The organism is Paraburkholderia sp. UYCP14C, from assembly GCF_004197395.1.
Lineage (GTDB): Bacteria > Pseudomonadota > Gammaproteobacteria > Burkholderiales > Burkholderiaceae > Paraburkholderia.
In genome coordinates, this window is the sequence record NZ_SELS01000052.1 from 1 (window position 1) to 57,413 (window position 57,413).

Sequence of the window (57,413 nt, forward strand, 5' to 3'; positions counted from 1 at the left end):
TCGCAATGCTGCGCGACGGCACCTTCTATCAACCGAAATCCGCCCCTAACGCTTGACGAACCACATAGGGGCACCCCCCGCGGTCTCCTGCAGCAGAATCGCTGCCGCTGCCATATCGCGCTCGACGCAGAACCGGCTCAGAGCATCCGGTAGCTCCGGCGCAACGAAATTGAGTACGCCCGCGTCGGTTTCCTCGCTATACGTTATGACGGTGAACGCGTAGGTAAGCGGCAGGAAGCGCATCGCCAGCGCAAGCGCGTCGCGCGCGGTGGCGCTGGCGATCAACCCGTAGCCCCAAACGCCGTGTGCGGAGAAATGGTAACGCAGGCCGACCTCGAGCCCGAGACCGGGCGGCTGCCCGAGCGAGCGTAGCAGGTTGCCCGTCAACCGCAGTTCCTGTGCGGCAGTCACCTCGACATTCGGGTCGTCGAGTTGCGTGTCCGTCAGCCCCGTGCCGGCCAGCATCGCCGCACGGGACACGCCGCGTTCGTCGCCGAAGTCGACCAGCAGCCGGGCGCTGGCCGGACTTCGGGTGAAGTCCCAGAAGCTCATGCGGAGAAACCCTCAACGTGCCGATTTGGCCCAAATACTAAAACAATTGTCCCGAAGCAGCATTGGTGTTTTCCCATCGGGCCGGCACGATCGGCATCGTCCAGTCGTCGTCCGAACGACACCATCGCATCCTGAAGGAGACACCATGCACCCGAGTCGGCCGACCGACCTCACGGTCCGCTTCGAGCGCCTGCGCGAAGCGTTTGCCCGTGACCCCGCGCCGCTGCTCGCGACGCGGATATCGCGTCTCGATCGCCTGCGCACGCTGCTCTACGCGAACGAGCCCGCGATCGTGCATGCAATCGACGCCGATTTCGGCACACGGTCCGCGCACGAGACGCGGCTCGCTGAACTCTTCGTCGTCCGCAGCGGCATTCGCCATGCGCTAACACATCTAAAGCAATGGATGAGCGAACGCCGCGTGCCAACCGCGCCACACTTCCGTCCCGGCTACAACCGGCTCGCGCCGCAGCCGCTCGGCGTGGTTGGCGTGATGGCGCCGTGGAATTACCCGCTGCAGCTCGCGCTCGGCCCTGCAGTTGCGGCGCTCGCCGCCGGCAACCGCGTGCTGGTCAAGCCATCGGAACTGACGCCGCGGCTGTCGGCACTGCTCGACAAGCTCGTCGCCGACGCGTTCGACCCCGACGAACTTGGCATCGTGAGGGGCGATGTCGATACCGCGAAGGCATTCGCGGGCCTGCCGTTCGATCACCTGTTCTTCACGGGCTCGACCGCGGTCGGCCGCGACGTCGCGTTGACTGCGGCTGCGAACCTCACGCCCGTCACGCTCGAACTGGGCGGCAAATCGCCCGCAATCCTCGATCCGTCGTGCGACATCGCGCAGGCCGCCGCGCGCATCGCATTCGGCAAGCTGCTGAACGCGGGCCAGACCTGCGTCGCGCCCGACTACATGCTTGTGCCGGCTGGCACCGCGGAATCGGTCGCCGGACGGCTGTCGGACGCCATCGCGCGCCTCTACCCGACGCTTGCAGCCAATCCCGACTACACGGCGATCATCGACGCGCGGCACCGCAACCGGCTCGCGGCACTGATCGACGAGGCGCGCGACGGCGGCGCCCGCGTGCTCGAAGTCAACCCGGCCGGCGAGTGCTTCGACGCGGCATCGCGCAAATGTCCGCCGACCATCGTGATCGGCGCGCGCGACACGATGCGGCTGATGCGCGAGGAGATCTTCGGCCCAGTGCTGCCGATCGTCGAGTACGCGAGCGTTGACGACGCGATCGACTACGTCAGCTGCCGGCTGCGCCCGCTCGCGCTTTACTGGTTCGGTCGCGACGCTGTCCGCCGCGACCGCGTGCTGCGCGAAACAGTGTCAGGGGGCGTCACCATAAATGACTGCCTCTGGCACCTCGCGCAGGAACATCAGCCGTTCGGCGGCGTCGGCCCAAGTGGGACCGGCGCGTATCACGGCAAGTGGGGCTTCGACACGTTCAGTCACCACAAACCTGTGTTCCACCAGGCGCGCCGCAGCGGCACCGCGCTGTTCCATCCGCCGTACGGCAAGACCTTCGACCTGTTGCTGCGCGTGCTCACGCGCATCGCGTGATCCGCCGATTTTCCGGAGATGATTCCATGAGCAAGACTTTCGACTACATCATCGTGGGCGGCGGTTCGGGCGGGTGCGTCGTCGCGGGGCGCCTGACCGAAGACACGGCCATCACCGTCTGTGTGCTCGAGGCCGGCGGCCGCGGCGATGGCGCGGTCGTCAACGTGCCGACAGGCGCCGTCGCGATGCTGCCGACACGCATCAACAACTGGGCGTTCGACACGGTACCGCAGCCGGGGCTCGGGGGGCGCATCGGCTACCAGCCGCGCGGCAAGTCACTCGGAGGCTCGTCCGCGATCAACGCGATGGTCTACATCCGGGGCCATCGCATCGACTACGACGGCTGGGCTGAACTCGGCAACGAAGGCTGGGCATACGACGACGTGCTGCCGTACTTCCGCCTGAGCGAGCATAACGAGCGCTTCGACGACGCATGGCACGGCCGCGACGGACCGCTGTGGGTCAGCGACCTGCGCACCGGCAACCCTTTCCATGCGCGCTATCTCGAGGCGGCCCGGCAAAGCGGCCTGCCGCTGACCGACGATTTCAACGGCGCGCAGCAGGAAGGCATCGGCCTCTACCAGGTCACGCAGAAGCACGGCGAGCGCTGGAGCGCCGCGCGCGCGTACCTGCTGCCGCACATGGGTCGCCGCGACAACCTGACGGTCGAGACGCACGCGCAGGTGCTGCGCATCCTGTTCGAAGGCACACGTGCGACGGGCGTCGAGGTGCGGCAGCATGGCGAAGTCCGCACGTTGCGCGCCCGGCGCGAAGTCGTGCTCGCGGCCGGTGCGCTGCAGACGCCGCAGTTACTGATGCTGTCGGGCATCGGCCCGGCCCGTGAGCTTCAGCAATTCGGCATTCCCGTGCGCGCCGACCTGCCGGGCATCGGCCGCAACCTGCAGGATCATCCGGATTTCACCTTCGGCTACCGCACGAGCAGCGTGGACACAATGGGCGTGTCGGTGCGCGGCGGCTTGCGGATGTTGCGCGAACTGACGCGCTTTCGCCGCAAACGCCGCGGCATGCTGACGTCGAACTTCGCGGAAGGCGGCGGTTTTCTGAAGACGTGCGCCGGGCTCGACGCTCCCGACATCCAGTTGCATTTCGTCGTCGCGCTCGTCGACGATCACGCACGCCGGTTCCACCTGGGCCACGGGCTGTCGTGCCACGTGTGCCTGCTGCGGCCGCGCAGCCGAGGATCGGTCATGCTGCGCAGCGCCGATCCGCTCGACGCGCCGCGTATCGATCCGGCCTTCTTCGACGACCCGCGCGATCTCGACGATATGGTAGCCGCCTTCAGGCTCACACGCCGGCTCATGCAAGCCCCCGCGCTTGCGCAGTGGACGACACGCGATGTATTTACCAGGCACGTGAGCGCCGACGAGGAGATCCGCGAAGTGCTACGGCAACGCACCGACACCGTGTATCACCCGGTCGGCACGTGCCGGATGGGGCGCGACGCGCTGGCCGTGGTCGATCCTCAATTGCGCGTACGCGGGCTGGAAGGGTTACGCATCGTCGACGCGTCCGTGATGCCGACGCTGATCGGCGGCAACACCAACGCGCCTACGATCATGATCGCGGAGAAAGCGGTCGATCTAATACGCGGGGTCAGTCGCGTGGGTGCGCTGATTACCAATGCACGAACCACAGCCAATACCGAACTCCGCGCTGCCGACGCGCCCCACACCTGCTCGGAGGAGACCCGCCATGGAACCGCCTGAATCCGCCGTCATGAACGTCACCACTGAACCGCTGACCGCCATCGTCATAGGCGCGGGCTTCGCGGCATCGGCATGGGCATTGCCCTGCGGACAGTGCAGTTGTTGCTTTGTCACACCAAGCTCGACTATCTCCCGCACGGGACTATGTCCAGTCTTCACTGGGGAGCCACGTCCATTGTGGGCTCGACGCATCTCCGCTGGACATTGAAATTCTCTCTCCCCGGTCCTGTTGCCTGGATGGAGAAGACCGTGGACCTTTCTTCGAGGCGCCAGCACGCATCGTCGAACGCGCAACGAGTGAGCACGGCCCGGCGCTCGTCGGCTGGCCGATCCCGATGCAACATGAAGCCAGAGGTATCGTCACGGCCGTTCCTGATGAGCTTTTTGGTCACAAACTATGTCCCGCGACGCGGGCCGCAATGTGCCGTCAGACGGTCGGCCTCGTCCGGCACGGGACATTGTTCTGTTCGGGAGATAGTCGAGCCTATTGACTGCTGGCAATAGGGCCGAAAGCACAGTCCGGTACCTCGGCATCGAGGTAGATGACGCACTTGAAATGGCCGAACAGACCGAGGTGTAGGATGGTAGGTGCCGGTTAGCGAGGGGACGCTGACCGGCCAAGAACCGCCTTTTCAGTATGTCCATAGAGCGGCCATCCAGCTGACTGCTCCTCGGAGCTGCCTGCCAGCGACGCACAACAATTACGTCTCGTCCCATGACGAGAGATACGCAATCACGGCGCGCGACGCCTCGCGGCAAATTTCCGGGGACACCCGGCCTTCCGATGCATAGCCGTGCTTCATGCAGGCGAATGCGATTTCAAGTCCAATGGTTGTGGCATCGGGTGTTACCGGCAGCGTTGGCAGCGCCCCCATGCTCATGGCCTTCGCTCGAAATAGCGTGCCCAGCGTCGTGTTCTTCGCTTCATGTGCCGCGCGATCGCTGTCGGGGAACGCCCCGCGCAGCAGCAGGATGCTCGCGGCGGGATGGGCGTTGTAGTAGTCCGCTGCCAGCCCGATCGCGGCCTCGACCCACTCGCGCCAGTCACGTGCCGGCTTCTGTGCCGACGGCGCGAGCGCCTTCGTCAGTCCGTCCATGTGGCTGAGGGCGAGATGGGAGAACAAAGCGTACTTGTCCGGGAAGAACGGGTAGATCGCCGCCCGAGGTACACCGGTGACTTCAGCAAGAGCGGGTATGGACGTCTTTTCAGGCCCCACCTCCTCCAGCATGTGTTCAGCCGCCTCAAGCACCTTTGCTATGCGGGCCATGGAGCGCTCCTGGACAGGACGACGCGCGCCTTGCGGACGGATGCTTGCTTTTGAATCCGACATAAGTTAGATTTGTATCCGACATTTGTTTGATTCTATACCGGCGCCCTACGACGCGGGCCATGCTTCCTCATTGGAGACATCGAATGACGACGTACGCGCAACAAAAGAACTGGAGACAGATTCAGGACTTTCTTCCGGTCGAGTTTCGGTTGAAGCCGCCGCAGGAGCCGGCGGAGGAGTGGTGGCCATGGGGAGGGCATCGAATTCATCTCGATTGCTATCGGAATGCAGGCGCGCCGCTGAAGGTGATTCTGTTCCATGGTGTAGGGACGAACGGCCGGCAGATGTCGACGATTCTGGGCGCTCCGCTAGCCCGCGCAGGATTCGAAACCATTGCGATCGACATGCCCGAGTACGGCCTGACCGAGGTGGCGCGCGGGCGGCCTGTCCAATACGACGATTGGGTTCGGGCCGGCAGCGATCTGATCGACGCGGAACTGGCGAAGGACAGCCGGCCCATCGTTCTATACGGACTGAGCGCGGGCGGCATGGAGACGTATCACGTAGCGGCGAAGAACCGGAAAGTCCAGGGAATCGTAGGCATGACCTTTCTCGATCAACGCATCCAGCAGGTTCGCGACGAAACGGCGTACAACCTGTTCATGAGCCGTGTCGGTGGGCCGCTCGCGACGTTGACAGCGCGCACGCCGCTCGCCGGCCTGCGCATGCCGATGGCCGTGGCAAGCAAGATGCACACGCTGGTCAATGACCCGGACGCACTGAAGGCCTGCATGGCCGACAAAACTTCGGCGGGAAAGTGGGTGACCATGAGTTTTCTGGCGAGCTACACAGACTATCAACCCGCTCTCGAGCCGGAGGATTTCGACGTGTGCCCGATCCTGCTGACGCAGCCGCAGCAGGATCGTTGGACGCCCTTGCATCTTAGCCAGTTGTTCCTGCAGCGAGTCAAGCGTGTTCCCGTGAAGATCACGATGCTGGAGAATGCCGGGCACTACCCTTTGGAACAGCCGGGATTGAATCAGATGGTCGCCGCCGTCCACGATTTTTGCATCGAGGTGACGCGCCAGTACTCGTAACCATGCGCTCTGCCACCTCGCTCTGAGGGGCGTCCTTCGCGGACCGAGCCTGACTTCGCTGAAGCTATTCGGTAATCGTTGGATCGGCGCAGAGGCAATAGCGGCGCTCAAGGCCAACCCTCGTCTAACGAAACTGGGCGTCGATTGACTGCGCATCGATGGCAACGACTATGAGGAAGTGATTGCCGCCGGGTCGTTTCCTTCGGTGGGTTGCAATCATGCGCCGCAACCCACCCACGCGCTCTCATAACTCGCGCGCATTAGGCCGGCCCGTCAGCCCTGCGCAAGCGCTGCGATCTGATCGGCCGGCAATGCTCCGCGATAGATGCGAAACTCGTCAATCAGGCCGTTGAAGTACGGATCGGACGCGAACTGCGAACGCCCGACCCAGTTCTGCGCAGTCGGGCCGAGGCGCCAAGGCGCGAATGGCACATTGCTTAGACTGCCAACTGCCGTGCCGTTCACATAGAGCGTCACGACCGCCCCCGAGAGTGTGACAGCCACGTGCGCCCATTCCTGAGACGGCAACGGCGAAGTGCCCTGCAAGCTGTACTCGCCATAGTAGCCGTTGGTCGTGATCCCGAAGCGCACGTTGCTGGTCGACTTCGTCGCAAGAAACATGTAACGCCCAGTCCCAGCGCCAAAATCAAATACGCGCTGCGAGGCGGCGCCACCCTGCCAGTACACCCATGCTGCGATCGAGAAATCGGATACGTCGGCGAGGATGTTGTTCGGCAAACTTACGTAGCCGCTGGAACCATCGAGCGAAACCGCGTTGCCCGACTTGCCGGCTGCAAACGTAGCACCGCCGACAAGCGTGGCTCCATGACCGCTTCCACTCGAGTCGGCGGCGCTTGTGCCGCCCGTTTCGTCGAACGCCAGACGGGTATGCAACTGTACCGCCGTCACCACGACGACTTCGGAACTGTTGGCGCTCTCGCCCAACGGCGTCTGTGCCGACACCACGTAGTACCACGTACCGGACGCCGGACTATCAGTATAAGTCAGCGGATCAGTCACGCCGTTGGCGATCGTCGTGTATGGGCCACCGGCGGTGGCTGCACGCTTCACGTCGTAGCTCGTGCCGTTGGATACGCCCCACCACGAGAGACCGACCTGCCCTGCGCTTGGCCACGCGGTGAGACCGCTAGGCCCCGGGGCAGGCGTGCCCGGATCGCGTGTGTACGTCAGGGTGCCGTAACCGAGTTGGTCGAAGGGGCCACTTTCGTTGCCGGACGGGCCTCCCTCCGGCTGCAGTAACTGGGTCATCTGACCGGTCCATGGCGCCGCCAGCCCCTTTCGATTGACGTAGTGGTTGTACACGAGCGCCCAACACGGACGGATGCTGGGTTGTGCAGCGTTCGAGAAGGTCGCTTGCGGGCCGAGCGAGTTGACGTACTTCAAATACGGCATCGTATAGAACGTCGTGCCGTCCGGTTGATGGAGATTGGACTTCGCGACGTATTCCGCACCCGCAAGGAACCGATTGTTGTCGTATCCGTAGAGATCGACGCCCTGATTCCAAGCCATTTCGCAAATCATGCCGGCAAGCGCGATGCCGAGTGTGCTGTGTCCCTGGTCGCGCCCGCTCTCCTGCCACTGGCCTAGGTAGCCGGGATGCAGGTAATACACCGCTTGTCTGATTGCGCCGTTACCCGTCCCGAAAAGGAAATAGTTGACAGCCTGATCGAACATGGATCGATCATCGCAAAGCACGCCAATCGCCATGATCGATGCGATGTTGCAGAGATCCCAATTGGCCCAGTAATGGGTGATATCCGTACCATTGTGGTTATTTAAGAAACCCACGTTGATCGGATAGAAGACGTTGAGCATCATCGACTGGAATGCTGCGAGATCGGCTGCCGACAAACCGGGGGAGCTGCGCATGATCTCGCCTACGACGGCGAACTCGTATCCGTAAATGCCTGCGGCGAGGTCCGCATTGGTGTCTCCGGTAATCTGCTGCAGCATCGAAGACCAGGCATTCATGATCTGTACAGCCATGTCGGCATGCGCCGTATCGCCGGTGATCTTCCAGTACACCGCGTTCGCGTACGCTTCTGCAATGTTCTGCATAAGGTGGGGATAGCTCCCTCCTGTCGAGGTTCGCGTAATGATCGACTGCGCGAGGATCGTCTGCGTTGCATGCGAGTGGCCATTGGACACCAGCGCCTGCCAGCCCGCATACCAAGGTGAAGCCTGTGCGGAAACCTTTTGAATCATCCGGTCGAAATCGGCTTGGACGCTAGACAAACCAGGATGAATAAACGCGCTGCTGGTCGTCAATGGACTCTCGCCCGTTGCAGTTTGTGCCAACTGCACGGTGGCGTCCGCAGCTACCGCCGCGGTCGCACTCGTCGATCGGCTCACAACCGAACTTTCCTTTCCGCCATCTGCTCCGCACGCGGAAAGTGCGAGCGCCCCGAGGCTGTACAGGAACGTACGGCGCGAGAGTGTCGCGCTTGCATTGGGATGTGCTGCGCTTGATTGGTCTTTCAAGATTTTTGCCATTGAAGATCCTTATAGGCGTTGTTCGAAGGAATGTTTTGATACGAGCGCTAAAACCTTCGAAGGACGATGCGCGAGAATGCGTTCGCCCGCCTTAAGTAACGGCTAAAACATCTTGTTTCTTAGGGGAAAACTTGCCAGCTTATTAGTTTTTTCTCGTAAGAGACGGATTCAAAAAGACCCCATTGGGGGCTGTTAACCATTTCGACAAGCTGTTAACCTTGGTTGTCTGAACAACCGGAACCAAGGATGAGCGCGCCGATCGTTGACGATGAATTGTGGACACTGATCGAACCATTGCTGCCGGCGCCAAAACCTCGGCGCAAGAAATATCCAGGTCGGTTCCCGGTTTCGAACCGGGCCGCCCTGAACGGCATCCTGTTCGTACTCAAGACCGGAATCCGCTGGCGCGACCTGTCGACCAAATTGGGATTTGGCTCGGGGTCGACCTGTTGGCGGCGCTTACGCGACTGGCAGAACGCCGGCGTGTGGAAGCAATTGCACGAACTACTGCTGGCCAGGTTACGCGAAGCCGGCGAGCTCGATTTCTCTCGAGCTGCCGTCGATTCATCGTCGGTACGAGCCGTTGGGGCGGGCGAAAAACTGGTCCGAACCCCACGGATCGCGCGCGACCCGGTTCCAAGCACCACATTCTCGTAGATGCCAATGGCGTTCCCGTCAGCGCAATCCTGACCGCAGCGAACCGTAATGACGTCACCCAACTGCTGCCGCTCATTGACGCTATTCCACCCATTCGCGGCGTACGCGGTCGGCCGCTTCAAAAGCCGCAAGTCATCTATGCGGACCGTGGCTACGACTCCGAGCCGCATCGTCAGCGGCTGCGCGAGCGCGGCATCAAGCCGGTAATCGCCAGGCGCCGCACGGAACACGGCAGTGGTTTGGGCAAATTCCGTTGGGTTGTTGAACGTACGCATGCGTGGCTTCACAACTTCCGTCGTCTCCGTATCCGCTTCGATCGGCGCGCCGACATTCATGACGCGTTCCTCAGCCTCGGCTGCTCTCTGGTCTGCTGGAACATCTTCAAGCGCATAGAGATGTCTTTTTGAATCCGTCTCTAAGGAAAATCTTACGAGACACCACGTTAAATTTGATACCGTAGGAGACGGTCGCCGCAGTGTCCCAAGCGAGTGCTGTGGCGGGTATGTTGCCGGATGGAATCACGTGCCTCGACGGCTATCAATGACCGAATCCGAGGTACTCGGCCGCATCTTGACACTGCAGATGATCCATACTCGCAAGCGCACCGATTGACGTGAGGGTCTTCGCCAACTTCACTGGCGTTGCATGACGACCTTGGCTCATCTCGAAATGATAGCCAAGACAATTATTTAATCAAGCTATTTACGGGATGTTGTACTAGCATATCCTGGTTGAGGCCCCGGCCTATTTAAATCCGGCCTGCGCCGCCGTATTCGCGACCAGCTGGCGAAACCACTGGTTCGCGAAATCCATATCGCTATTCATATGCCAATACATGTGAAGCTGCACTGGCGGCAGCGAAAACGGTAGTGCGATCTGTACGAGGGACCCCGTCATGTCGATCTGATGAGCCAGTCTTGCCGGCATGGTGAGCAGACAATCTGACTGTTGAACGATGCTGCAGGCTGAATAATAGTTCTGGCAGCGCACCGAAATATTGCGTTGCAAGCCGAGATTCAATAAAGCGATGTCCTCAAGGACCGCTCCTTGGGAGCGCGTCGATACGGCGATATGGTTAGCCTTTAGGTAGTTCGCCATTGTTATGCCGCGTGCGCTGCGCGGATCCCTGCGAGCGAGGATACAAAAGGCGTCTTCCAACAGCGGCCGATGCCGTACCGGTTCGCTCATCGGCAATGCCACGTCGATAACCAAGTCCAGGTGGCCCGCCGCCAGTGTGGCCGCCATCCGCTTGCGGTCTGTCGGGCTGCTCGCCAGGGCGGCCAATGGCGCTTGCGCGCTCAGCGTACGCGTAAACGCCGGCAGCAGCAGCGGTTCAAGCGCGTCCGGCATGCCGAGCCGAAAGGTTTGCCGCGTCTCGACCGGATTGAATCGCCCCCATTGCTGAAGCAGTTGATGCAGCTTAGCCAGTTGCTCCAGCAAGCTCGGCGCCATCCTCAGACACGTTGCGGTCGGCTGCATGGAACGTCCATCTCGTACGAAGAGCTCGTCGTTCAGATGCTCTCGCAAACGACCGAGTGCATGGCTGACAGCGGAAGGCGTTAAAGCCAAGCTTTGAGCAGCGCGGCTCAAGTGTCGCTCCCGGTAGACGACCTCGAAGATCTTGAGCAGGTTAAGATCAAGCTGATGAATTTTCCTGTGCTTCATATTCACAGCCTTTAATCGCTAGATTGTCTTATCCGGGCCGATGAGGGCAGTGCCGGCTAATCAGACGGCAGTTCGAAGGTGAAGATAGACTGCTCGACGAGGCTGCTCAGGTACACGCTGCTGCCGTGTTGGCACACGCCCGTGACCATGCCGTACTCTGCATCGGTCCACTGACAATCGTGAACCACGCGGCCCTCGGCGTCAAACGCCATCGCCCATGTAATGCGTTTCGGGGCGGGCTGCAAGGCCGCCGGTAACCGCGCAGCTAGCTTGCGGATCGGCAAGGGCAGCTTATGCAGTCTGTCGACGGCCGGATTGCGCGGTGAAGCCAGCGCCACCCACACGAGTCCGTCCGCGCTCATCGAGCAATTGTCGGGAAAAGCGGGCAATTCCGCAAAGATCTCGCTGCGCCCCGCCTTGGGACCCTTCAGCCAAACGCGACGTAGGCGATAAGCGCCTGTCTCCGCCACCACGATCCACGAGGCGTCGTGCGCCAACGCCAGGCCATTGGCGAAAAATAGTTCGCCGAGTAGTTGCTCGATATGTCCGGCTGCGTGGCGGCGAAACAGACGACCGGTGGGGATATTCTCCACGATGTCTTTGCGCCACTCATGGACCGTGTAGCGATCGGTGGAGCTGCTGAAATAGATCGTACCGTCCTCAGCCGCTACCACGTTGCTGCAAAAAGGCAGCGGCCGGCCGGCATACTCCTGCACCAGGGTTTTCAAGGTCCCGGTGACCGGATCCAGTTCGAGCAGACCTTTTGGACTGTCGCATATGAGGATATGGCCATCAGGAAGCACCTCCAGCCCCAAGGGGCGCCCGCCGGTATTCGCCAAGGTTTGCACCTTCCCGCTTTGGGGGTCTACGCGGAGAATCCTGCCGTCGTTCACACCCACGATGAGATGGCCTTCGCGGTCTGTCACGACGTCCTCCGGCGCCTGGCCCGGAAGCGGGATGATGCGTGTCCTGAGCGCTGCTGCTTGCATGGTTCTCTTCCTTCCGATGGGATATCGATGCTCGTGCTTATTTGCGCGAAATCCAGGCTATTTGCATGACACCCGACACCGGGGCTTGCCCGGTTTCGTCTTCGATTTGCACCAACACTTCGATTTTTCCTTCGGCTTCCGTTCGCAGCGTTTCCCCGTGCTCCGGGTTGAGCGTCGCGATTGCGCGCACGGAGCCGCGAATAGGCTTGTGCAGCTCCATCTGGAGGCGCCTTAATAGTACTACCGCGTTCGACGGCAGATGCTGCGCCACCACTAGCCCGGCGGCATATTCAGCCGGCAACGTCATTGCGACCGCGTGGATACCTCGGATGTGATTGCGCACACGCGCGCGATTTGCCAGCGTCAACGTCACGCTGTAAGGGTCGATGCTCGCCGCCTTGACGCCGACGGTGCGATAAAAACGCGAGAAACGCCCGAATACGAAATTGAACAACGGCAGTTGGAGCGCCCGCGGCAGCCGACTCAACGTCGCAAGGACGGCGTTGATCTGATTCTGGGGACCATTCTTGAGAACCGTGATTGTCATGATCTCAACTCAGTTTGGCGACCCAACGCAGTGGCATCCGTCTCATCAGGAAGCCGAGCGGCGCCCAAGGCCACCAGGGAACGTAAGCAGTATCGGGCTCCTTTTCGATGGCGGCGGTCAGCAGCCGGCAACCCTTGACTGCATCGATGATGAACGGCGTCTTGCTGGGCGCCGTGTTCTCGTTCAACTCCGTGCGGATATAGCCCGGATAGATAGTACTGACTTTGATGGCACGATTGCGCAGCACGTCGGCACGAATGCCCTCAGCCATCGCGGCAACGCCAACCTTGCTGGCCGAGTATGCAGTCATACTTCCACGCAAGCCGCGCATCGCGCTCATGGACGAGACGATCACGAGATGTCCCGACCGCTGTTCCCGGAAGACCTCCATCGCAGCTTCGCTCTGCGCAAGAGCGGCGAGGAAGTTAGTTTCAACTGTTCGCTTGTTCTCGCTGAACTTACCCTTCCCGATCGGCGCACCTGAACCAATGCCGGCGTTAACGATGACTCGGTCCAAGGAACTCATATCGTTGTGAAACGCCCGGAAAACCTCGAACACCTGGTCATGGTCAGTGACATCGAGTGCTCGGACCCAGACCTTGATACCCGGTGCATCCGTTTCCAGTTCTCGCTTCAGTTCCTCCAGTCGATCGAGGCGTCGGGCACAGAGCGCAAGGTTGTAGTTGCGTTTTGCAAATTCCCGGGCCATGCCGGCGCCGAGGCCCGAACTGGCGCCCGTGATAAGAATGTTTCTACGCATGATGATTCGCCAATGATGTTGGTACCGGGACAACTCGGCAATCGCTCTTGTGCCGGAGAATAGACTAGCGGTAGGTCAAAAGGCCCGCTTGATCGCCTTCGAAATGCGTATGGTCATTGAGCACGGAAAGGTGGACGTTGTGCTTCCCCACGATCAGCTTCGTCATCCCGCAGTTCACCAAAGTCCAGCTCAACTCTGCGCATCGCGCATCCGTGAGGTCCAGTAGATCCTTGACGACAGCGGCGACGGGGCCACCCGAGGTAAACACCAAGGCATTCTCGCCAGTTTCCGAAATCCGATCCTGCAGTTTGCGCAGCGCACGGCCGCAACGGCCACGAAAAGCGGTCCAGGTCTCGTGGTAATCAATATCGTGCTCGCCGCTCATCCAGCGAGACGCGGCTCGTTTGAACATGCTCTGAAAAGCTCGATGGGGATCGGGCATACTCATCATGTCTCGCCGCAGCAGGTCCGGGTCTGCATAGTCTGGACGATAGGCGCTGATCACCTCCTGGTGATCGTACTCGTTCCAGTCAGGGTCGATTAGCCTCTGCACCGGCGCTCGCATGGAGCCAAGCACATGCTCGGAAGTTTGGTGATGCCGCCGCATGCCGCCGCATACCGCCAGTTCGACCTGAATACCAACCTGGGACAAGGCCTCCCCAAGCGTCTGGGATTGCTTGACGCCGCGCACGCTCAGCTGGTCGTAATCGGCCTCTCCGAAGCGAGCCTGACCATGGCGGATAAGATAAATTGCGGCCATGTCAGCTGCGCCCTTTCATCGCCCGTCGGCAACGCCAATGCAGGTAATGCACGATGATCCAGAAATTTTTGAAAGCCGGGTTGCGAGTCTGCTTGTGATGAAAGCGGTAATAGATCTGCTGAACGATCGCCGATAAGCGGAACAGCCCATACACTTCGTAGAACGCCCAGTTTTCAGGGGCAATGTTCATCTCGCCGCAGTAGTACTCCACTACCTCGCGCCGGGTCAGCATACCGGGCAGATGCGTGGGTTGCCGCCGCGTCGAGCGAGCCAGGAGATCGTCGTCTGCCTCGACCCAATAAGCCAACGTATTACCCAAGTCCATGAGGGGGTCGCCGAGGGTAGCCAACTCCCAGTCCAGCACGCCGATCACCCTCGTCGGATCGCTGGCGTCGAGCACCACGTTGTCGAACCGGAAATCATTGTGGGTGATGCAGATTCGCTCGCGCGACGGCAAGTTGGACAAGAGCCAATCCATGACTCTTTCGCCGCAAGGAACGTTCCACGTGAGCGCGTCGCGGTACCGCTTGCTCCAACCTTCGATTTGACGCCGCGTATATCCGGCGCCCGTGCCGATGGCCACCAGACCCGCTGCCTTGTGATCGACCTTATGCAGCGAAATCAAGGTATCCAATACGGCAAGGCACAATTGACGGACCTTGGACGCAGTGAGCTGCATCCCATGGGGCAAGTGCTTGCGCGGAATGATGCCGCTCAGGCGTTCCATGACATAAAATTCGCCGCCGATGACCGAGTCGTCGGCACAGTAAGCGCGCATTTCCGGCACGAACTGAAATGCCGGCTTCAACGCTTTCTGGAGACGATACTCGCGCCCCATGTCATGAGCAGATTTCGCTTTGGTGCCGGCGGGAGGACGCCTCAAGATGAGGTCATCGTTCTCGTACTTTAGGCGATACGTCCAGTTCGATGCTCCGCCGGAATATTGGGTAATTTCCGGCCGCCCTTGCAGATCGAGCAGTTGCTGCTTGAGCCACGCGTCGACCGCAACGGCATCCAGTTCTTCCCCAGCGCGCACCGCTCCTGGTTGATCCAATAACGCTACCGCACTCATACCGCAACCTCTTTTCGTTTTTGCATCCGTGCTTCGATTCTTGCAACCTGACGGCGAATTAGACTCAGATACCATGCGTAGGGCAAATAGCGCTTCATGCGCCAAGCTTTGCGGGAATCGGCGTGAGTCAGGATGTGGGTTTCGCCACGAGCCACGCCGTCGAAAATCTTCCCCGCGATTTCTTCGGGCCCAACGCGAGCCCGTTCCACCAGACGTTTGGTGAAACGCTCGGACTCGGCATCGCTCGCGCGCATATGCTTGGCTAAATCGGTACGGAAAAATGCCGGGCAAGCTACCGTGACCTGAATATTGTCGGCTGCCAACTCGAGCTGCAAGGTTTCCGACAATGCCACCACGGCCGCCTTGGTAGCGTTGTAGGCGGCCGCCTTAGGCAGATACAGCAAGCCGGCCATAGACGCGACGTTGACGATCTTTCCGCCCGCCTGCTCGCGCAGCATGGGTGTGAAGACCTTGCAACCACGTACCACGCCCAACAGGTTGATGTCCACCACCCACTGCCAATCGTCAAGGCTGATATCCGCTATCGGTCCCATTTGAGCCACGCCGGCGTTGTTGATGACGATGTCCACGCCACCCCAATTGGCACGCAACCACACCGCCGCGCACTCGATGTCGCCTTCCTGGCGTACGTCACACGGCACGTAGTGCGCCTTCACGCCCGTCTGTTGGAGATCCTTGATGATGGCGGCCCCGCGTTCAGCATCGATATCACCGATCAAGACGCTGGCTCCGGCACGCGCGTAGCAAAGCGCCAACTCACGGCCCAGCCCAGATGCTCCGCCGGTAATGAATACGCGTTGTGGTTTCATGCTAAATGTTCCGAATTAGAACTGATAGCCAATCGACAGAAAAGTGACGATCGGATCGATTTTCACCTTGCTGGTCGTCGTGACGATGCCAGGCGCGGCTCGAGTGGTAAGCGTTGCTTTGGTGGACAACCACATATACGAGATCGATGCGCCGATCGACCAATGCGAATCGAAGTTGTAGGTCAATCCGGCGTTGACCAACGGCGCGAACGAGCTGCTCAACGAAGTCGAAGTCGGCCCCTCGAGCAGAGTACCCAGCGTTGGCGAATAAAGAAGCTGACCGGTCGCGACTGGCTCGCTCAATTTCGTATTTCCGAACCGGACGTATGAAACACCGGCGCCGATATATGGGCGCAGCCGCGCTCCTGGCTCACCGAAGTGGTACTCAGCTTGTATTGCCGGACTATAGGCGCGCGTAGTACCGAGTTCGCCGACGGGCGCAAGCGGGCCCGTGCCGTAGAAATGTAGTTGGGGCGGAGCACCGAGAACCGTCTCGACGGCGACATGATCGGTGAAATAGTATCGCGCGGTGAGCGCAAAAGTATCAGCGTCTCCGATAGTCGCCCCGCTGCCCGCAATCGTACTCGACTGCCCAAGCGCGTTGACGGTCAAGGGTTGACTCGAGTCTTGCGGCGACAAATGTAACCAGCCGGCCCTGACTTCCCATGATCCAGCCGACTGCGCATGGGCAGTCGCTATCGTCGCGATCGAAAGAACTAGTGCCACGCTCGCCTGCTTCATATCGTCTCCAATTCTTTTAATATGCGTAATACCTCTACGAAACTGCTTCTCCTTCTCTTGTCTTGTACTTGGCCAATTCGCGGCGGGCAACCATAGCGCGATGCACTTCATCGGGCCCATCCGCCAAACGCAGTGCGCGCGCCATGAGGAATAGATTGCTCAAAGGGACATCGCGAGACAGGCCTGCGCCGCCGTGGATCTGGATGGCCTGATCGATTACGCTTTGCAGTACGTTGGGCGCCACCACCTTAATGGCGGAAATCTCGGTCATGGAGTTCTTAACCCCGTGATGATCGATTTTCCAGGCCGCGTATAAGGTCAGTAGACGAGCTTGATCGATCGCCATGCGAGCATCAGCGATCCGTTCCAAATTGCCGCCCAGCTTGATGAGCGGTTTTCCGAAGGCCTCGCGTCGACCGGCTCTGGAGATAGTCAGTTCCAGCGCGCGCTCCGCGGCGCCGATGGCGCGCATGGAATGGTGAATGCGCCCAGGACCCAATCGGCCCTGCGCGATCAAAAAACCCTTGCCGAGACCAACAATCACATTCGTCTTTGGCACGCGTACATTGCTGAACTCCACCTCGCCGTGGCCATACGGCGGGTCGTATTCGCCGAAGGTCGGCAACATGCGCGTGATGCGAACGCCCGGTGTATCGAGCGGTACGAGCACCATGCTATGTCGGCTGTGCTGATCTGTGTCGGCATTGGAAATACCCATGAAAATGGCCAGCTTGGCATTGGGATGTCCGATGCCGGTAGACCACCACTTCTTCCCGTTCAACACGAGCTCGTCGCCGTCTTCCCGAATCGTCGCTGCGATATTGGTGGCGTCCGAGGAGGCCACATCAGGTTCGGTCATACAGAATACGGAGCGAATTTCGCCGGCCAGCAAGGGCTTGAGCCACTGGTCTTTCTGTTCCACGCTACCGAAATGGTGCAGAACTTCCATGTTCCCCGTATCGGGCGCATTGCAATTAAAGACTTCGGCGGCAAATTCATAGCGTCCGGTCAATTCGGCCAGGGGCGCGTATTCCAGGGTGGTAAGGCCGCTCTCGGACGGCAGGAATAAATTCCATAGGCCGGCTTCACGCGCTTTCGCCTTGAGTTCCTCCATCATGGGGAGGACGCGCCATCGGGACCAGTCACCATCGCTATTCACGCGCTGGTTTTCTTCCCGGTAGGCCTCTTCGATGGGAGCGATGTGCGTGTCGATGAAGCTGCGCATCCGCTCCACATACTCTTCTGCCTTGGGGCTCAGTGAGAAATCCATTTCAATACCCTTGACTATTTATAATCACGCAATTCCCTGCGGAGAACCTTGCCGACCGGCGACTTCGGTAACGAGTCGACGAATATGATCTGTTGCGGGCGCTTGTAGTTGGTCAGATTGCTGGCGCAATGCGAACGCACCACTTCGACCGTCAGTTCCGGATCCTTCCTGACCACGAAGAGCTTCACCATTTCGCCTGAACTCTCGCTCGGAACACCTATCGCTGCGGCCTCCAGCACGCCGGACAATGAAACGGCGACTTCTTCGATTTCCGTCGGATAAACATTGAAGCCTGAGACAAGGACCATGTCCTTCTTGCGATCGACGATACGCACGTAACCGCGCTCGTCCATCACACCCACGTCTCCGGTTTTGAGAAAGCCGTCTTGGCCCAGCGCTTGTGCCGTTTCGTCGGGCCTCTGCCAATAACCCGCCATGACTTGCGGACCCGAGATATGAATTTCGCCGACGCCGCCGGGCGGCAATACGTCGCCGTCATCGTCCCGAATCGAAACCGTCGTGGAAGGTAGAGGCAAACCGATGCTGCCGTTGAATTCGTTGCGGTGTGGCGGGTTGCAGGTCCCCGCACCGGTGGTCTCCGTCATGCCCCAGCCTTCGAGGATCCAGCGCCCGGTCAAGTGATGCCATCGCTGCGCGACCGCCTGCTGCGTGGCGGTACCCCCTGCCACGAAAAGTCGGCAATGGGAGTAATCCACCTGCCTGGCCGCCGGATAGTTCAGTAGAGCGTTGTAGAGCGTATTCAATCCGCACATGAGATGAAAACGCTGCCCCTTCATTGTCTTGACGAAGCCAGCGATATCTCGCGGATTGGGAATCAGAATGCTGCACGCCCCTACGCCCAAACCCACCATCAGGACGTAGATCGTGAAGATGTGATAAAGCGGTAACGGAAGCAGCATCACGGGGCGGTCGATCGCGGGTTCGCCTTGCAAAGCCACATTCAGCCATGTGCCTGCGATGGTGGATGCAGCGAGCAAATTGCGATGAAGCAGCATCGCCCCCTTTGCCACCCCCGTGGTGCCGCCGGTGTACTGCAACATGGCCAGGTCGCCCTGCGTCAGCGCGGTCTCCCGCAATGGCATGGATCTGCCTCTGGAAACCGCTTTGCCGAAGGCGTGATGACCCGGGAGGGACCAAGGCGGTACAGCTTTGCGTATGCGGCGGATCGTGAAATCGATAGCGCTGCCTTTCAGCAGGCCAAACAGGTCGCCCATCGAAGCGACGACAATGTGTTTTATCGGCACTTCATGACGGACCTGTTGCAAGGTGCTGGCGAACTGCTCGAGCACGATGATGGCTTGCGCGCCGCTATCGTTGAGTTGGTGGGCTAACTCGCGGGCTGTGTACAGGGGGTTGACGTTGACCACCACATAGCCAGCGCGTAACACGCCAAACATGCTGACCACGTACTGAACGCTGCTCGGCAGCATGATCGCCACCCGAGCGCCCTTATCCAGCCCTAGGCACTGCAGCCAAGCCGCGAATGCCCGCGCGTAGGTATTCAGCTCGTTGTAGGTGAACGTCTTCCCCAAGCATTGGATCGCAGGGCGCGTGGCGTACTGGCGCGCCGCATTCTCGAAGTAACTGCAGATCGATGAATGGTGATCGAATGCGACTGCGTCAGGTACCTGCGGTGGATAGCTGTCGAACCAGTTCCCTCGGCAAAGGGGTTCGTTTTCTCCTGAGTGCCGCTCAATGTTCTGGTTCTCCATGTCTCCCAACCTACGTCTAGTGTTAGGAGCATGTTAAGGGTGCAGTACCAATGAATGAACTGAAGTTCTTTACTCGAATTGGATGAATCACATTCACACTACGTGGACGTGCCTATACGGAGATCGATAAGAGCCGGATTGGCGAGGGTCGCTGTTGCGGTGAGGCACGTCTGTCGTCGATGCGAACAGGTCCTATGACCCGATGCGGATGCCTATCAAAGCTTCGAGCTGGCTTTTCTCCAACCCGTCCACCTTATCGATAAGCCGCAAACCTTCCAGCGTGTACTCCAGCGTCGCTAAGTCCGAATAGATTCGCTTGACACAAGACGGGGCTGTCAACGGATAGGTGCATCGCTTGACGATCTTGCTTTCACCTTTCTTATCGAGAAGGTCCATCATTACCCACGTTTGCTTAGCGCCGATAGCGAGATCCATGGCTCCGCCCACCGCAGGAATCGCCTTCGGATCGCCGGTGTGCCAATTGGCCAGGTCCCCAGTGGCTGAGACCTGGAATGCGCCGAGCACGCAGATATCGAGGTGCCCGCCGCGCATCATGCCGAAGCTGTCGGCGTGGTGGAAATACGCGCCGCCAGCGAGCAGCGTGACCGGCTGCTTGCCGGCGTTGATGAGATCGTAGTCTTCGTCACCTTTGGCCGGCGCGGGGCCCATGCCGAGAATACCGTTCTCGCTGTGCAAGATGATCTCGACACCCGCAGGAATATAGTTGGCGACCAGCGTGGGCTGGCCTATACCCAGGTTGACGTAGGCACCGTCTGGCAGATCGCGCGCGACGCGCTCGGCCACCTCTTGTTTGCTGCGTTTCTGATAGACCATGACGAACTCCTCAGGATTCTTGCTTAAAGCCGCCAGGCTGCGTAGCAGCGCGGTCCACTTTCACGACGCTGCTGACGTAGATCCCGGGAGTCACCACCGCCTCCGGGTCGATGTCGCCGAGCTCGTGAAGCTGATATACCTGAGCGATGGTCTTTTTCGCGGCCGTCGCCATCACCGGGCCGAAATTGCGAGCCGCCTTCCGGTAAACCAGATTGCCCCAGCGATCTGCCGCCTCTGCCTTGATAAGCGCGACGTCGCCGTGAATCGGATATTCGAGTACGTAGTGCCGGCCGTCGATCGTGCGCGTTTCCTTGCCTTTCGCGAGCTCTGTGCCATACGAGGTCGGGCAGAAGAATGCGCCTATGCCCGCGCCGGCTGCGCGAATCCGCTCCGCGAGGTTGCCTTGCGGAACGAGTTCTAATTCGATTCTTCCCGCTCTGTAGAGTTCGTCGAAGACGAAGCTGTCGGCCGCGCGAGGGAAGCTGCATATCACCTTTCTGACTAAACCTGCGCGCAACAAAGCAGCAAGACCCGTGTCGCCATTGCCAGCGTTGTTGTTGACGATCACGAGGCCCTTGGGTCCAAGCTCGATGAGTCCGTTGATGAGTTCGGCCGGAATGCCAGCCGTCCCAAACCCTCCCAGCAGCACCGTCGATCCATCTCTTACGCCAGTCAACGCTTCAACGACGGTAGGCACAATCTTGTCAATCACCTTCTTGTCTCCTGCGTGGTGTACGTATGACCATTGATTTCCGATGTCATACGGATGTCTCCTTGGCGTTGGACCGCTCAAACGCGCTCGATCGCGATTGCGACGCCGACGCACATCGTGATAGCGCAAAGCGTCCGTCCATGCGTTCGAGCTGATAGCTCGCCGTCATGACCAGGCGCGCGCCGCTCGCATCCAACGGATGACCCCGCGCAATCGCGCCGCCGTTCGGGATCACGCGCTGGTCGTCGTCCGCGACTCCGAGCATGCGCAGGACCGCAAGGTCTTGCGACGCGAACGTTTCGTTCAATTCGATCACGTCGAATTGAACGATCGTCATGCCAAGGCGCGGCATCACCTTTTGGAATGCAGGCGCGGGTCCGATGCCCATCACCCTCGGCTGCACACCGGCCGTAGCAACGTCCAATTGGATTACGAAACGCCAACCGAACGTCGTTTCGTAGATCTCTGCCTGGCGAGAAAATGCGCGTGCCGCTTTGCCCATAACGAATGGTGCGCGGCTCATACTTTCCACACCGCCCGCGATCAAAAGGCTGGCCTCTCCCATCCAGATCGCGCGCGCAGCGATGCTCATGGCGTCCATGCCCGAGCCACAAAGGCGATTCACCGTCGAGCCGGCCACGCTGAGCGGCAAACCCGCGAGTCGCGCATACGCGCGACATTACGGTTATCCTCCCCCGACTGATTTGCACGGCCGTACACCACCTCTTCGACGGCCTCCCAATCGACTTCCTTGTTGCGCTCCACGAGTGCGCGAAACGGCACTGCACCTACGTCGTCAGTCCGCACAGACGACAATGAGCCACCGTATCGACCGAACGGAGTGCGGACCGCGTCACAGATAAAGGCTTCCTTCACAGCACAAACCTCTTTGGGAAACTCGGCGCGCCAATTCAGACAGACCAAGATAGCGTTCATGTGGCACGAAGCAGCGTAGTACCTCAAGTCCTCCCGCTAACGCCGTAACAAACTTACGATGTGCACGTCCCTCGTCGTCAAAATCCGCAACGTCGCGTCCTTGGCACGGCACCTCCAGCAATTCCGCCGTGCCCTTCGTCGTAGGAAAATCTGCACTCTCCCCTTTTTGTGAGGCGCTGGCTAACCGACGCTGCCGCGTCCTCTCCGTGTCTGGCAGAGCATGAAGATGATCGGCACCACGTGGATGCGATTCTCGACATTTTTCAAGACGTACGGTCATCTTGAAATATAATCCAACAGCCCTGCCGATTTGTTAGGCGTTAACCCGAAACACGCGCTCCCGTGAACGAAAAAGGCAAGCGCTGTTCTTATTAGAGGGCACCACGCGCCACATCGGTTCGCGTGAGGCACCCGAGTGACTTACCCCGGTGAAACGCTTTGCACCCCAGCAACGGAAGCGATTGCTTGTTCCAGCCATCGGAGTGCGGCGTACAATGCCTCCCCGTAACGGGATGACGATGAGGTTCTGATGACTCAAACCCAATTGGTCATTGACGGGTCTCTGGCGGTACTTACCTTCGCTCGGTCGGGCGGAAACCGGATCTGCTTCGAGATGCGACATTCGTACAGGCAAACGCGCGGACGGTCACGCGTCGCTTGCTGTCCTTTAAGCAGCCGTTTGGGCCCAGGATTGACCTGGTGACCGCGGCCGCCAAGCGGTTGGTTGGAAATTCGACATAGCGTTCCAGCTAAAAGCCGGTCCGATGCGTACGCACGGGACCGGCCTGGTCAGGCTAGAAAATCAATGCACCGCCGACTGGACGGACGAAAAGCAGGACGTCGCGAATTTACTGCTTGCTCCTGCGAACTGCGTCAACGAGTCCGTCCAGCCATTCCTGATGACCGTTGATCATCGGATTCGGGCGTACCCTGGCCATATCCTCGGCAGGCTTGCCCTTTTGCGTTTCCTGAGTCAGGATGCGCACGCGACCGCCCGATAGATCCTCGATCAGCCAGGCGTGGTGAACGTCGAGGCGCGTGTCGTTTTCGCCCGCCCAGCCGTGCCACGCGACGCGGCCCGGTTGGCCCGCGACGGGCGCCACGTATTCGGTGACCAGCGCCTGGACCGGGAAGCCGAACGTGCTGAAATAGAAGCGCACGCCTTTTTCGAGCATCGGGCCTTTGCCGTCGTAGAAACGGACATCTGCGGAATTCGCGTAGTACGTCGGCCACAGCGGCGCGTTCGCGAGGAACGGCCACACGTCGGCCGCGCTCAGGCCGGCCACGATTACTTCGTTCGACGCGAAGTTCTCGGTAGTGCCCGGCAGATAATCGTGCGGCCAAAAGATTTCGTTCATGATGCGCATCCTCGAGACTGGGAACCGAGCAGATGATGGACGTTGCGCTGAAATAAATCCAATCGCTTATCATTATCTCCGCTATCGATTTCGTTGATATCAGAATGATCGATCTGAATTTGCTTAAAGCTCTCGACGCCTTGCTAGACGAGCGCAACGTGACCCGAGCGGCGCAAAGGCTGTCGCTGACGCAACCGGCGGTCAGCGCGATGCTGACGCGTTTGCGGGAAAGTTTCGGCGATCCGCTTTTCGTGCGCACGCAGCGCGGCATCGTGCCGACAGAGCGCGCCCTGGAACTCGCAGAACCGCTCAAGCGGATCCTCGCCGACGTCGAATCCATGTTGCAGCCGCCGTCCTTCGATCCGGCCGTGGCCGACTTGACGCTGACCATCGCGGCAACGGATTACGCTTTGCAAGCCGTGGTCGTACCGTTTCTGTCGGCGCTCAGGCAGCATGCGCCGGGTATCCGCACGGTGATTCTGCCGGTACGTCACGAGCGTCTGTACGAGCAACTCCAACGCGGCGATATCGACCTCGCGCTGATCACGCCGGATACCACGCCGCCCGATTTACACGCGCGCCGTCTCTTCGACGAGCGGTATGTGTGCGTGATGCGGGACGGTCATCCAGATGCGAGCAAAAAGAGTTTGTCCTTGGATCGGTTCTGCTCGCTCGATCACGCGCTGGTGTCGTATAACGGCGGCAGCCTGACGGGCGTCACCGACGAAGCACTGGCAAGGGTGGGACGCGTGCGGCGCGTGACCGTATCGGTGACAAGCTTTCTGGTGTTGCCGGAGATCTTGCGGTCGAGCGACCTGATCGCCGTAGTACCGTCGCGGCTGGCAACGCAAGCGGAGGGCCTCGCCATCTTTAGTCCGCCCGTCGACATTCCAGGCTTCACAAAGACGGTGGCGTGGCATGAACGCACGCATCATGCGCCGGGGCATCGATGGGTGCGCGCGCTGCTTACTCAGACTTGCGAATCGATGAGTTAACCAGCTTCCAACCGTGGCGAGCCAACACCGACGATCAAACGGTTGAATCCGCCTTCAAAAGCGGTCGTGCTATCTCGCTGACCCCGGATGGCTCAAACGATCAGGGTCATCGAGCCGACGCGGCGGCCCGCCGCGCTAGCCGCCCCACGATAGGCGAAATCGCCCAGAAAAGCTTGCACAACAAGGCTTCCGGCGGTTCTGATAACGCTCACTGGCAGGTGCTTGTCTAACTGCCTCGTCGTGCCTCTAAGGCGCCGTTTCCTTGTGCGCGAACGGGGTATAACCAAGCAGATTGCGACCGTGTGCAAGATACTGCGAAGTGCCGCGGTAAAATGTCGCGCATGAACACGGAACCAGCGGATCCCACAATGCTCAGTGAAACCGAACTGCGCGAGCAGTATGCGAACCTCCAGCAGCGCGCGCTGAACCTCAGCTCACACGGGCAGTCGCGAATTGACCAGTTCGCCGCAGCGATGCAGTTCCCGCCGAAGCAAAACGACGATGAGTATTTGCGCGTGCTGATGGGCGCGACAGAAGACGCGACGGTGGCCTTGCTGAGCTGTCGCCTCGGGTTGCCCTTCCTCGGCACTGCCAACTCTCTCTCTGATCGAGAGCCTCGCGAAGCCTTCCCCGTCTGCTGAGGACGAGGAGTGGCACGAACAGTTGCTGTTCAGACTCGCGGAGGTGCCAGAGACCGGAGCCGACTTGATCGCTGAAGGCGAAGCGCATCTGGAGCGATGCGCTTGCGTTGAAATCTGGGGAGACTCTTCCGCTGAAGCGGGTGGCATGTCCACGAAGCAGCGGCTGATGTCGCGTACTCCTTGACCATCATGCATTCCGCCGCCTCACCTCTACCTAGCCTCAGCGAAAACGCCTTGCACGGCTTCCCAACGCTCCGCGGCGGATCCACGGGTGTCCCGCCAAGATCGAACCACTGCAGACACGGCCTGCTGGCACTGCCGCATGATGACAGGTTAGCCGTGGTAATCAGGTTTATCGCGGCATCCATGCTTTCAGTCGAGCCCAAAAGGGTTTCCTCGCGTTAGCCGCGCGCGCAGTCCAGACAGGACTAGCCCTCCAAGTTGGAGGCCACGCCGCACCCGATGAGCGAATACGCCATTTGCGATAAATACCCTTATCGCCAGTAGCGCCCGCGCGACCTAAACTGTTCTCATGAACACCACTCCTGTCCCGGCCTCCGGACAGGGGAACCGGCGGTCCCGCGGGCCGGATACCCTCAGCGGTATGATCGTTTCATCCCACCAGGGTACCAGATCCCCATCGAGGTGCCTGACACTCACTATCGGGCCTCCATACTCCCGCGTCAAAGAGCCAAGGACCGGTGATCAATAACTCGCAGCCGCCGCTTAGAACCGATGCCGGATCCCTGCTTGCACCAGCGCTTGCGACTGACCGCTCGAAGCAGTCGTCGTGTAGATCTGCGCAAACGCGCCCGGCCCGCTCGCGCGCTGATAAATGCCCGTGAGGAACAGATCGGTGCGCTTCGACAGCAGGTAGTCGGTCGCGAGCGTCAGCTGGTTGTAGTGCGGCGAGCGGCCACCCGAATAGTCGCCGGCCGTATACACGTACGACACGCCGACCTGAAGCGCCGGCGTAAAGCGCTTCCACACCCCGATTTCGCCGTTCTGCAAGCGCAATCCTGTCGAATCCGAGTAGTTGAACAGCACGTTCGAATAGCTGACCAGCACGTTGACGAAGCCGAAGTCGTAGGTCACCCCCGTACCGATGATGCGCTGCTGGTCGGTGCCCGCGCCGGTCGGGCTCACGACGAACGGTGAGCTGAAACCCCAGCCCGTGCTATCCACCGCGCCGCTAGTCAGATTCGACGGCGTCGCATTGCTGCGCCGGTTGAACTGCGTGAACGCCACACCGGCCTTCAGCGGGCCCTTCGCATACACGGCGCTGCCGCTGAAGCCATTGTTGTTCGAGAACTGCGTCGAGTTCGAGAACGCGTAGCTGCCTGCGAACGTGAGCCCCGAGAACGTCGGCGACACGTAGCGCACCGAGTTGTTGAAGCGGTTCGTGAAGAACATGTTGTCGTTGTCGCCGATATGCGCGCCGAAGCCAGCGAAGATATTGGCGGACTCGGCCCACCACAGGCTGTTGGTCATCTCCTCGTATTGACGGCCCATGGTCACCGTACCGTAGCGTTGATTGCTCAGGCCGACGAACGCTTGCCGCCCGAACATGCCGCCGAGCATCGCGCCATTGGTGATCGAGAAGCCGTTTTCGAGCGTGAAGATCGCATGCGTGCCGCCGCCCAGGTCTTCGTCGCCACGCAGCCCGAAACGCGGCGGCATCATGCCGCCATTGGCCAGCGCAAACAGATGCGATCCCTTCACGTTGCTCACGTATTCGATGCCGGTCGAAATGATGCCGTACAGCGTGACGCTGCTTTGCGCATGAGCGCACCCGATCCCCACCGCGCTCAACGCAGCGCAAATAGCCGTTTTTTGTGCCAACCGCCAAACCTTCATGACGTCTCCTTCATTAGTCTCGCTAATTGTTATCAACTGCTCAGTGTGTTTAAAAGCTGTGGATCTTTAATCTTGTTTCTTTGAAACGACCGGTCTGCGTGCTGACTCCGCAACGCAAAGCGCGCAACGATCCGCGAGCGGCGCCTCGTGACGCCGTTCGTCCATGCACTTGAAGTCAATCAGGTCAGTTCGGTCCGAGCGCTTCCACCGGAGCGTGCCGGCGGTCTTCGAGATTTTCCGCGCGGCCCCAGCCGAGAATCGGCGCGAGTTGCAACACGACCGCGATCACGACGAGCCCGATGCGCACCATCCAGCCGCCTTCGTAGAAGCTCGCGAAGATCGCCGGCGGTCCGAGCAGCACGCCGAGATAGGTGGCCTGCGCGACCACCCCGCTGGTCGCGCCGAGCGAGCCGACGCTCGGCGACGACGACGGCACCAGCGTCCAGATATAACCGTTGACGGTCCCGATCCCGACCGAGAACACGCAGACGGCGACGATTGCGGCAACGAGCCCGACCATCGGCAGGTACAAACCAACACCGCCGCACAGCATCACGATGCCGCCGACGATCGCGAGCCGCCCGCCGTTCACGCCGGCCTTCAGCAGATGGCCGACGCTCAAACAGCCACACGCGACGAACACTTCGGCAAGCGTGCCGACCGCGGCCGCCGCCGGAATCGCGATGCCATAGCGCCGCGACAGATACACGGTCAGCGCGGCCATGATGCCGGTCTGGATGAACGCGGACGCACCCGATGCAAGCGCCACCCGATACGGCCGCGGGCTCTTCAGCACGAGCCAGATATCGGAAAGGCGGCGGCTTTGCAGATTTGCCTGTTTGGCGGGCAACAGGATCACCGCGCAGGCGAGCGCTCCCATCAGGATCGCGTGACCGCCGAACGCCCAGCGCCACAGTTCGCCGCGTTGCGCAAGCGGCGCGACGATGCTGAGCGTCAGACCGATGCCGACCGCCGTGTGCGAGGTCCACAGGCCGAGCGCGATGCTGCGCCGGGCGCCTGTGGTCGTGCGCATGATCAGCGTCACGGCGCCCACAGTCAGCGACAGATAGCCGACGCCTTGCAGCAGGCGGCCGAAAAACATCGTGCCGATGTCATGCGAGCCGAACACCACGAGATTGCCGACCAGCGCGAACACCGAGCCGCCGAAGATCACGCGCTTATCGCCGATCCGGTCGACGAGCCAGCCGCCGAACACCGCGGCGATCGCGGTGATCAGCGACGGAATGGAGATGACCCAGCCCGCGCTCGCATGCGACAACTCGAAGTACTTGGCGATGTCGCCGATCACCGGAACCGACTGCGTGACGAGCGACGTCGCGACCGTGCCGTAGATGTACAGCAGGATGATGCAAGGCCAACTGCCCGGGGAAAGCATGGTTGTCTCCTGGAAGAATCGCTGATTGTTGTACTTGTTATGCATTTATAGAACTCGTGCGTGCCCTAAGCTCGTCACCCCCATTCGAGCAATCGGCACAGGTTGCCGCCCATGATCAGCTCCCGATCCGCATCCGAGAGCCACGACAAGGTCTCGCTGAAGTGCGTGACGCACTGGCGGTACGGATGGTGCAACCGCGACAGTTCGCTCGCCCACACGATCCGCCCGGCGCCGAACGCATCGAAGACGCGGCGCAACGTGGATTCGAGCGAGCGGAACGGATACGGGTCGAGCGCGTAGTCGCCGACGCCCGCCGCTTTGACGTGCACGTTCGGGTGCTCGGCGAGGGCGAGCAGCGCGGGCAGATGATCGAACGCGCTGGGCCCGGACGCGCCGCGCGGCACACCGAGATGATCGACGATGATTTGCAGCCACGGATGACGCCGCGCGATGTCGTCGACGATGTGCAACGCGTTCGGCACCAGCAGTGCGACCACGAGGCCGGTTTCCTCGGCGATCGGCCAGAGCCGGTCCAACTCGCCGTCGACCAGCGGCTGCAAGCGCTCCTTCGTGTTGAACAGGAAGCGGATGCCGCGCATGTTGGGCTGCTCGCGCCACCTGCGCAACAACCGGTCAGGGTTGTCGAGCCGGCTGTCGAGCAGGCCCATCACCGCGAAACGTTCCGGCTCGGCCGCGGCGAGCGACAGCGAATACGCGTTGCCGTCGGGGTCCCACAGCGGCGGCACGAGCAACGCGCGGTCGACGCCGGCCTGCGCCATTTCGGCCTTGAGAACGTCGCCGGTGATCGGCGTGCGTCGATGGTGCCCGGTCGAAACACCGTTGGACCAGGCATGAACTTGTGCGTCTGCGATCGGCATGAAAGTTCGTCGTCGGATAGTCGTGAATGTGCTGAGTGACTCGTCGTCACGCGGCGATCTGGAACAGCCGGCCCGCGCCGCGAATCTGGCCGCGCCAGCCCGCCGCGTTCAGCGCCGACCACAGCATCGCCTGATTGCTGGTGACGACCGGCAGATCGAGGCCGCGCTCGAGCTCGTCGGCGGCTTCGAACGCGCGCACGTTCGCGCACGACAACAGCACCGCGCGCGTGTCGCCGTCGACCTGCTTGCGCACCACTGCGGCGATCTCGGCGGGCTCCATCTGCGCGGCCACTTTCGCGTCGGTGAAACCGAGCGACACGGTACGCAATACGTTGAAGCCCGAATCGATCAGCGATTGCCGCTCGACGCGCGAGAACTCGTCGCCGAAAGGACACACGTGCAGAATGCCGTCGGCCTTCAGCGCGCGCAGTGCTTCCTTGATCGCGACCATCGTGTTGGTCGACGGAATCTCGAGCGCGGCCGACATACGCTGCGCGAGTCGCGAGTCGCAGTCCTTACCATTGGCGACGCTCGCGCCCGTGCAGTTGAATGCGATCGCATCGGGCGACAGGTCCTTCAGGTAGCTCGCCTCGTCGATCGCTTCAAGGTAGGCGCGCGTCAGGCTCTCCATCGTCACGCGCCCTGCTTCCTTGCGCAGCCGGATGCGATGCACGTGAAAAGCGACGCCGTCCGGACAATAGGCGCGGAAGTCGTCCTCGGCGATCGTGTTCAGCGACGGCACGATCATCCCCACACGCAATGTCTTCATCGATTCCCTCTTGTATTGCTCTATGTTGCAGGTTGTGGAGCAGTCTATGGGCTTACGCTTTGCAGGCCCAATCGAAAAACTGCCGGGGTCATCCGTTTTTGCTGTACTCGGGCGCATGGCCCGCCGCGCGTGTCTCGTCCTCGGTCTGGTCCATTGCTTCGAGCGCCTTGCCGCGCGCCTCGATGCCGATCGTCAGATACGTGAAGCCGCAGACGAGCAGACACAACGCGAGGAACTGGAACGCCGGCACGATCACGCCGACGGTTGCCGATGGCATCACGACGTTGCTCGAACCCGCGGTCATCGCGAGGCCGAGCGGGCCGAGAATCTTGCCGACCGAGCCCGCGAGTCCCGCGTAGCCGGAACCGGTGCCGCGCAGCCGCGACGGCCAGATTTCGGTCGAATACGCGGCGCACACCGAAAAGCTGCCGTCGGCGAAGATGAACGCAAGTAGCAACGGCGCCCAGAACAGCGACGGCGTGAGCCAGTCGCCGTGGCCGATATAGCCCGCCGCAAGCAGCGCAATGGCCGACGCGATCGCAAAGTAGCCGCCGGTTTTGCGCCGGCCGATGCGATCCGCGAGTGCCGCCGCCGACAGACGCGCGAGCATGCCCAGCACGGCGAAGCCGATCATCGTTTTGGCGGCGAGCGCCGGCGTGAGTTGCTGGATCTGCGCGAGCAGCGTCGGCGCCCACAGCACGATGCCGTAGTAGCCGGCAATCAGGCCGACGTTGATCAGCGTCGCCGTGATTACGCTGCGCGGGCAGCGCAGCAGTTCGAACCAGCCACGCGAGGCCACTGGCTGTGGCGCGTCGATCTGGTCTTCGAACGACGATTCGCCGAGTGCCCAGGCGATCGAACGGCGCGCAGCCGCGTCGCGGCCTTGCAGACTCAGCCAGCGCGGCGACTCGGGAATGTACGCGGCGCCGATCAGCGCGATCACGGCCGGCGCGGCGCCGAGCGCGAAGGTCCAGCGCCAGCCCAGCGCGGGAATCACGTATGCGCCGCTGAAGGCGCCGAGCAGAAGGCCGCCCGTCGTGATCGCCGACACGATGCCGGTCAGCATGCCGCGTCGCCGCGGCGGCGTGAACTCGTGCACGAGCGCGATCTGGATGAAGTAGCCCGCCGTGCAGAAGCCGATCACGACACGCAGCACCGCCATATAAATCCAGCCGCGCTCCGGCGTGAACGCGAGACCGAGGCTGGCCGCCGCGAGCAGCAGCAGCGACAGCACGAACACCGGCTTGCGGCCGAGGCGATCGGCCATGCTGCCCCACACGACTCCGCCGACGATCGCCCCCGCCCCCGACGACAGCAGCACTGCACCCATGATCCCGTACGTGAGGCCCCACGGCTTGATCAGATAGGCCATGATGAAGCCGATCAGATACGCGTCCCAGAACTCGAGCATGCTGCCGACGCCGACCAGTCCGAGCAGCAGCTTCTGGTTGCCGGATAATCTCGTCTGTTCCTGGAACGGGCTGCGCCCGCTATTTGTTTGCAACATTTTCGTCTCCATCGTTTGTTTTTGATTCGCAGGACTAATCGCAGGCTATGGACTGACTCGATTCGTCAGCGTGTGCCGAGTCTTGCCGCTCAGGAACGCGCTGCTTTGCGCCTGGGTGGTTTGGACTCGTGCTGCTGCGCTTTTGCTGACTTGGCGGCGGCTGCGGGCCGTTCAGGCAGATCGAGCGCCGCAGCCTCAGGCTGCGCCACCGATTCGCCCGCAATTGCCGTTGCATTGCGCTTCAGATGATGCAAAAAGGCCGCCTGCACATCGTTGGGCCGCCAATCGCGCTTCGTCGTAATGCCGACGATCGGGCCGTCCCACGGCACATCGACCGGCAGCGGCGCGATAAAGCCGAAACGCCGTTCGCTCAGCACCTCGGTCCAGCTCAGCACCGTCAGCATTTCGGCGTCGTACAGCGTGATGCGGATCGTCGACAGCGAATACGTCTCGATGCTCGCCGGCGGCGGCGTGGTTTCGGCGAAGATGTGCTCGTAGGCTTCGCGGCGTGGCGAACCCTTCGGTGGCAGCACCCATTGGTAGCGCGTGAGATCGTCGACGGTGATCGCGTTTTGCCGCGTCAGCGGATGTTCGCGGCTCGCGACCACGCAATAGCGTTCGTGATACAGCGGCTGCTCGACGAAATCGAAGGCCTTGCCGGGCTGCTTCAATAGCCCCAGCATGAAGTCGATCTCGCCGCGCAGCAGCTTGTTGAGCAAGGCTTCGTACGTGCCGCTCAGCACGACGACGCGCGCATCGGGAAACTGCGCGGTCAGCGAGCGGATCGCGTTGACGATCAGGATGGTCGGGTCGAGCAGCAGCACGCCGAGCGTGACCGTGCGCTCCTTCGGAAACTCGTAGGTGGTGACCGTTTCCGCGAGCGCCGCGATCTGACTCGACACGAGCTTCAAGCGTCGCGCGAACTCGCTGCCGACCTCGGTCGTATTGATGCCCGCCGACGTATGCCGGTACAGCTGCCCGCCGAGATTCTGCTCGAGCGTGCGCGCCGCGCGCTGCAACGACGCCTCGGTAATGCCGAGCATCCGCGCGGCCGCGCGAAACGAGCCGCACTCCTCGATCGCGATCAGGCAACGCATCTGCGTGCGCGTGATGCTGCTCGCGAGCGCCAGCGGCGAGACCTTGCGCGTGCTGCCCACCAGTTGCGCGGCTTCTTCGGCGAATTGCAGGATCTTGCGCGTGCGTACGAGCGCCGCGACCCCGACCGGCGTCAGATACGTGCCGGTCGGCGAGCGTTCGAACAGCGCGACGCCGAGCATCCTTTCGAGCGCCGCGACGCACGAGGTCGTGGCCGGCTGCGAGCGCAGCAATTCCTGCGAGGCCTGCGTGACGTTTTCATGGCGCGCGACGGTCTCGAAGACACGCAACTGCCAGATGCTCGGCAGGTCTTTCTCAGACGCGGTAGTCTCGATTCGTCGCATCGCCATTCCTGATTCAACCGGGTTTAGTCAATTGATGGGGGGGTGAAAGGCCCGTCACGCTCTCCGCGCTGCTTGCGCTACTCGCGCTATTCGCGGCTCACCGTATTGCGCAGCGTGCCGATTTTATCGATCGAAATCTCGCACACGTCCCCCGGTTTCATGAACACCGGCGGCGTACGCGAGAAGCCGACGCCGCTCGGCGTGCCGGTCGCGAGGATATCGCCCGGATACAGCGGCGCAATCGTCGACACGTATTCGATGAAACGCGGGATCTTGTGGATCATCGCGCTGACTGACTCGTCCTGCATCACCTGGCCGTTCAGCGTGGTGCGGATGCGCAACTGGTCGACATCCTCGATCTCGCGACGCGGCACCATCCACGGTCCGATCGAACCGCTGCGGTAGAAGTTCTTGCCCGGCGTGATCTGCCGCGTATGGAACTGCCAGTCGCGCACGCTGCCTTCGTTCATGATTGTAAAGCCCGCGATATGCTCGAACGCTTCCTCGGCGGCGATCCGGTAGCCGGGCTTGCCGATCACGACGACCAGTTCGCCCTCGAAGTCGAACTGCTCGCTGACACCCGGATGCAGCAGCGGCTCGTTGTGCCCGACCAGCGAATCCGCGGCACGCGCGAACAATGCCGGCGACTTAGGCAGTTCCTGCACACGCCCGGCGCTCTGCACTTCGTTGTGATGCTCGGCGTAGTTGAGCGCAAGACACCAGATATGCACGGGGGCCGCGATCGGCGGCAGAAAGCGGATCTGATCGAGTGCATAGTCGGCGGCCCCGGATGCCGCGGCTGCGACGTGCTGCGGAAAACCGGCGGCGATCAGCGCCTTCAGGTCCGCAAACTCGTGACCGAAGCGCTTGCCGAGATCGATCACGCCATCGCCGGCCACGACGCCATAGGTGCTGCGTCCGTCGATTTCAAAGCTGCAATATTTCACTTCTCTTCTCCGTTAGACGAGGCCGGCATACGAGCCGCCATCCAGTTGCAAGTTCTGTCCCGATATGTAGCCGGCCTGCGCGCTGCACAGGAACGCGCACGCGTCGCCGAACTCCATCGGATCGCCGAGACGCTTCGCGGCGATCGTCGCCGCGATCCGCTGCTTCGCTTCGGCCATCGTGATGCCGTCCTTCTTCACCATGCGCTCGGCCATGTAGCGCTGGCGATCGGTGTCGAAGCGCTCCGGCAGCAGGTTGTTGATCGTCACGTTATCGACGACGCTATCGCGCTGCACCGATTTGCTCAGCGCGGTCAGCGCCGCGCGGACTGCCGCGGACAGACCCATCATCGCGCTCGGCGACTTGACCATCGCCGACGTGATGTTGACGATGCGGCCGAAGCGCCGCTCGCGCATGCCGGGCACGAATGCCTTGATCAGGAAGATCGGCGCGAGCATGTTGGCTTCCACGGCGCCGAGCCAGTCCTCGCGGCTCCAGTCGCCGATCTTGCCGGGCTCGGGACCCGCGTTGTTATTGATCAGAATGTCCGGCGCGGGGCACGCTTCGATCAATGCCGCGCGTCCCTCTTCCGTGTTCAGATCCGCGACGACGATGCGCGGACGCCGGCCCGCCACCGCCTCGATCTGCGCGGCGGCAGTTTCCAGCGCGTCGCGATTGCGACCGTTGATAAACACCTCGCAACCCTCGCGCGCCAGCGCGGTCGCGCACGCGAGCCCCAGGCCTCGCGACGATGCGCAAACCAGTGCCTTCTTTCCGGCGATTCCCAAATCCATGAACGTGTCCTCCGTGACTTCGTTGATTCAGCGGCCTCGCATGGCCAGCTTCAGTGAGCTTTATCGGCCAGCGCGGCGAGGCGTTCCTTCAGGCGCGGATAGAGCTTCAGCGCATTGCCTTCGAGAACCTGCTGGCGGTCGCGATCGCCGAGGTGCGGCGTCGCGACGATATAGCGGCCGGTGTCGTCGTAGTGATGACCGGTCTCCGGATCAATGCCCTTCACCGCGCCGATCATCTCCGAGCCGAACACGATGTTGCGATGAGGAATCACCTTGGTCAGCAGATCGATGCCCGCCTGGTGATACACGCACGTGTCGAAGAACACGTTGTTCAGCAGACCTTTGTCGAGCGCCTCCAAGCCCATGTCCTGCGCGAGGCCGCGATAGCGTCCCCAGTGGTACGGCACCGCGCCGCCGCCGTGAGGAATGATGAAGCGCAGCGTCGGAAAGTCCTTGAACAGTTCCGGCGCGAGCAACAGCTGCATGAACGCGGTCGTGTCGCCGTTCAGGTAATGCGCGCCGACGTGGTGGAAGCACGGATTGCAGGAACTGCTCACGTGAATCATCGCGGACACGTCGAGCTCGACTATCTTCTCGTAGAGCGGATAGTAGATGCGATCGGTCAGCGGCTTGTCGGTCCAGTAGCCGCCGGACGGGTCCGGGTTCAGATTGCAGCCGACGAAACCAAGCTCCAGCACACAGCGTTCGAGCTCCTCGGCCGATGCTTCGAGCCCCTGTCCGGGCGATTGCGGCAACTGGCACACGCCCGCGAAGTTCTCCGGATACAACGCACAGACGCGATGAATCAGGTCGTTGTTCAGACGCGACCATTCGATGCTGTTCTCGAGCGTGCCGAGGTGATGGCCCATCTGCCCGGCGATCGGCGAGAACAGCGTGAGGTCCAGACCGCGTGCGCGCTGCTCCTTCAGTTGACCGTTTTCGAGCGCGGCGCGCAGTTCGTCATCGGAAATATCGAGCGGTGCGCCGTAAAAGCCGCCGCCGTTTTCGAGCTGACGGCGCCGCCATTCGTGCAGTGTTTTGGGCACTGTCGTGAAATGCCCATGACAATCAATAATCATCGTGATTTACCGTGTTGTTTGACGCGAAAGACCGCGGGGGCTGCGACGCGGCGCGTCAGGCGCCCGCCGGCCACTCGACGATCTGCGTGGCCTGCTTGACGAAGCGCTCCGGAGGCTTTTCGCCGGTGTCGTAGCTCATGCCCTCGCCGATCTGGATGCGATTGAAGCGGCTCGCCGCATTGAGCTTTTCGTGCGAGATCCAATGCTCGTGCATCTGCTCGAACGGGCTCATCCAGTAGTCGAAAATCTGGCTGCCGAGCGCATGACGGCCGATGCCGCGCACGTGATCGTGCGAACGGTGCGCCATGTGGTCGTAGCCGAAGAAGATGTCGTCGACGCCCTCGACCTGATACGACACGTGATGCATGCCGGCGCGTTGCCCGCGCAGCAGGAAGATCACGTGATGATCGACGAGCTCGTCGCCGCGATCGACGCGATTGAACTGGCCGATCACGTTGCTCCTGTCGCCGACGAACAACTCGTCGGTGGGCAGCAGGCCGAACGTGCGCTGATACCAGCCGATTGTCTCCGCGAGATTCGGCGTCGCATACGCGGTGTGCGCGATGCGCACCACACGCGCCGGGCCTAGCGAGCGGCTTTCGCCTTCGGGACCGCGCACCAGCACGCGGGCCGGCAGCGGTGTCACGCGCTCGCGACCGGTCACGAGTTCGAGCCAGAAGCCGTTCGGATCTTGCAGCCGCACGCGCTGGCCGCCGCCAGGCACGTCCGGCGATTCGATGCCCTGCGCGCCGGGCAGCATGGCAAGAGCCGCGATGTCAGCGTTGTCGCCAAGCTCGTAGCCGAAACTGATTGCGCCCGGCGCGCCCAGTTCGGTCACGTGAAGAAACGGCGAATCGCCGACGCCGCGCATATAAAGACGCTTCGCGTCGCGATGCGCGAGGACCATGCCGAAGTCTTCGAGAAACGCCTGCATGCGGCCGAGATCCGGCGCACTGAGCCGGACGTATGACATTCCTGTGATCGGTGAAGCCACCGTTGCCTCCTTTGAATTCTTTCTGTTGCGCGGTCCGGCGCCGCTAGCGCGCTTTCAGGCCAGGATCTTCGCGACGTTGCCATACAGTTCTTCGACGGCATAGCGTTGCGAGATCAGCTTCTGTTCGAACGCATAGCGGATCACCGTTTCGAGCGCCGGGCGCAGCGCGTCGAACCCGGCCGGCTGCAAGTCCGGGCCATTCGCGGGCGGCATCTCACCGCTCGCCTCGCGGCTTTTCAGCAGCATATCGAACACTTCGCGCACGAGGTCAGCCCGCGATTCCGCGATTTCCTTGCGGACCGTTACGACGTGATTGATCGGCACGACATGGGTGCGGCTATACCATGTGGCGGCGGCTTCCTTCGGCTCGGGAATCAGAGTTCGAATGCCCGGGTCGCCGGACAACGCGCCGCCCGCGATGATCGCGTCGACTTCGCCCGCGCGCAGCATGTCTTCGAGGCTCAACGACGAATCGATACGCGTGACGATGTCGGGGTCGCGAAACTCGGCGACGTGCGCGCCTTCCTGGGTGAGCCAGCGCACCTTGTCGAGTTCGACACCGTATTCGTCGGACAGGATGCCGCGCACCCACGTCGGCGTGGTTTGCGGATACGAGCGCATCGCGACCGTTTTGCCGGCGAGGTCTTGCGGCTTCAGATCGTCGTCGGCGCGGCACAGAATGCTCTTGTGGTGAAAGTTGCCGTTCATCACGAACGGCAGCATCACGTAAGGCTTGCCGGCTTCGTACGCCTGCAGGAAGGTGACGACCGCGAGTTCCGCGACGTCGAACTTGAGGCCGCGCACCACGTCCTTGAACGCTTTTTGCGCGATGTCCACATCGGCGAAATCGAGGCGCAGGTTCGGCGAAGCAACGCTGCCATCCTTCAGCGGCGCGGTCTTTTTGTAGGTGCCCATCATCGCGATGAGCGTGGTCATGTCAGTCCCTTTCATGTGCGGCTCGCCCTGGCCAGCGCCTCGCTTTGTACGTTGCCGATCGCGGCGCCGATGCGCGGATCGTGGAATACCGCCTGCAGCGGCGGCTCGTTCGGAATCAGTCGCTGACGGTGCGCGTAGCGCACGAGCGCCGCGAGCGATGGCGCGTTCTCGTTGAAACCGTACGGCAGCGGATCGCCCACCCACTGCGACAGCTTGCGATAGCGGCGGTCTTCCGCGCCGTCCGCTTCGCCGCTGCGAATCCGTTCGAGGTAGTTCGCTTTGGCCTGCTCGAATGCGTCGAAGAGCGCGCTCGCAAGAGTCGGATGCCGCTCGAGCACGTCGTTACGCACCACGATCATGCCGTGCAGCGGATAGATGCCCGTGCGCTCGAACCATTCACGCTCGCGCGCATCGGCGTCGTCGACGATCTCGACCAGTTCGTCTTCGAGATCGTTGCCCGCGCCCGCGAGGCCGCCGAACGCCGCTTCGAGTTCGCCGCGCTTCATCAACTCTGCGATCGACTGCCCTTCGGCGAGCCGCTGCACGTTCGACGGCGTCGCGAAGCTCTGCACGTTCTCTTCCTCCTCGGTGATCCACGTGATCTGGTCGGGATCGACGCCGAATTCGTCGGCGAAAATGCCGCGCGTCCAGACTGCCGCCGTGACCGAATAGGCACGCACGCCGACGCGCCGCCCTTCCAGATCCTTCGGCCCGCGGATCGCCGACGCACGCAGCCGTTGCATGCCGGCGTGGCGGAAACGCCGCGTCATCGGCAGAGCGAGCGCGGTGATCGGCGCGCCGGCCGCGACCGCCATCAGATACGAGGTCGGCGCCATTTCGCAGATGTCGTACGGCTGGCTTCGCGCCATCTCGCGGTAAGCGTCGGGCATGCGCTTCTTGTCGATGAACTCGAGGTCGAAACCGGCAACGCCGACGATGCCATCACGCAGATCGCGCACCTGGCCGTGCGGTCCCAGCACGATGGACAGTTTCGCTGTCATGATTCCTCCGTGCTTCGGGTTAAGCCGCCGAACGGCCGGCAAGTTGCAGGCCCTTGTCGAGCGCCGAGAAATCGCGCTTCGGGTAGGTCATCAGGAAGCGGTAACCCTGCTCGATCACGCGGCCCACGTTCTGATTCGTCACATGCGGATGACCGACCGGAATGTCGTACGCTTTGCCGACTTCGAGCACGTGATCCATCATGCGCAGCAGTTCCGGGTTGTCGTACTGGCGCGGACAGCCCAGCTCCTGGGTCAGATCGCCCTCGCCGATCAGCAGCACGCCGATGCCCGGCACCTGCTTGACGATCTCCTCGAGGTTTTCGATCGCCCGCGTGTCCTCGATCATCAGCACCACCAGCACTTCACCTTCGGGCGCTAGCGGCCAGACGTCTGCCTTGCGGTAGTACTCCTGTTGCGACACGCCCCAGTAACGCGCGGCTGGCATCGGCGCATCGCCGCGCAAGCCCGCCGGCTCATAAAGCGGCGCGCTTTTCAGGCGCGGATAACGGCACGCGGCGACCGCGTTGTACGCTTCCTCCGGCGTGCTGATGCGCGGCCACACGATGCCGTAAGCGCCGAGATCGAGCGCCTGCTTCGCGAACCACTGGTTCATTTCGCTGCCGCTCGGCGGAATCCGCACCAGCGGCGTCATCTGGCAGGCAATCGACTGCGCCTTCGCAATGCGCTCGCGCAACAGCAGAAACTGCATCGATTCGCGCAGCGCGCCGATATCCCATGGCGTATGCTCGAGTTCGAACACGACGCCATCGTTCGACGACTGCGCGAACGCCACCGCCGATTCCACTTCCGCCTGAATGAACGACGTGAACGCAATCCGGCGTCCGGTCTGCAGCGCGCGAATCACGCCGTTGAGTCTTTCTGTCATGGTTGGATCGTCCTTCGTTCGCTTACAGCATCGCCGCGCAGAACGCATCGCCTGCGCCTTGCGGAAGAGGTTTTTCGGTCCAGTTGTCGCCGCCGTCGGTCGTGAAGAACACCTGGCCGCCGCGCGTGACGCTGATCACGCCGTTCGGGTCGCTCGGATGCACGCCGAAGCCGAGCATCGTGCTCGCGGGGTTCACCTGCGAGTCCGCGCGGTACCAGTTGTTGCCGAGATCGTCACTCACGTACAGCGCGCCCGCGTTGCTGCGCGACGAAATACTGAAACACGCGTACATTTTTTTCGGGTCGTCGCAGACGAAGCGGCAGTCGCGTGCATACGAGAACGGCGCGAACTTGCCGACTTCGAGATCGCGGAAAGTCTTGCCCTTGTCGCGGCTTTCGAAAATGCCCAGGCGGCAGATATAGAACAACGCGTCCGGGTCGGCGCTCGTCGTGCAAACGGAGTGCGCGTCGAACACGCCTTCGGCGTCGTCGTCGGTTTCGATCCGGCTCTTCAGATGCGGCTGTTTCGCGAGTTCGAGCAGGCCTTCCGGTTCGCCGCGCCACGTTTCACCGCCGTCCTCGCTGACGAGAAAGCCATTGATCTCCGCGACCGCGTACATCACATCGGGATTGACCGGGTGAAACGCGATGCGCATCACGCGCGAATCGCCGAACGAAATCTTGAAACGCTCCGGATGGTCGGCCTTGCATTTGCGCCAGCTGTCGCCGCCGTCGTCGCTGCGATAGATGCTGACCGGGCCGCCTGCCGCGAACAGCGTGTCGGGACGGGTCGGGTGAATCACCACGCTCCAGAACTGGATCGTCTCGTCGGTCACGTTCAGACGCGACCATGAATCGCCGCCGTCCTTCGAGCGATACACGCCTTTGCGCGTCGCAGCGAACAGCAGATCGGGACGCTCGGGATGCGGCGTGATGGCCTGCACGGAAGCGTCGTCGGGGAAGTCGGTGAGTTTTTCCCACTCGCCGTCCGGCTTCAAACGGTACATCGAACCAATGGCATTCGGACGATTGGCGGCCGTGCCCACCAGCATCAATTCCTTCATAAGGTCTCCAGATGAATTTGTGGTCGAGCGCCGCCGCATGATTCCGACTCGCACTCAACAGGAGTTCGGAATGCAGTGTAAGTGCCACCGGCTACGCTTTGTTATTCAAAATCTGCGGTGGCAATAGAAATTTGCTTAGTCGCGGAAGCCGCGTTCCCTCGCTCCAAAAGAGCAAGCGTCTGTGGAGTGAGTCAGTGGGTGATTACCCTGGATAAATCTGGTGGAATGTCTGATCTGGCGCCAAAAATGGCCGATCGGCCGCGGTCACGGTACGGCTTCCGCGCTAAAGGCTGATGCCGCTACGTTACGACTCGGTTGTGTTACTCGGCACGGACGTCGCCCGAGCGACCCGATCGGCATATTGGTCGGTGGCCTCGTTGGCGGCGTCGCGTGCCTACTCTGGACGCTCGCGCTTGGTCGTGACCCGAATGTTCAGACATCCCTCATTCCCACCAACAGACCGTGGGAAGAAGCCTTCCCGCCTGAATGCCAACCGGCGGATGAGTGAGATCGACGAAAGATTCTCCGGTTGAATGTTTGCCTCCAGGCGATGCAGTCCGAGTTCGACGAATGCAAGGTCGGTGGCCGTGCGAGGTCTAGTGTGTCAAGCGGCAACTCGACTGCACTCCCCAGTGGTCCGCCGGCGCTGCACGGCAGCCACGGTCCTTCCCTACGCCATAACCCGACCGATATTGGCCCCGAAAGATCTGTCGCCGAAGCTCGTCCATTCCGACGATTTCTCATCCCGCGCGACCGACTACGCTTGACGCGTGTCGGCCGCGCACGTCGATGCGCAGCGCGCCGATCGTCCCCGTCCTACACCGATCCTTTACGCCTTCATGACCAAAGCAGCCAATCTCGTTACCTCGATCACCGTCGACATCGACTCACCAGCCCCCGCCGTCAGGGAAGTGCTGACCGACTTCCCGCGCTACGCGGAGTGGAACAGCTTCTGCGTCGGGCTCGATACGACCGGACGCCTGGGTGATCTCGTCTACATGCAGGTCCGCATTCTGGATAAGGACACCGAGATTCCGGTCAACGAATATCTGGTCGCGTGGGAACCCGAGCAGTTGCGTGGGAGCTGCGCCCGACCGACGACAACAAGGACGCCGCGCGCCGCGACCAGTACGTCAAAGCCGACGGCGCCGATCGCTGCCGGTATGTCACGACCGACCAGTTCCTGGGCGTCAACGCCGACACGATCATGCAAAGCCACGGCGCCTGGGTGAAGCAGGGCTTCGACCAGTGCGCGCACGACGTGAAGCGGCGCGCGGAAGCGCTGCACGCTTCACGCTGCAGCGCCCGCGCGTGAGTTCCGCGCGACGCGAATGGGAGCACGCGGTGCCCTATCTGCAAGCCCTTTCCAATCATCACGAGATTCGCGAACTGATCGTCGACTACTCGACGGCGATCGACTCCCGCGACTACGACGCGCTCGACTCGGTGGTCACGCCCAACGCCTATATCGACTACCGCGCGATGGGCGGGAACGACGGCAGCTAGCGTCCCGTTCCGTTGTTAACTGATCTATCTGCGCGTAGCATGTTGACGTCAACGGAACGGGAGACGTCAGCGCGGCGATGGGACGACCGAAGGCGGAACTGGTGCTGAGCGAGGACGAACGCTCGCAACTGATCTCGATAACACGCTCTCGTTCGATTTCTGCGGCGCTGGTTACGCGGGCGCGCATCGTGTTGGCGGCAGCCGACGGCGAGCCCAACAGCGCGATCGCGCAGCGCCTTCAACTCACGCGTGCCACGGTGGGCAAGTGGCGGCTGCGTTTTTTGGAGTTGCGCATCAACGGGCTCTATGACGAAGTACGTCCCGGCAAGCCGCGCACGATCGACGATGAACGACTGGCTCAACTGATTCACAAGACCTTGCACACCAGGCCTGCGGATGGCTCGACGCACTGGAGCGTGCGCACGATCGCCGCCGAAACCGCTATCTCGCCGACCAGTGTGCACCGATACTTCAAGCTGCTGGGTCTGCAACCGCATCGCAGCGAGAGTTTCAAGCTCTCGACCGATCAATTCTTCATCGAGAAGTTGCGCGATGTGGTGCATATTCATTTCCATACTCCTCGGACAAGTGTCAGGGCGCTGCGGTCTGTATCCTGTTGACAGTATGCGTGGCAGCGCTCCGGAGCCCAGCTGCCGCACTCCGGATTTCATTCATGAAATAGGAGAGCCATGGCGTCGTCACGTCACCGCTTCGACGAAACAGCATCGTCCCGAACTGCGGGAGATTCCAGTTACCCTTGAGCACCTTTAGCGACCCTGAACGGATATCGTCATGGAACCAGATTGACGAACAGAACGCGACGTAGTCATCCTCGTAGACCAGATGCCGCATGACGGCATGCGACAGGGTTTCGACGCGATGTTCGCCGAGCTCACATCCGTGGCGGCTCAACTCGAGAGCGAGGGCGCGTTCGACCGGACTCGAACTCAGTACCGGCATCACCAGTTGTTCACGGCTTACCAGGTCGCTGAAGTTCAGTTCAGACTGGCGCGCGAGCGGATGGCCGGCACGTACACAGAAGTGAAACTCCTCTTCGAGAAGGCGCTCACTGATCAAATCGGCGAACAGGCCGTCCGTCTGCTCGATGCCGAGCACCAGGTCGAGTTCGCAGCTCTTGAGCTTGTAGAGCAGTTCATGCGTACGCCCTTCGACCAGATTGATCTGGACCTTTCCAAGCCTGCGTTTGGTCCGGCTCACGGCAGTCGGAAGGATATGGTTCATCGACACCGATCCGGCCCCGCACATAATCCTGCCCGGGAGTGAACCAAACCGTGGGAGGCAATTTCCGTCGATTTGACCAACGTCATGGAAGCCGTGACGACGTTGTACCCGATCGGATACGGCGCGTGGAATCTGCGAAGTCCCGACAAAATGAGTTCAGTGAGCCCGCCCGGCACGCTGGCCGTTTCAGCTACGCTGGCGACGTTGTCAACCGATCGGAGGTGCTATGCGACTGATCATCGAGGCCCGCGTAGAGGGTGGGGAAGCGCGTGAGACTGATGCAACGATTGTTGCTGTGGTGGAACGAAAAGACGGCAGCCTCGCCGACCTGGGACTCACACTTGCCGAAGGTCGTGCCTTGCTCGCCGAGGTTCAAGCGTTTCTTGTGCCGAAGCAGACTGCCGGGTGGATGAAGAGTCAAATGGCTTGCCACCGTTGTGGCTCGATGCTGGCCCACAAGGACGCCCGATCGATCGTGCTGCGAACCGTGTTTGGCAAAGTCGACGTGACGAGTCCGAGGCTGTGGGCCTGCAGCTGTGTGGCAGAGAAAGGGCAACCGCGCCGCTCCTTGAGCCCGCTGTGCAAGGCCGTTCACCAGCGTGTGACGCCGGAATTGGAGTACCTGCAGGCCAGGTGGGCCGCCCATCTTCCGTACCGTCAGGCCACCGAGCTGCTTCGAGAGGTCCTTCCACTGGACAAAGGGATTTCCTTCGGTAGTACTCGCCGTCGAATCCTCGCCGTCGGCAGCGCGCTGGACGCGCAAATCAACCGCGATATCGCGTCCGGACCCAAACCGGACAGCGGAGAGCAGGTTCGCGAATCGACCACCGTCGGCTGTGTGAGCGTGGACTCGGCGTGGCTGAACTTCAGCAGCAGTCCCAGGAGCCGCAAGGCGGAGCGCGACCTTGCGGAGCTGAAATCGCCCTGGGCGCAGAAGCTGACACGGGATCGACATGTCAACATCGTTGCGGGCCGTGCAACTCTCTCCGATCGCACCCCGCGTCTCTACGCGTACGTGCATAAGCTGGTGCCATCGGCGCCCGCGCGGCTGGACCAGTTTCTCTTTGCAAGCGGTGTGGCTCCAGACGAGCGGGTCACCGTGATCAGCGATGACGCCGGCGAATTCGGCAAGGCTGTGGACGGCAGCCAGCTCGCCAGGGGAAGGATCCTGGACTGGTTTCACATCGCGATGAAGTTCAAGGCTGCCAGGAACTCGGTGTTTGGAAGCAAGACGATGGCCCCTCACGAGCGAATCGCTGTAGAGACAGAGATCGATCACGCCAAGTGGCTGGTCTGGCATGGAAAGGGCCGGCAATCGGTGTCCCGTATCAAGGCCATGGATGCCACGCTGTTGGCGAAGGAAGGCTATGAGTACTCTACTGGCCTGCGCTGAAGCACACCACTAGTTGTTGTGGTGCACCATAGATTTTCCCGCTTATCTTGTGCTTAGGGTTAACCTGGGAGGCGTCTTTTGCGGTAGAGTTTACTCGTGGCTGCTCAACCAGGTAACAGCTACGGGGCACCGCCACCTAGCCGGCCGCCAAAATCTTGCAGATCAAGGCGACTATTCCGTGGGTAGTGCGCGACAGGACGCTGGCAATTCGCCGGCACGAATCTGTCGCGTGTAGTTAGGAGTATTTAGCAATGGCAGAGAAACTAAAACCCGGCCAGATCGCACCGAGATCCGGCGAGTATGGAATCGTGGGTTCGCGGGGTGGCAAGACCGGGGAAGAGCGGACGGCAGTGAAAGGCAAGCCGATGCCGCCGACACCGAAGGCGGGGCAAAGCTATTCGATGGACCGCCCCGCGCATAACGGCGCAGGTAAAGCGAAAAAGTAAGCACTGGTGGGCGGCGGAGACGAACTCTTTCTTAAAGGGCTCGTCTCTTTTCGACGTATGCCCTCTTTGCAGGGCTAACTGCAAGCGAAAACCAGGATATTAGATGGCGAAATTTACAGTTCGCGTGGAACTGCACGACGAAGAAAGTGGCGACTATCCCAAGCTTCACAAGCAGATGGAAAAGCGCGGTTTTGAGAGAACCCTCGAGGTGAACGGCACTTTGCTCCAGTTGCCCGACGCTTCCTATGCGTATGAAGGCGATAAAACGAAAAAGGAAGTATATGACAAAGCTCGGGCCGCATCCGACGCGATCGGGCGAAAGTCCGGAATCGTCGTGACCAAGTCGGGCGGTCGATATGTGGGCGGACTTGCGGAGGCCTGACCAGCGAGATCGTCCGAGCGCGAAGTCGACCGCGCGGAGCCTATGCTTTTGGCATCAGGGCGGTCTGCGCCGAATGTGGCTCGCGTCTTTCTCGAGGGCCGCAGCAGGTGCGGACACAAGCTTAGGCACCGCCTGAATCCTGCGCTGCGCGCCCTACTTTTTCAGCGCCGCAACGACCTTGCTCATCGCGGCGTCGAAGGCGACGCGATCACCATCTGGCTTTGGAATCGTTGTGATAACACGCGACCGGACTTGTTTTGCTACGTCTGGCCGCTCCGGAAGCCATTCGCTGAAAACATGGTCGTCGACGGTGACGGGGATCAGCAAATCGGCGCCGCCCAATTCCGCCTCTTTTTCCAACACTCGCTCTAGCTCGTTCAGAACGCCGCTTCGCGACAAAGATGACTTCGAGCAGATGAGCAAGATGCGATCGTGGGCATTGATGCCCTGATGCATCATTCGATGAAGCTTTTGACCCGGAAGCGCGTCGTCGGGGAAGAACCACGTCTTAACGCCGCGCGCCTTCAAAAACGCATTGATCTCGGTGGCGATTCCCTCGTCTGGGCCGCCATACGAAATAAACAGACTTTGGTGCAACTCTTCCTCCGAGACGACCTGAGTGATCAAACCAGCCGAACCGAACGCAGAGATGACGTCCTCTCGCGACGCGTGCAGTCGATTGGTATAGAGCGTAATAGCCGGTGCGACAACCATCTTGCTGCTTTGCACCGTCGGCTTCCGCCCCTTTGTGTCGCTGAACTCAAAAGCCATTTGATTCTTTGCGTTCTCGAGAAAGGCGCGCGTCAGCGGTCCCAGATGCTCGAGATCGCCGTCAGCGCCGAGGTCGGGCACTGCCAAAAGTCCATGCATGACGGCGGATTCCGGATCGTGCGCAAGCAGGACGTGGACCGTCTTTTGGCTCGTTGTTGTCGGGACTACCGCGGGCCCATCTTGGACAGGGGCGGCTGGATGACGCTGCTGTAGATGCGCTATTGCGTTGCCTCGTATGTCGCTCATGTTCTTGTTGTCGCGTGGTTGGTCGAGTTCGACCGCGAGAGGCGCGTCCGAGTGACGCCACTGCGCGGCTCGACCCGCTATATGGGGCGCGATTGGACGCTTGCAAGCGATTCTTCTCACAAAAGTTCGCCGACAGTGGGATCTGCTCAAGTCTGCGTAGCGATGTTACCGAACGGCTCGATAGCACCTGACGGCAGCTTAGGCGAAACGAAGCTCGAACGGCCGGACGGCCGAGCGAAGGCAGCAAGGGAAAAGAAGTCGGCTGTCGCAGAAACGCAACGCTGCGCGGGATGCACAGGACCGGGTGACAGAAACTTCGAGAAATGCGAATATGCATTGGCGGTGCCAGAACGGCGGGGATGCCGCGCTTCGGGCGCCTGCGGAAAGCCGAATGGTCGCGCGACCTACGCGCTGAAGCCGGGATAGGAGGCGCGCCGCGCCCAAAGCAGGCGCGGCGGCGGTGAGGCGGGGCTCCGGCTATCACAAAGTGCCCAAGAGGCAAAATGTGGCCGATCAGCCAATAAGGCATAACGGGGCGAAATGGCCACCTTATGCTTAACGGCACACAAAAGCCCAAACCTCCTCCAAAATTGGATGGTGGGCCGGGCGGGGTTCGAACCGGCAAATAGAGAAATAGCGGTGCGGCGGCATCGCGGCCTCTGCCCACGTTTTCGCGAAGTCACTTCGAACGTAATCGCACAGACATTGGGTTCGTCCAGCTCGGTTCTTACATGTCTGCTGGCACAGCTTTCGGCAAATTAACCAAGCATTTGAAACCGTCTTTTTGCGCAGGCCCCAAAAGCTCCCGACGACCCGAAGCTAGTTTCCGGTAAGAACGCATCGCTTCAGATAGGTTTGCTTATCTTAAGTCAAACTCACGGAACGGCTCGAAGAAACCATGGTCGATCTCATGCCACAATTGCGTAGGAATACAAATTGCCTGAGTTATCCCTTGTTTTGCTCATTTTCGTTCGCTCCTGGTGATGTGGAGAGGGCACAATCCGCGTTTGACCTCCGTAGACAGCACGCTTGGTGTTGCGAGCGCCGACAGCGTACGTCACGTCTCAACAAGCTTAACCCCTTGCCGTCGAAGAAATTCTTCCGCCTGGTCGATGTAGACGCGTCACACTCCGAGCTTGACGCTTGCACCGCCACGGCGGTCGCGCTGCAAATCCTGTCATCTGTAAAACATGTATCAGCGGTCACAAGGCGTTACACGTGTAAACGTACGCGCAATAGGATTGCGAAATTTGTGAAGTAAACTTCGATGGTCATGAAGTATTACGATACAGTACCGCCGACGTCACAGCCGGGCGTCTCGTACAATCACTCGCTCGTTGGACATTGATCGATGACTCGAACTCTTCTCACCCTAACGCTGATTAGTGGCCTCTGCGGTTGTGTCGTCGCGCCGCCCTACAGCTATGCGCCCGCGCCTGGCTACTACTACGGCTATGCACCAGGCTATTACGCTGCACCGCCAGTCAGCATTGGCATCGGCGGCGTTTTTCACGTGCATTGACCGCCTGCCATTGAGAGGTGCCGCGGGCCGACTCGAAAGACCAGTTGCCGATCGCTCGTTGTCAAACATGAATCTCCTCGACGCGCCTGTGCACGGTTACTGTAAGTCACGCAGTTCGCCAGCAATCCGGTCCTCGCTCGTCCAGCCATCATGGAATTCCATAGGCAGCCGCCAGTGCCGAGTTCGCTTTGAACGCCCCTGAGTGTGGTCGTCCCTCTGGCTTCGTCAGCGCAGTGGCTTCCGTTTCCGGCAATGGACCGGGCTTTGGATATCAGCCATTCTGCTTGTCGCACTGCCTGACCTTACTTCGCGACTGCCGTCGCCCCGAGACTGAGCAAGCAGTCCATCTGATGCGGAACTCGGGCCTGACCGCGATTGGACGTGCTGTATCAAGGCCCGTGAACACGCCATGCGCCGGCGAGACCGAAGGCCGGCGAAACCGAACCCGTTCCGCCGCAATCTACCACTGCCGCGGTGGGCGTCCACTCACCGGGAAATACCATGCCACTCGCGACCGCATCCGCGCGACTTGCCGCGCATGCCCCCAAGTCGCATCGACACGACGCCGCGCGTTGAATGGCCTGATGAAGACGCCAGACGGCAGTGCGCCGAGCGCACCGCCCGTTGCGTGGGCGTGGGAGTAGCCACCATTCCCTACTCGGCAGCCCACGACAACCATGGACAGAATCGCTGTGCAGACCGACACGCGCTGTGCTTCACCAAGCCGCGGACGCGCTACCGCCGCGGTACACCGTCGCGCCACTCGCCCCAATGCGTGGCGATGTCCTGCACGAGCGGATTGCCCGTCAGGAACAGATTGTTGATCGCGATTGTGAAGCCGCCCTGTGACGCGTAGTTGAGCAGATTGTCCGCGCTCGACTGCCCCGCGTACGGCCGGTCGAAGTCCGAGCCGGCGCGCAGCACCGCTACGCGGGCCAGGTCAACGCGATGCGCGGTCGCCGCGCGCGTCAACGCCTCGAAAGTGGCGTTGTCTTCCTGCTGCGTCGTGCAATAGGTGCCCTTGCCGTCGGTCAGGATTTTCGTCCATTGCCGCGCCCGCTCGCCCAGATCGGTGCCCGACCACCAGGTGTCGCCCGCCAGCGTGTCGCACTGGATCACTGTGGGCGGACGGTTCGCGGGCGCATAGTTGTATTTGGCGCGGGCAGCCTGCGCCTGAGCGTCGTCAGAAAGCGTTACGTTGCGCGACAGCGCGAGTGCCGCGTTCGAAAGCGCCGGGTTGAGCTGGAACACTTCGGTGCGATAGTCGAGTGGCGGCTTCTGCGTCGGGCCCGTCGTGTTGATGCCGAGATAGCCTGTGTTCCAGCCCGGCGGAATTTCGCGCCCATCGATTTCCCATTGAATCCCGAAGTCGACAAGCCAGTTGGCCCAGGCAGCGGAACCGACGGTCCCCTGAAGCGGATCGATACCTGCGATACCCGCCACCATGAAGTACGTATGACGCAAGTCGAAACGCGGCGAGAACGTCAGCGCCATGATCGACGCGGCGGCATTTGCGTGCCCCATGCCCGTCGTCATCACGCACACCTCGTGGCGATTGCAGTGGACTGCCGGGTAGTCAGGAGACAGACCCGCGACGGGGATGTCCTGCCACGGTCCGAGATGATCGAGCCACACCTGGCCTTCCGGACCAAACATTGAAATGATCATCACCTTGACCGGACGGCCATGCGACGCGCCGTCATCCTGCGCGAAGCCATCGTCGGCTTGCGCAATGGTCGGTGAAACTGCTGCGCCCGCCAGCAGCAACGATGAAATTGCAGCACCAAAAGCACGATTTCGCATAAGAGGTCCCACCTGATATGTAAGAACTGCGTTTCGAAACGTGAATCGCGCGCCATGTTGTCGACTAAGGTCGTGGCTTTTTGTCGGCCTGCAGCGTGGGACCTGGGCGTCAGCCGTTCAGGTGACTATGAGTATAAGCAGAGAAAGAGATGAATTGGCAAGCGTTAGCGGAGATCGATGCGCAGTCCGAGGATGGCTTCCACTTGTTTCAAGGTCCCATCGCGGCGCCATTGCATGCGCCTTATGTAGCAGGTCCGTGAAGGTGGCATGTTGGGCGGCAAATAGGCCCATGTCTTTTGGTGGGTCGAGACCCATAGAATTGCGTTCAAGATTTCGCGCGGATGCCTCGGCGTCTTTCCAAAACGCCTTGCTTCATCGAACCGGAAGAGGTTAGCGATACGGGCCCATTCCGCGTCGCTCAGTGGTATGAATGTGGACATATCATTCAATCGTCTTCTCTGCTGCGGGCTCCAATTCCGTCCCGTCAGATGTTGATCGCACCATCGACATCCTTTTTCCGAATCGCGTGGGATGTACCAGCCCCTCTGATACGGCATGGTCATGCCAACAGCTCACGCAGTCACGGAGTTCTATCTCGTCCTGGGGTTCCGCCATTGCCTCCGCAGCCGGTTGAAAACATCATAGGTAGCGGTAAATCCGACTTCCATCGGTGCTGGCGGATTGTGCCGTAGGAAATGGCTGGCTTACCTGTCAGGATTTCCTTCGGCGTTAAACGAGGTACTTCCGCCTGTTGGCTGCTTTCTCGTCGAGTAACTCGCGTCGGACCTCCATGATCATTGATCGCTGCCTCTTTCCCAACTGAAGCCCTCCGGGTGACGTTCGAGACAATCGGAGAGCGCACGCTGGCTGGACAGGGTGCGTCGAAGCTCGGACAACACTTGACGAACGTCACTCCGCGACGGAGAACCCCGGTCGAGAATCTCGTCCGCTGAGCGAAACGCCTGCTGCGCAGATTCAAGCGTCGAACGCGCAGCTGGCACGAGTCGCCAGCGGGAGCAGTTTGAACAGATCGCACAGGAACACGTGGTCCGCGGCCAGACGCGAATTGAGCCGGTTCTTTCAGCACAGGTGACGATCTTCAGGGAGCCGATCAATCAGCCGGATTCGGTCACGTGCGCTGTACCCGCCGCCCTCCTCTAGGATCCGTAGGCCCAAGACGCCGCGAATTTCGCCTTCGACTGTGGGTCCGGGGGAGACCTAGGCAGAGGCGCTTGGTGCGACGATCGGCGCGCTACAACGCGCCGTCAAAGCGGTTCCGGCTCTGCTCGACAGGATCGCGGTCGCTTCAGGGGAAGAGGGCCGCGGTGTCGAACAGGTCGATCCGGTGCTGTCCCAAATGGATGACTTCATCCAGCACGGCGCCGCAGACCACTGTCACTCGACGAGCTCGCTCATGGCTTGAAGCGGGCTGTATCGGTCTTCAGGCTCGATGTGCCGGCGTGAACCCAGCGGTGAATCCAGGCGAGACCGGCTTCGCATTCATCCAGCACTGGGGCACTGCCGTTCTTGCCGAACACACAGTTTGGTGTATTAACGCGGACACTGGCTTCGGCCACACGCTCGACTGGCCACGCCGCGGGGGTTTCAAGGCGTGAACCCTCGGCAGCGCCAGCAATGACCCTCAAGCTCATCGCCAGATTTCCTTCCGACACGACGAAGGCAGTACTTTGGACTGTAGGGCTCGGATCGAGAACGTGACTGGTCTTGAAATCTGCATGGATGGCTGCTTGAATGGGTAACTGCCACCCCGTCATCCGGCGTCCTCTCTACGACCCACCAAGACCGACCATGCAAAGCCGCGCCCATTGGCAATCTCGCCTGATTGCGTCTCTCGCGCTGTTGAGCCTTTGCGCGTCGTGCGCGTCGGGTCCCAACCAGGAATCGGCTACTCCGAGCGTCTCAAGGACCGAGTCGACATCGGCGGGATCGCCGCCTACAGACGAGCTGCTGGTCGAGCAGCAATTGTCGACAATTTCGGACGGAGCTCAACGGTATGCCCTGCTCGACAAGCTCTCAACTACCTACTTCCGCGAAGGGAGAGTGGCGGACTCAATGCGGATCCGCGAGAAGATCGTCTACGACAGTCATATTCCGGCGGGTCAACGATCGCTTGCCGCATCAGATCTCGCGAATTCCTATGCCATCGCCAGCGACTTTGTTCACAGCGACCGTATGCTGCAACAAGCAAAATCTCTTGCGCGGAGCACCTCTCCCTCCGAGCTCGAACAGCTTAGGCGCAACCCGGCATACTTTGAGTTGTATGTCGAGTCTGAGTTTGAGCGCCGTTATCTCAACCGCCAGGATCTCGCACTATCGGCACGTAGAACACTCATCAGCCTGACCTGGCGTGATTTGAACGATCCGTCGCTCAGCGAGCATCAGCACCGCATGGCGGTCACCGAGTTATTCGGCGACGACCTGTCAGAAGTGATTCGCACAATGGTTGAGAACAATCGCAGAATGGAGGCTTTGAGCTATGCGAATGAGCTGCGTTGGATTATGCAAACGCGCCCGGATCTGCATCTTAGCGCTTTCCAGCGCGGCGAAGTTGACTACGCCCTTGCCATCGCCCTTTCCTCAAACGATGACTACGACGCGGCCATGGTTGCCATCAGCGCCGCTCTTGAAGAATTCCGGAATTCCGACCTATCGCCGAATACTGTCACTTATTCAGAAGCGAGACGCGCCCGGCTATTGATTGCTTTAGTACAAGGGCGAATAGGAGACTATGCCGCAGACGCGGACGGGTGGGAGTCAGCGGCCGCGGTGAACCCGGTAGTGGCAAAGAATGAAGGCACCGGAGAGCGGGCGTCGCTGATTTTAGCGTCCCGGGGGCAATGGAAAGCAGCCGAAGACAAGATCAGCGCTGCGATGATCGGGACACTTCGGCGATATGGCGCAGGTAGTCCCTTCTATAAGTCACAGGCGGCACTAAAAGTGTTGTATGAACTGAGCAACCCTGGTTCAGATGTAACGGCCGAACAACTCATTAAATACGCTTCCGAAATCGTTGGATCACCGGGCAGTTGGGACGCATCGAGCATAGCAGGCCCGCTCGTGGTCGACGGCGCACTCGAGTTGTCGATGAAGAGGCTGATGGCCGGCACGGACACGGATCAACGCATGGCATTTCGCATCGCTGAGTTCTTCCACACAAATGCTACTTACGGTGCAATGGCCGATGGCGCAGCACGACTCGCAGCCACCAACCCCGCTCTTAGGACCCTGGTCGAGCAAGAGCAGGAAGCTCGGTATCAACAGAACACAGCGCGTCTGGCGCTCACGCTTGCGGTCAGTCAGCTTTCGTCATCACACAATGGCGGCACGCTCTTGCAACAGAGCGCCGCAGCATCGGCTGTAAAGAGGGAGCAGAGTGCATTGGGTGAGGTGGACAAACATCTGGCGAGTATCCGCAAACAGATTGAGAAGGAGTTCCCCGCTTACAAGGAGCTGGTCGCACCCGAGCTACCGGATCCTGCGACATTGAGTTCGACACTCCGGCAGGGGGAAGTCTACATTGACCTCTACGCCGCGCGCGACGAAGGGTACGCATTTGTCGTGCGCCCAGAAGGCACTTTCAAAGCTGTACGGCTTTCGACCGCGCGGGCCGGCTTGAAAAAACAGATTATCGCCCTGCGTGCTGCCTTTGACTCTGGCTCTCCCCCAACACGCACCGGCGATCCTGGCGGATTCAATCTGGCAGCGTCCGTGAGTTTGTACGAGGCGCTCATTGCGCCAATTGCAGACGAGCTTCGCGGAGCCAAAACGGCCTACATCGTGACCAGCGGGCCCTTGGCCAGCACACCCTTCGACGTCCTTGTAACAGAGCCGACCGAAAATCTGGAGAGTGCAAAATGGTGGATCAGCTCCATCGCGCCGGTACGACTGCCTAGCGGGTCTGCGTTGGTGATTGCAAGGGCGCATCCCTCGCCAAATGCCAGTCAGCCATTTATCGCATTTGCGGACCCGAGCTTCAGCGGAGCTGCGGCAGGGGCCGCGACCGAAAAGTCGGAAGACGTCACCGCCGCTGCGGCTTCAAATCCCGCCCAATTGCACTTCGACTACCGGCGCGTCGCACCCCTTCCAGAGACCCTGGACGAGGCGCGGTCAATTGCCACCGCACTTGACGCTCCGCGGAGCAGCATTGTTTCCGGGACTCAAGCGACACGAAGTTCGGTTCTGAAGGCCGATCTTTCCACAGAACGGGTGGTACTTTTCGCGACACACGGGGTCATTCCGGGTGAACTACCCGAGTGGCACAAGTCCGGTCTGGCCTTAGCCTACGAAGGGAACGGACTCCTGGACTCGATTCTGTCAGCAGACGACATTGTGACGTTACGCCTGAATGCAGACTGGGTGGTGCTGTCGGCGTGCAACACAGGACTGGCCTCCGGTAACGCTGGCGACGCCGTGTCGGAACTGAGCCGGGCATTTTTTGCCGCAGGCGCGCGCACGATGCTGGTGACCCAATGGGCGGTGGAATCCCGTTCAGCAGCCGACGTCACGACCGCCGTGTTCCGGACATTCGCCTCAGACCCTTCCCTGTCAAAAGCAGAAGCCCTTGCGCAAACCGAACGAAACATGCTGAATGGCAAAGTCGGCGTGCTTTATCGCCATCCGTATTATTGGGGAGCTTACGTTCTTAACGGCGACGGAGCCCGTTGAGTCTCAGTCAACGATTCATCCACTCTTATGCCAAACGTGGCCATAATTCCGCGACAAAAGGTAGCCGGGTCACATGTCACTCTCTACGCAACCGGGGATGCCGAGTGCTAAGCGGTCGCTCGCACTAACATCTAATCGCGTTCGCTGCGTCACACAATACCAAATCAACAGCGGGGGGAAGATGCCATTTTTTTCTGCCCTATCCGTGGTCTGGCGTCGGAAGTACCCTTCGATGAGGTGTGCATCATGGTCGACAAAATCGACGATCTGCCAGTTATGGTCTACGACTGGAAGGACGAGAGAATTCGGCAGATTGCGGAGAATATTTGGCATGCCCAGATGGCAGGCTGGCCGGCGGTTCTGACATATGTCTGCCGGCCAAAGAAGTATCTCATCAGGGGAAAATCTCTGCGCGGCGTTCCAAACATCGAGAGCCGCGACGAATATCCGTTTGCCAGTACACTGGAAAATGAGGGGAGCGTGTGGGTTGGTCACGCACCCGCAGAGCAGCAGGATGAGCAAGGTATATTGATCAGCGCGTTTTATGCTCGCCACGGCGCATATAAGAAGGGCACGACTTTCAGATTTCGTGTGAGCGTAATCAACTTTCCACTAAAGGCATAAAGTGACCTACCGCCACCGTTAGCTCACGCAGTTCATGCGACTGCAGGTGCTACCCGGTCGTTCGAGCGTCGGCCCAAGCTCGGGGTCGACCAGCAGAAGATGGCCGAACTCTGGAGGACTAGACTGTCACGCGCGTGCCCGCAATGTGGCCTCGCGGCACACTAGCGAGCATCGAGAACCGAATGGATTTCCCAATGCAGGCGTTTAGCGATCGGCATGGGGTTCTCGTCGGAAATGGTGGCCAGACGGACATCGAGAGCGCGTTACGTTTTTTTCACGCCCACCTCAAATCGCCTGGCGAACCGTTTCATCTGCAATGTCGATCAATTATCTCGAACAATCGGTGGCACGATTTGACGAGGTGTTGTTCGGGCGCCGTAGCAACCCCGAGCAAAAGGCCAGGCACGGTCCACGACGGATTTGCGAACCACGCGGACAAAGGCGACGGCGCGATACCGACGGTCATCGCCTCGCGAACGATCCGCACATCAGGGGCACCGTCCGGGAGTCGAAGAAGCACTGCCAGGCCCGCATTTACCCACTCCGCGTTCCGCATACGCAACTGCTCAGCCAGCGCGTCGCGCTGCGAGGAATATATACGCTTGAGCCGGCGCACACGCCGGATGTAGTGGCCCTCATGCATGAATTGCGCGGTGGCGATCTGGATAACTGGCGACGGCGCGGGAGCGAGTGTCGCCGCCACCTCCGCGAATGCATTGGCCAGTTCAGCCGGGGCAACGACGAAGCCAAGCCGCAATGCAGGGCTAACAGTCTTGCTGAAGGAGCCGATGTGGATGACGCGCTTGCCCTCATCGAGAGACGCCATGGCTGGCGCCGGCCTGCCTTCCAGCTGCAGTTCACCGAGGTAGTCATCTTCAATGACCCAAGCATCGTTTGAAGCCGCCCACTCAAGCAGCTGAAGGCGTCGTCTCAGCGACAAGGTCGAGCCTAGAGGCGCCTGCTGACCACGCGTCAAGACCGCTAACGCGGCGTCCGGGGCGGTCTCGATGCCGTAGTCTACGTTGATACCGTCCGCGTCTACGGGGATCGGCACGATGTTCAACCGAGCCAGCTCCAGCCCCTTGCGGGTGACCCTGAAACCGGGTTCTTCCATCCATACCTTCCTGCCATCCAAACCTAACACCCGAAGCGCCAAGCCTAAGCCTGAGCTGTATCCTGACGTGATGAAAATTTGCTCCGGATGACAGTGGAAGTTTCGCGCAATAGAGAGATTGCCTGCGATCTCTCTGCGCAGTTCGAACTCTCCTCTCGGATCGGGATAGAGTAGCGACGACAAGCAGTCGGCTTTTAGCAGGTTGGAGGAGCGGGCTCGCGAAAAAAGCTTTTCCGGTAGCCCTTCAAACGCCGGAACACCGAGTTGGAAAATCGCCGGCCCGGCCATCATCTCCTCGTACGACCTCATAAACGACCCGAGCCGCGCCGCTTGTCGTTGAGTTGTGGCGACGCGAAGCCTTGGCGCCACCCGCGTTCCTCCGGCTCCAAACGTCTCGGTCATCTGTGAATCACTCAAGCGTTCATAGGCAGCTTGAACCGTCCCGCGCGACACCCCGAGCTGCGAGGCAAGATCTTTCCACGATGGCAGACGTGTTCCGGACTCGAGCAGCCCTGACGCTATTGCCCTACTGATGCTCTCGAAAATCTGTTCTGCAAGGGGCCGCTTCGCCGTTCGGTCGAGCTGAATCTGAAAGTCTGAATCCATGTTCTTGGTACACACAAAAGTCACGATCTTGGTTCTGTTGTGCGCACTGTCGATGGTACAGAATCTGCCCTGCCATCGGTGCTACAACACAAAATCAATACGGAAGTGGGAACGGAGTGTTGCACAGACGGCCCGTGCCTGCACAAGGCCTTTGTTAATTAGGGATTTAAAGACGCTCTCTTTCTGTGCTCTGCGTTCCAAGCAACTGCTTTCGTCTGCTATCTGAGACTAACGACTCAGGGGCAAGCGATCCCGGGATCATCATCGCTGCAAAATCTGCCGGAGAAAATTGTATGAATA

At 60.8% G+C, this 57,413-nt stretch carries 49 protein-coding genes and 6 pseudogenes (1 of these 55 running past the window's edge); 17 read left to right on the plus strand and 38 right to left on the minus strand.

What is annotated here, in order from left to right; all coding sequences use genetic code 11:
• Positions 1 to 72: 72 nt before the first annotated feature.
• Positions 73 to 552 (minus strand): annotated as a pseudogene (locus EVC45_RS33280) (AraC family transcriptional regulator ligand-binding domain-containing protein); the annotation flags it as partial.
• Between the two features lie 145 nt (positions 553 to 697).
• Here EVC45_RS33280 and EVC45_RS33285 point away from each other — a divergent pair.
• From EVC45_RS33285 to EVC45_RS47060, 3 genes and pseudogenes are all read left to right on the plus strand, one after another.
• Entirely contained in the window at positions 698 to 2,119 is a 1,422-nt protein-coding gene (locus EVC45_RS33285) for a coniferyl aldehyde dehydrogenase (protein WP_129962414.1), read from the plus strand.
• A 26-nt stretch (positions 2,120 to 2,145) separates the two neighbouring features.
• A complete protein-coding gene (locus EVC45_RS33290; protein WP_129962415.1) occupies positions 2,146 to 3,846 on the plus strand; it encodes a GMC family oxidoreductase in 1,701 nt (566 codons plus the stop codon).
• A gap of 505 nt (positions 3,847 to 4,351) precedes the next feature.
• Positions 4,352 to 4,426 (plus strand): annotated as a pseudogene (locus tag EVC45_RS47060) (integrase); the annotation flags it as partial.
• Positions 4,427 to 4,547: 121 nt separating this feature from the next.
• On the opposite strand, the gene EVC45_RS33300 reads toward EVC45_RS47060, so the two are convergent.
• A complete protein-coding gene (locus tag EVC45_RS33300) occupies positions 4,548 to 5,114 on the minus strand; it encodes a TetR/AcrR family transcriptional regulator (protein WP_211193514.1) in 567 nt (188 codons plus the stop codon).
• A 146-nt stretch (positions 5,115 to 5,260) separates the two neighbouring features.
• On the opposite strand from EVC45_RS33300, the gene EVC45_RS33305 reads away from it, so the two are divergent.
• Positions 5,261 to 6,214, plus strand: a complete 954-nt coding sequence (locus EVC45_RS33305; RefSeq protein ID WP_129962418.1) for an alpha/beta hydrolase — start codon at positions 5,261 to 5,263, stop codon at positions 6,212 to 6,214.
• Positions 6,215 to 6,487: 273 nt separating this feature from the next.
• Here the strand turns inward: EVC45_RS33305 and EVC45_RS33310 are convergent, their stop codons facing one another.
• On the minus strand, positions 6,488 to 8,728 hold the full coding sequence (locus EVC45_RS33310; protein ID WP_129962419.1) for a LamG-like jellyroll fold domain-containing protein: 2,241 nt from the start codon (positions 8,726 to 8,728) through the stop codon (positions 6,488 to 6,490).
• Between the two features lie 246 nt (positions 8,729 to 8,974).
• On the opposite strand from EVC45_RS33310, the gene EVC45_RS33315 reads away from it, so the two are divergent.
• A protein-coding gene (locus tag EVC45_RS33315) for an IS5 family transposase (RefSeq protein ID WP_248295355.1) occupies positions 8,975 to 9,792 on the plus strand; the annotation gives its coding sequence in 2 pieces (ribosomal slippage) (positions 8,975 to 9,323 and positions 9,323 to 9,792; 819 coding nt in all).
• A 337-nt stretch (positions 9,793 to 10,129) separates the two neighbouring features.
• Here EVC45_RS33315 and EVC45_RS33320 read toward each other — a convergent pair.
• The 14 genes and pseudogenes from EVC45_RS33320 to EVC45_RS33385 form a co-directional block, all read right to left on the minus strand.
• Entirely contained in the window at positions 10,130 to 11,050 is a 921-nt protein-coding gene (locus tag EVC45_RS33320) for a LysR family transcriptional regulator (RefSeq protein WP_129962420.1), read from the minus strand.
• 56 nt (positions 11,051 to 11,106) lie between these two features.
• Positions 11,107 to 12,039, minus strand: coding sequence for an SMP-30/gluconolactonase/LRE family protein (locus EVC45_RS33325; protein WP_129962421.1), 933 nt, complete (start codon positions 12,037 to 12,039; stop codon positions 11,107 to 11,109).
• A 37-nt stretch (positions 12,040 to 12,076) separates the two neighbouring features.
• Positions 12,077 to 12,586, minus strand: coding sequence for a DUF4442 domain-containing protein (locus EVC45_RS33330; protein WP_129962422.1), 510 nt, complete (start codon positions 12,584 to 12,586; stop codon positions 12,077 to 12,079).
• Between the two features lie 4 nt (positions 12,587 to 12,590).
• A complete protein-coding gene (locus EVC45_RS33335; protein WP_129962423.1) occupies positions 12,591 to 13,346 on the minus strand; it encodes an SDR family oxidoreductase in 756 nt (251 codons plus the stop codon).
• Positions 13,347 to 13,410: 64 nt separating this feature from the next.
• A complete protein-coding gene (locus EVC45_RS33340; RefSeq protein WP_129962424.1) occupies positions 13,411 to 14,106 on the minus strand; it encodes a histidine phosphatase family protein in 696 nt (231 codons plus the stop codon).
• 1 nt (position 14,107) lies between these two features.
• Positions 14,108 to 15,178: a phosphotransferase family protein gene (locus EVC45_RS33345; protein WP_129962425.1), complete on the minus strand. Its 1,071-nt coding sequence runs from the start codon at positions 15,176 to 15,178 to the stop codon at positions 14,108 to 14,110.
• Positions 15,175 to 16,008: an SDR family oxidoreductase gene (locus EVC45_RS33350; protein ID WP_129962426.1), complete on the minus strand. Its 834-nt coding sequence runs from the start codon at positions 16,006 to 16,008 to the stop codon at positions 15,175 to 15,177. Before EVC45_RS33350 ends, EVC45_RS33345 begins: the two co-directional genes overlap by 4 nt.
• A gap of 15 nt (positions 16,009 to 16,023) precedes the next feature.
• Entirely contained in the window at positions 16,024 to 16,749 is a 726-nt protein-coding gene (locus tag EVC45_RS33355; RefSeq protein WP_129962427.1) for an OmpW family protein, read from the minus strand.
• Between the two features lie 34 nt (positions 16,750 to 16,783).
• The gene (locus EVC45_RS33360) at positions 16,784 to 18,019 is read right to left on the minus strand and encodes an acyl-CoA dehydrogenase family protein (protein WP_129962428.1); all 1,236 of its coding nucleotides are present in this window, start codon (positions 18,017 to 18,019) and stop codon (positions 16,784 to 16,786) included.
• A 14-nt stretch (positions 18,020 to 18,033) separates the two neighbouring features.
• Positions 18,034 to 19,752 (minus strand): AMP-binding protein, encoded by a 1,719-nt coding sequence (locus tag EVC45_RS33365; protein ID WP_129962429.1) that lies wholly within the window; start codon positions 19,750 to 19,752, stop codon positions 18,034 to 18,036.
• A gap of 192 nt (positions 19,753 to 19,944) precedes the next feature.
• Entirely contained in the window at positions 19,945 to 20,586 is a 642-nt protein-coding gene (locus tag EVC45_RS33370) for a 3-oxoacid CoA-transferase subunit B (protein ID WP_129962430.1), read from the minus strand.
• 10 nt (positions 20,587 to 20,596) lie between these two features.
• Positions 20,597 to 21,298, minus strand: coding sequence for a 3-oxoacid CoA-transferase subunit A (locus tag EVC45_RS33375; protein ID WP_129962431.1), 702 nt, complete (start codon positions 21,296 to 21,298; stop codon positions 20,597 to 20,599).
• 77 nt (positions 21,299 to 21,375) lie between these two features.
• Positions 21,376 to 22,174, minus strand: a pseudogene (locus EVC45_RS33380) (beta-ketoacyl synthase N-terminal-like domain-containing protein).
• Between the two features lie 908 nt (positions 22,175 to 23,082).
• Entirely contained in the window at positions 23,083 to 23,601 is a 519-nt protein-coding gene (locus EVC45_RS33385; protein WP_211193515.1) for an SRPBCC domain-containing protein, read from the minus strand.
• Positions 23,602 to 23,696: 95 nt separating this feature from the next.
• On the opposite strand from EVC45_RS33385, the gene EVC45_RS33390 reads away from it, so the two are divergent.
• Positions 23,697 to 24,587, plus strand: coding sequence for a LysR family transcriptional regulator (locus EVC45_RS33390; protein WP_129962433.1), 891 nt, complete (start codon positions 23,697 to 23,699; stop codon positions 24,585 to 24,587).
• Between the two features lie 368 nt (positions 24,588 to 24,955).
• Complete coding sequence (locus EVC45_RS33395; RefSeq protein WP_129962434.1) at positions 24,956 to 25,228, plus strand: hypothetical protein; 273 nt, start codon at positions 24,956 to 24,958, stop codon at positions 25,226 to 25,228.
• 726 nt (positions 25,229 to 25,954) lie between these two features.
• Here EVC45_RS33395 and EVC45_RS33400 read toward each other — a convergent pair.
• The 15 genes and pseudogenes from EVC45_RS33400 to EVC45_RS47070 all read right to left on the minus strand — a co-directional run.
• A complete protein-coding gene (locus EVC45_RS33400; protein ID WP_129962435.1) occupies positions 25,955 to 27,085 on the minus strand; it encodes a porin in 1,131 nt (376 codons plus the stop codon).
• A 184-nt stretch (positions 27,086 to 27,269) separates the two neighbouring features.
• The gene (locus EVC45_RS33405) at positions 27,270 to 28,481 is read right to left on the minus strand and encodes a CynX/NimT family MFS transporter (RefSeq protein WP_168991582.1); all 1,212 of its coding nucleotides are present in this window, start codon (positions 28,479 to 28,481) and stop codon (positions 27,270 to 27,272) included.
• A 74-nt stretch (positions 28,482 to 28,555) separates the two neighbouring features.
• Positions 28,556 to 29,359, minus strand: a complete 804-nt coding sequence (locus EVC45_RS33410) for an amidohydrolase (protein WP_129962437.1) — start codon at positions 29,357 to 29,359, stop codon at positions 28,556 to 28,558.
• A 46-nt stretch (positions 29,360 to 29,405) separates the two neighbouring features.
• Positions 29,406 to 30,128: a hypothetical protein gene (locus EVC45_RS33415; RefSeq protein ID WP_129962438.1), complete on the minus strand. Its 723-nt coding sequence runs from the start codon at positions 30,126 to 30,128 to the stop codon at positions 29,406 to 29,408.
• A gap of 88 nt (positions 30,129 to 30,216) precedes the next feature.
• Complete coding sequence (locus EVC45_RS33420) at positions 30,217 to 31,647, minus strand: MFS transporter (RefSeq protein ID WP_129962439.1); 1,431 nt, start codon at positions 31,645 to 31,647, stop codon at positions 30,217 to 30,219.
• Positions 31,648 to 31,724: 77 nt separating this feature from the next.
• Positions 31,725 to 33,074, minus strand: coding sequence for a LysR family transcriptional regulator (locus EVC45_RS33425; protein WP_168991584.1), 1,350 nt, complete (start codon positions 33,072 to 33,074; stop codon positions 31,725 to 31,727).
• Positions 33,075 to 33,160: 86 nt separating this feature from the next.
• Positions 33,161 to 34,021 carry a fumarylacetoacetate hydrolase family protein gene (locus EVC45_RS33430; RefSeq protein WP_129962441.1) on the minus strand — a complete coding sequence of 287 codons (861 nt, stop codon included), beginning with the start codon at positions 34,019 to 34,021 and terminating at the stop codon, positions 33,161 to 33,163.
• A gap of 12 nt (positions 34,022 to 34,033) precedes the next feature.
• Positions 34,034 to 34,813: an SDR family oxidoreductase gene (locus EVC45_RS33435; RefSeq protein ID WP_129962442.1), complete on the minus strand. Its 780-nt coding sequence runs from the start codon at positions 34,811 to 34,813 to the stop codon at positions 34,034 to 34,036.
• A gap of 50 nt (positions 34,814 to 34,863) precedes the next feature.
• A complete protein-coding gene (locus EVC45_RS33440; RefSeq protein ID WP_129962443.1) occupies positions 34,864 to 35,892 on the minus strand; it encodes an amidohydrolase family protein in 1,029 nt (342 codons plus the stop codon).
• A gap of 55 nt (positions 35,893 to 35,947) precedes the next feature.
• A complete protein-coding gene (locus EVC45_RS33445) occupies positions 35,948 to 36,886 on the minus strand; it encodes a VOC family protein (RefSeq protein ID WP_129962444.1) in 939 nt (312 codons plus the stop codon).
• A 54-nt stretch (positions 36,887 to 36,940) separates the two neighbouring features.
• Complete coding sequence (locus EVC45_RS33450) at positions 36,941 to 37,822, minus strand: ABC transporter substrate-binding protein (RefSeq protein WP_129962445.1); 882 nt, start codon at positions 37,820 to 37,822, stop codon at positions 36,941 to 36,943.
• Between the two features lie 11 nt (positions 37,823 to 37,833).
• Positions 37,834 to 38,823: an ABC transporter substrate-binding protein gene (locus EVC45_RS33455; protein WP_129962446.1), complete on the minus strand. Its 990-nt coding sequence runs from the start codon at positions 38,821 to 38,823 to the stop codon at positions 37,834 to 37,836.
• A 19-nt stretch (positions 38,824 to 38,842) separates the two neighbouring features.
• On the minus strand, positions 38,843 to 39,709 hold the full coding sequence (locus EVC45_RS33460; protein WP_129962447.1) for an HpcH/HpaI aldolase/citrate lyase family protein: 867 nt from the start codon (positions 39,707 to 39,709) through the stop codon (positions 38,843 to 38,845).
• 22 nt (positions 39,710 to 39,731) lie between these two features.
• Positions 39,732 to 40,772 (minus strand): hypothetical protein, encoded by a 1,041-nt coding sequence (locus EVC45_RS33465; protein ID WP_168991585.1) that lies wholly within the window; start codon positions 40,770 to 40,772, stop codon positions 39,732 to 39,734.
• Between the two features lie 394 nt (positions 40,773 to 41,166).
• Positions 41,167 to 41,364 (minus strand): annotated as a pseudogene (locus EVC45_RS47070) (GNAT family N-acetyltransferase); the annotation flags it as partial.
• A gap of 247 nt (positions 41,365 to 41,611) precedes the next feature.
• On the opposite strand from EVC45_RS47070, the pseudogene EVC45_RS33475 reads away from it, so the two are divergent.
• The 3 genes and pseudogenes from EVC45_RS33475 to EVC45_RS33485 form a co-directional block, all read left to right on the plus strand.
• Positions 41,612 to 42,087, plus strand: a pseudogene (locus EVC45_RS33475) (SRPBCC domain-containing protein).
• On the plus strand, positions 42,084 to 42,278 hold the full coding sequence (locus EVC45_RS33480) for a nuclear transport factor 2 family protein (protein WP_248295356.1): 195 nt from the start codon (positions 42,084 to 42,086) through the stop codon (positions 42,276 to 42,278). The pseudogene EVC45_RS33475 and the gene EVC45_RS33480 overlap by 4 nt, the downstream one beginning before the upstream one ends.
• A 77-nt stretch (positions 42,279 to 42,355) precedes the next feature.
• A pseudogene (locus EVC45_RS33485) lies at positions 42,356 to 42,871 on the plus strand (helix-turn-helix domain-containing protein); the annotation flags it as partial.
• Here EVC45_RS33485 and EVC45_RS33490 read toward each other — a convergent pair.
• A complete protein-coding gene (locus EVC45_RS33490; RefSeq protein WP_129962449.1) occupies positions 42,870 to 43,544 on the minus strand; it encodes a LysR substrate-binding domain-containing protein in 675 nt (224 codons plus the stop codon). The pseudogene EVC45_RS33485 and the gene EVC45_RS33490 sit on opposite strands and share 2 nt — an antisense overlap.
• 202 nt (positions 43,545 to 43,746) lie before the next feature.
• Here EVC45_RS33490 and EVC45_RS33495 point away from each other — a divergent pair, with 202 nt between their 5' ends.
• The 3 genes from EVC45_RS33495 (at position 43,747) to EVC45_RS33505 (ending at position 45,741) form a co-directional block, all read left to right on the plus strand.
• Positions 43,747 to 44,913, plus strand: a complete 1,167-nt coding sequence (locus tag EVC45_RS33495; protein ID WP_129962450.1) for a hypothetical protein — start codon at positions 43,747 to 43,749, stop codon at positions 44,911 to 44,913.
• Positions 44,914 to 45,164: 251 nt separating this feature from the next.
• A complete protein-coding gene (locus EVC45_RS33500) occupies positions 45,165 to 45,359 on the plus strand; it encodes a hypothetical protein (RefSeq protein WP_129962451.1) in 195 nt (64 codons plus the stop codon).
• A 103-nt stretch (positions 45,360 to 45,462) separates the two neighbouring features.
• On the plus strand, positions 45,463 to 45,741 hold the full coding sequence (locus tag EVC45_RS33505; protein ID WP_129962452.1) for a type V toxin-antitoxin system endoribonuclease antitoxin GhoS: 279 nt from the start codon (positions 45,463 to 45,465) through the stop codon (positions 45,739 to 45,741).
• A gap of 153 nt (positions 45,742 to 45,894) precedes the next feature.
• On the opposite strand, the gene EVC45_RS33510 is transcribed toward EVC45_RS33505, so the two are convergent.
• Positions 45,895 to 46,611, minus strand: coding sequence for a toll/interleukin-1 receptor domain-containing protein (locus EVC45_RS33510; RefSeq protein ID WP_168991587.1), 717 nt, complete (start codon positions 46,609 to 46,611; stop codon positions 45,895 to 45,897).
• A gap of 1,498 nt (positions 46,612 to 48,109) precedes the next feature.
• Here EVC45_RS33510 and EVC45_RS45840 point away from each other — a divergent pair.
• Positions 48,110 to 48,280 carry a hypothetical protein gene (locus EVC45_RS45840; protein WP_168991588.1) on the plus strand — a complete coding sequence of 57 codons (171 nt, stop codon included), beginning with the start codon at positions 48,110 to 48,112 and terminating at the stop codon, positions 48,278 to 48,280.
• 735 nt (positions 48,281 to 49,015) lie between these two features.
• Here EVC45_RS45840 and EVC45_RS33520 read toward each other — a convergent pair.
• The 3 genes from EVC45_RS33520 to EVC45_RS33540 form a co-directional block, all read right to left on the minus strand.
• A complete protein-coding gene (locus EVC45_RS33520) occupies positions 49,016 to 50,083 on the minus strand; it encodes a purine nucleoside permease (RefSeq protein WP_129962454.1) in 1,068 nt (355 codons plus the stop codon).
• A gap of 164 nt (positions 50,084 to 50,247) precedes the next feature.
• Entirely contained in the window at positions 50,248 to 50,646 is a 399-nt protein-coding gene (locus EVC45_RS48020) for a transposase (protein WP_373683100.1), read from the minus strand.
• Positions 50,647 to 51,495: 849 nt separating this feature from the next.
• On the minus strand, positions 51,496 to 51,858 hold the full coding sequence (locus EVC45_RS33540) for a hypothetical protein (RefSeq protein ID WP_129962456.1): 363 nt from the start codon (positions 51,856 to 51,858) through the stop codon (positions 51,496 to 51,498).
• 34 nt (positions 51,859 to 51,892) lie between these two features.
• Between EVC45_RS33540 and EVC45_RS33545 the strand changes: the two genes are divergently transcribed.
• Both EVC45_RS33545 and EVC45_RS33550 read left to right on the plus strand, forming a co-directional pair.
• Positions 51,893 to 54,769 (plus strand): CHAT domain-containing protein, encoded by a 2,877-nt coding sequence (locus EVC45_RS33545; RefSeq protein WP_168991589.1) that lies wholly within the window; start codon positions 51,893 to 51,895, stop codon positions 54,767 to 54,769.
• Between the two features lie 246 nt (positions 54,770 to 55,015).
• Positions 55,016 to 55,393 (plus strand): hypothetical protein, encoded by a 378-nt coding sequence (locus EVC45_RS33550; RefSeq protein WP_129962458.1) that lies wholly within the window; start codon positions 55,016 to 55,018, stop codon positions 55,391 to 55,393.
• 307 nt (positions 55,394 to 55,700) lie between these two features.
• Here EVC45_RS33550 and EVC45_RS33555 read toward each other — a convergent pair whose 3' ends face one another.
• Positions 55,701 to 57,113 (minus strand): PLP-dependent aminotransferase family protein, encoded by a 1,413-nt coding sequence (locus EVC45_RS33555; protein WP_129962459.1) that lies wholly within the window; start codon positions 57,111 to 57,113, stop codon positions 55,701 to 55,703.
• Between the two features lie 293 nt (positions 57,114 to 57,406).
• On the opposite strand from EVC45_RS33555, the gene EVC45_RS33560 reads away from it, so the two are divergent.
• Positions 57,407 to 57,413: the beginning of an FMN-dependent NADH-azoreductase gene (locus tag EVC45_RS33560; protein ID WP_129962460.1), read on the plus strand. Its footprint extends 626 nt past the window's final position; only the first 7 of its 633 coding nucleotides appear in the window; its start codon is at positions 57,407 to 57,409; its stop codon lies beyond the right edge, outside the window.

Bases quoted from the DNA above. Each gene is read 5' to 3' on its own strand.
- EVC45_RS33355 (WP_129962427.1), bottom strand. From the start codon at position 16,749: ATGAAGCAGGCGAGCGTGGCACTAGTTCTTTCGATCGCGACGATAGCG.
- EVC45_RS33555 (WP_129962459.1), bottom strand. From the start codon at position 57,113: ATGGATTCAGACTTTCAGATTCAGCTCGACCGAACGGCGAAGCGGCCC.
- EVC45_RS33450 (WP_129962445.1), bottom strand. From the start codon at position 37,822: ATGACCACGCTCATCGCGATGATGGGCACCTACAAAAAGACCGCGCCG.
- EVC45_RS33425 (WP_168991584.1), bottom strand. From the start codon at position 33,074: ATGCGACGAATCGAGACTACCGCGTCTGAGAAAGACCTGCCGAGCATC.
- EVC45_RS33310 (WP_129962419.1), bottom strand. From the start codon at position 8,728: ATGGCAAAAATCTTGAAAGACCAATCAAGCGCAGCACATCCCAATGCA.
- EVC45_RS33420 (WP_129962439.1), bottom strand. From the start codon at position 31,647: ATGGAGACGAAAATGTTGCAAACAAATAGCGGGCGCAGCCCGTTCCAG.
- EVC45_RS33360 (WP_129962428.1), bottom strand. From the start codon at position 18,019: ATGGATTTCTCACTGAGCCCCAAGGCAGAAGAGTATGTGGAGCGGATG.
- EVC45_RS33290 (WP_129962415.1), top strand. From the start codon at position 2,146: ATGAGCAAGACTTTCGACTACATCATCGTGGGCGGCGGTTCGGGCGGG.
- EVC45_RS33510 (WP_168991587.1), bottom strand. From the start codon at position 46,611: ATGCATGGACTTTTGGCAGTGCCCGACCTCGGCGCTGACGGCGATCTC.
- EVC45_RS33495 (WP_129962450.1), top strand. From the start codon at position 43,747: ATGCGACTGATCATCGAGGCCCGCGTAGAGGGTGGGGAAGCGCGTGAG.
- EVC45_RS33345 (WP_129962425.1), bottom strand. From the start codon at position 15,178: ATGAGTGCGGTAGCGTTATTGGATCAACCAGGAGCGGTGCGCGCTGGG.
- EVC45_RS33460 (WP_129962447.1), bottom strand. From the start codon at position 39,709: ATGACAGAAAGACTCAACGGCGTGATTCGCGCGCTGCAGACCGGACGC.
- EVC45_RS33490 (WP_129962449.1), bottom strand. From the start codon at position 43,544: ATGTGCGGGGCCGGATCGGTGTCGATGAACCATATCCTTCCGACTGCC.
- EVC45_RS33405 (WP_168991582.1), bottom strand. From the start codon at position 28,481: ATGCTTTCCCCGGGCAGTTGGCCTTGCATCATCCTGCTGTACATCTAC.
- EVC45_RS33550 (WP_129962458.1), top strand. From the start codon at position 55,016: ATGGTCGACAAAATCGACGATCTGCCAGTTATGGTCTACGACTGGAAG.
- EVC45_RS33435 (WP_129962442.1), bottom strand. From the start codon at position 34,813: ATGGATTTGGGAATCGCCGGAAAGAAGGCACTGGTTTGCGCATCGTCG.
- EVC45_RS33395 (WP_129962434.1), top strand. From the start codon at position 24,956: ATGCTCAGTGAAACCGAACTGCGCGAGCAGTATGCGAACCTCCAGCAG.
- EVC45_RS33390 (WP_129962433.1), top strand. From the start codon at position 23,697: ATGATCGATCTGAATTTGCTTAAAGCTCTCGACGCCTTGCTAGACGAG.
- EVC45_RS33410 (WP_129962437.1), bottom strand. From the start codon at position 29,359: ATGCCGATCGCAGACGCACAAGTTCATGCCTGGTCCAACGGTGTTTCG.
- EVC45_RS33370 (WP_129962430.1), bottom strand. From the start codon at position 20,586: ATGGTCTATCAGAAACGCAGCAAACAAGAGGTGGCCGAGCGCGTCGCG.
- EVC45_RS33400 (WP_129962435.1), bottom strand. From the start codon at position 27,085: ATGAAGGTTTGGCGGTTGGCACAAAAAACGGCTATTTGCGCTGCGTTG.
- EVC45_RS33520 (WP_129962454.1), bottom strand. From the start codon at position 50,083: ATGCGAAATCGTGCTTTTGGTGCTGCAATTTCATCGTTGCTGCTGGCG.
- EVC45_RS33505 (WP_129962452.1), top strand. From the start codon at position 45,463: ATGGCGAAATTTACAGTTCGCGTGGAACTGCACGACGAAGAAAGTGGC.
- EVC45_RS33545 (WP_168991589.1), top strand. From the start codon at position 51,893: ATGCAAAGCCGCGCCCATTGGCAATCTCGCCTGATTGCGTCTCTCGCG.
- EVC45_RS33350 (WP_129962426.1), bottom strand. From the start codon at position 16,008: ATGAAACCACAACGCGTATTCATTACCGGCGGAGCATCTGGGCTGGGC.
- EVC45_RS45840 (WP_168991588.1), top strand. From the start codon at position 48,110: ATGACTCGAACTCTTCTCACCCTAACGCTGATTAGTGGCCTCTGCGGT.
- EVC45_RS33415 (WP_129962438.1), bottom strand. From the start codon at position 30,128: ATGAAGACATTGCGTGTGGGGATGATCGTGCCGTCGCTGAACACGATC.
- EVC45_RS33385 (WP_211193515.1), bottom strand. From the start codon at position 23,601: ATGCGCATCATGAACGAAATCTTTTGGCCGCACGATTATCTGCCGGGC.
- EVC45_RS48020 (WP_373683100.1), bottom strand. From the start codon at position 50,646: ATGACCATGCCGTATCAGAGGGGCTGGTACATCCCACGCGATTCGGAA.
- EVC45_RS33540 (WP_129962456.1), bottom strand. From the start codon at position 51,858: ATGACGGGGTGGCAGTTACCCATTCAAGCAGCCATCCATGCAGATTTC.
- EVC45_RS33455 (WP_129962446.1), bottom strand. From the start codon at position 38,823: ATGACAGCGAAACTGTCCATCGTGCTGGGACCGCACGGCCAGGTGCGC.
- EVC45_RS33440 (WP_129962443.1), bottom strand. From the start codon at position 35,892: ATGATTATTGATTGTCATGGGCATTTCACGACAGTGCCCAAAACACTG.
- EVC45_RS33365 (WP_129962429.1), bottom strand. From the start codon at position 19,752: ATGGAGAACCAGAACATTGAGCGGCACTCAGGAGAAAACGAACCCCTT.
- EVC45_RS33340 (WP_129962424.1), bottom strand. From the start codon at position 14,106: ATGGCCGCAATTTATCTTATCCGCCATGGTCAGGCTCGCTTCGGAGAG.
- EVC45_RS33325 (WP_129962421.1), bottom strand. From the start codon at position 12,039: ATGCAAGCAGCAGCGCTCAGGACACGCATCATCCCGCTTCCGGGCCAG.
- EVC45_RS33300 (WP_211193514.1), bottom strand. From the start codon at position 5,114: ATGGCCCGCATAGCAAAGGTGCTTGAGGCGGCTGAACACATGCTGGAG.
- EVC45_RS33500 (WP_129962451.1), top strand. From the start codon at position 45,165: ATGGCAGAGAAACTAAAACCCGGCCAGATCGCACCGAGATCCGGCGAG.
- EVC45_RS33465 (WP_168991585.1), bottom strand. From the start codon at position 40,772: ATGAAGGAATTGATGCTGGTGGGCACGGCCGCCAATCGTCCGAATGCC.
- EVC45_RS33320 (WP_129962420.1), bottom strand. From the start codon at position 11,050: ATGAAGCACAGGAAAATTCATCAGCTTGATCTTAACCTGCTCAAGATC.
- EVC45_RS33305 (WP_129962418.1), top strand. From the start codon at position 5,261: ATGACGACGTACGCGCAACAAAAGAACTGGAGACAGATTCAGGACTTT.
- EVC45_RS33330 (WP_129962422.1), bottom strand. From the start codon at position 12,586: ATGACAATCACGGTTCTCAAGAATGGTCCCCAGAATCAGATCAACGCC.
- EVC45_RS33335 (WP_129962423.1), bottom strand. From the start codon at position 13,346: ATGCGTAGAAACATTCTTATCACGGGCGCCAGTTCGGGCCTCGGCGCC.
- EVC45_RS33285 (WP_129962414.1), top strand. From the start codon at position 698: ATGCACCCGAGTCGGCCGACCGACCTCACGGTCCGCTTCGAGCGCCTG.